Annotated in this window: 51 protein-coding genes, 1 pseudogene and 1 other annotated feature (1 of these 53 cut by a window edge); of the genes and pseudogenes, 43 read left to right on the top strand and 9 right to left on the bottom strand. The window is 31.5% G+C overall.

Annotated elements, in window-relative coordinates:
* From N5B56_RS02630 to N5B56_RS02615, 4 genes are all read left to right on the top strand, one after another.
* On the top strand, positions 1-2,373 hold the 3' portion of the coding sequence (locus N5B56_RS02630; RefSeq protein WP_428979573.1) for a glycosyl hydrolase family 18 protein. Its footprint begins 2,787 nt before the window's first position; only the last 2,373 of its 5,160 coding nucleotides appear in the window; its start codon lies off the left edge, out of view; it ends in the stop codon at positions 2,371-2,373.
* A 184-nt stretch (positions 2,374-2,557) separates the two neighbouring features.
* Positions 2,558-3,421 carry an aldo/keto reductase gene (locus N5B56_RS02625; RefSeq protein WP_118565595.1) on the top strand — a complete coding sequence of 288 codons (864 nt, stop codon included), beginning with the start codon at positions 2,558-2,560 and terminating at the stop codon, positions 3,419-3,421.
* A 28-nt stretch (positions 3,422-3,449) separates the two neighbouring features.
* Positions 3,450-3,632 (top strand): hypothetical protein, encoded by a 183-nt coding sequence (locus N5B56_RS02620; protein WP_199663685.1) that lies wholly within the window; start codon positions 3,450-3,452, stop codon positions 3,630-3,632.
* Positions 3,633-3,722: 90 nt separating this feature from the next.
* Positions 3,723-4,097 carry a dihydrofolate reductase family protein gene (locus tag N5B56_RS02615; RefSeq protein ID WP_199663684.1) on the top strand — a complete coding sequence of 125 codons (375 nt, stop codon included), beginning with the start codon at positions 3,723-3,725 and terminating at the stop codon, positions 4,095-4,097.
* 127 nt (positions 4,098-4,224) lie between these two features.
* On the opposite strand, the gene N5B56_RS02610 is transcribed toward N5B56_RS02615, so the two are convergent.
* A complete protein-coding gene (locus tag N5B56_RS02610; RefSeq protein WP_118565594.1) occupies positions 4,225-4,977 on the bottom strand; it encodes a DeoR/GlpR family DNA-binding transcription regulator in 753 nt (250 codons plus the stop codon).
* 185 nt (positions 4,978-5,162) lie between these two features.
* Here N5B56_RS02610 and N5B56_RS02605 point away from each other — a divergent pair, with 185 nt between their 5' ends.
* The 9 genes from N5B56_RS02605 (at position 5,163) to N5B56_RS02565 (ending at position 16,421) form a co-directional block, all read left to right on the top strand.
* Positions 5,163-6,539, top strand: a complete 1,377-nt coding sequence (locus N5B56_RS02605) for a PTS fructose transporter subunit IIC (protein WP_118565593.1) — start codon at positions 5,163-5,165, stop codon at positions 6,537-6,539.
* Positions 6,540-6,619: 80 nt separating this feature from the next.
* Positions 6,620-8,902 carry a pyruvate formate lyase family protein gene (locus N5B56_RS02600; protein WP_118565592.1) on the top strand — a complete coding sequence of 761 codons (2,283 nt, stop codon included), beginning with the start codon at positions 6,620-6,622 and terminating at the stop codon, positions 8,900-8,902.
* A 15-nt stretch (positions 8,903-8,917) separates the two neighbouring features.
* Positions 8,918-9,811, top strand: coding sequence for a glycyl-radical enzyme activating protein (locus tag N5B56_RS02595; protein WP_118565591.1), 894 nt, complete (start codon positions 8,918-8,920; stop codon positions 9,809-9,811).
* A 209-nt stretch (positions 9,812-10,020) separates the two neighbouring features.
* Positions 10,021-10,548, top strand: a complete 528-nt coding sequence (locus N5B56_RS02590; protein ID WP_147586033.1) for a nitroreductase — start codon at positions 10,021-10,023, stop codon at positions 10,546-10,548.
* Between the two features lie 118 nt (positions 10,549-10,666).
* Positions 10,667-11,644 (top strand): biotin synthase BioB, encoded by a 978-nt coding sequence (bioB, locus tag N5B56_RS02585; RefSeq protein WP_346432183.1) that lies wholly within the window; start codon positions 10,667-10,669, stop codon positions 11,642-11,644.
* A 109-nt stretch (positions 11,645-11,753) separates the two neighbouring features.
* Entirely contained in the window at positions 11,754-13,151 is a 1,398-nt protein-coding gene (locus N5B56_RS02580) for a sodium-dependent transporter (protein WP_118565589.1), read from the top strand.
* Between the two features lie 232 nt (positions 13,152-13,383).
* Positions 13,384-13,533 (top strand): hypothetical protein, encoded by a 150-nt coding sequence (locus tag N5B56_RS02575; protein ID WP_158574521.1) that lies wholly within the window; start codon positions 13,384-13,386, stop codon positions 13,531-13,533.
* A gap of 119 nt (positions 13,534-13,652) precedes the next feature.
* Positions 13,653-14,990: a M18 family aminopeptidase gene (locus tag N5B56_RS02570; protein WP_260978322.1), complete on the top strand. Its 1,338-nt coding sequence runs from the start codon at positions 13,653-13,655 to the stop codon at positions 14,988-14,990.
* 183 nt (positions 14,991-15,173) lie between these two features.
* Positions 15,174-16,421: a DUF438 domain-containing protein gene (locus N5B56_RS02565; protein WP_260978321.1), complete on the top strand. Its 1,248-nt coding sequence runs from the start codon at positions 15,174-15,176 to the stop codon at positions 16,419-16,421.
* A 164-nt stretch (positions 16,422-16,585) separates the two neighbouring features.
* Here the strand turns inward: N5B56_RS02565 and N5B56_RS02560 are convergent, their stop codons facing one another.
* Complete coding sequence (locus N5B56_RS02560) at positions 16,586-17,362, bottom strand: sulfite exporter TauE/SafE family protein (RefSeq protein ID WP_260978320.1); 777 nt, start codon at positions 17,360-17,362, stop codon at positions 16,586-16,588.
* Between the two features lie 228 nt (positions 17,363-17,590).
* Between N5B56_RS02560 and N5B56_RS13490 the strand changes: the two are divergent.
* From N5B56_RS13490 to N5B56_RS02550, 4 genes and pseudogenes are all read left to right on the top strand, one after another.
* Positions 17,591-17,770, top strand: a pseudogene (locus N5B56_RS13490) (5-methyltetrahydropteroyltriglutamate--homocysteine methyltransferase); the annotation flags it as partial.
* A 48-nt stretch (positions 17,771-17,818) separates the two neighbouring features.
* Positions 17,819-18,016 (top strand): hypothetical protein, encoded by a 198-nt coding sequence (locus N5B56_RS13485; protein ID WP_347497662.1) that lies wholly within the window; start codon positions 17,819-17,821, stop codon positions 18,014-18,016.
* Positions 18,017-18,022: 6 nt separating this feature from the next.
* On the top strand, positions 18,023-18,691 hold the full coding sequence (locus tag N5B56_RS13480) for a uroporphyrinogen decarboxylase/cobalamine-independent methonine synthase family protein (protein ID WP_347497661.1): 669 nt from the start codon (positions 18,023-18,025) through the stop codon (positions 18,689-18,691).
* A 242-nt stretch (positions 18,692-18,933) separates the two neighbouring features.
* Positions 18,934-21,384, top strand: a complete 2,451-nt coding sequence (locus tag N5B56_RS02550; RefSeq protein WP_118565586.1) for a metallophosphoesterase — start codon at positions 18,934-18,936, stop codon at positions 21,382-21,384.
* Positions 21,385-22,209: 825 nt separating this feature from the next.
* On the opposite strand, the gene N5B56_RS02545 is transcribed toward N5B56_RS02550, so the two are convergent.
* On the bottom strand, positions 22,210-24,105 hold the full coding sequence (locus tag N5B56_RS02545; RefSeq protein ID WP_117909726.1) for a BglG family transcription antiterminator: 1,896 nt from the start codon (positions 24,103-24,105) through the stop codon (positions 22,210-22,212).
* Positions 24,106-24,270: 165 nt separating this feature from the next.
* On the opposite strand from N5B56_RS02545, the gene N5B56_RS02540 reads away from it, so the two are divergent.
* The 5 genes from N5B56_RS02540 to N5B56_RS02520 all read left to right on the top strand — a co-directional run bounded on the left by N5B56_RS02540 (position 24,271) and on the right by N5B56_RS02520 (position 27,958).
* Entirely contained in the window at positions 24,271-24,591 is a 321-nt protein-coding gene (locus tag N5B56_RS02540) for a PTS lactose/cellobiose transporter subunit IIA (protein ID WP_117909728.1), read from the top strand.
* Positions 24,584-25,993 carry a glycoside hydrolase family 1 protein gene (locus N5B56_RS02535; protein ID WP_117909729.1) on the top strand — a complete coding sequence of 470 codons (1,410 nt, stop codon included), beginning with the start codon at positions 24,584-24,586 and terminating at the stop codon, positions 25,991-25,993. The genes N5B56_RS02540 and N5B56_RS02535 overlap by 8 nt, the downstream gene beginning before the upstream one ends.
* Positions 25,980-27,296, top strand: coding sequence for a PTS sugar transporter subunit IIC (locus tag N5B56_RS02530; protein WP_117909731.1), 1,317 nt, complete (start codon positions 25,980-25,982; stop codon positions 27,294-27,296). The genes N5B56_RS02535 and N5B56_RS02530 overlap by 14 nt, the downstream gene beginning before the upstream one ends.
* A gap of 82 nt (positions 27,297-27,378) precedes the next feature.
* Positions 27,379-27,684 carry a PTS sugar transporter subunit IIB gene (locus tag N5B56_RS02525; RefSeq protein ID WP_243003026.1) on the top strand — a complete coding sequence of 102 codons (306 nt, stop codon included), beginning with the start codon at positions 27,379-27,381 and terminating at the stop codon, positions 27,682-27,684.
* A 16-nt stretch (positions 27,685-27,700) separates the two neighbouring features.
* The gene (locus N5B56_RS02520) at positions 27,701-27,958 is read left to right on the top strand and encodes an HPr family phosphocarrier protein (protein WP_117909733.1); all 258 of its coding nucleotides are present in this window, start codon (positions 27,701-27,703) and stop codon (positions 27,956-27,958) included.
* A 442-nt stretch (positions 27,959-28,400) separates the two neighbouring features.
* On the opposite strand, the gene N5B56_RS02515 is transcribed toward N5B56_RS02520, so the two are convergent.
* The gene (locus N5B56_RS02515) at positions 28,401-29,774 is read right to left on the bottom strand and encodes a sodium-dependent transporter (protein WP_117909735.1); all 1,374 of its coding nucleotides are present in this window, start codon (positions 29,772-29,774) and stop codon (positions 28,401-28,403) included.
* A 179-nt stretch (positions 29,775-29,953) separates the two neighbouring features.
* On the opposite strand from N5B56_RS02515, the gene N5B56_RS02510 reads away from it, so the two are divergent.
* The 10 genes from N5B56_RS02510 to N5B56_RS02465 all read left to right on the top strand — a co-directional run bounded on the left by N5B56_RS02510 (position 29,954) and on the right by N5B56_RS02465 (position 39,753).
* On the top strand, positions 29,954-30,148 hold the full coding sequence (locus N5B56_RS02510; protein WP_199663683.1) for a hypothetical protein: 195 nt from the start codon (positions 29,954-29,956) through the stop codon (positions 30,146-30,148).
* A gap of 4 nt (positions 30,149-30,152) precedes the next feature.
* Positions 30,153-30,341: a TetR-like C-terminal domain-containing protein gene (locus N5B56_RS02505; RefSeq protein WP_199663682.1), complete on the top strand. Its 189-nt coding sequence runs from the start codon at positions 30,153-30,155 to the stop codon at positions 30,339-30,341.
* Between the two features lie 154 nt (positions 30,342-30,495).
* Positions 30,496-30,882 (top strand): MDR/zinc-dependent alcohol dehydrogenase-like family protein, encoded by a 387-nt coding sequence (locus N5B56_RS02500; protein ID WP_118565585.1) that lies wholly within the window; start codon positions 30,496-30,498, stop codon positions 30,880-30,882.
* Positions 30,872-30,997: a hypothetical protein gene (locus N5B56_RS02495; protein WP_260978319.1), complete on the top strand. Its 126-nt coding sequence runs from the start codon at positions 30,872-30,874 to the stop codon at positions 30,995-30,997. The genes N5B56_RS02500 and N5B56_RS02495 overlap by 11 nt, the downstream gene beginning before the upstream one ends.
* Before the next feature lie 551 nt (positions 30,998-31,548).
* The gene (locus tag N5B56_RS02490) at positions 31,549-32,256 is read left to right on the top strand and encodes a LytR/AlgR family response regulator transcription factor (RefSeq protein WP_022087902.1); all 708 of its coding nucleotides are present in this window, start codon (positions 31,549-31,551) and stop codon (positions 32,254-32,256) included.
* Complete coding sequence (locus N5B56_RS02485) at positions 32,253-33,512, top strand: sensor histidine kinase (RefSeq protein ID WP_260978318.1); 1,260 nt, start codon at positions 32,253-32,255, stop codon at positions 33,510-33,512. The genes N5B56_RS02490 and N5B56_RS02485 overlap by 4 nt, the downstream gene beginning before the upstream one ends.
* A gap of 198 nt (positions 33,513-33,710) precedes the next feature.
* On the top strand, positions 33,711-35,600 hold the full coding sequence (locus N5B56_RS02480; protein WP_260978317.1) for an ABC transporter ATP-binding protein: 1,890 nt from the start codon (positions 33,711-33,713) through the stop codon (positions 35,598-35,600).
* Positions 35,594-37,477: an ABC transporter ATP-binding protein gene (locus N5B56_RS02475; RefSeq protein WP_260978316.1), complete on the top strand. Its 1,884-nt coding sequence runs from the start codon at positions 35,594-35,596 to the stop codon at positions 37,475-37,477. Before N5B56_RS02480 ends, N5B56_RS02475 begins: the two co-directional genes overlap by 7 nt.
* A gap of 193 nt (positions 37,478-37,670) precedes the next feature.
* Positions 37,671-38,405, top strand: coding sequence for a LytR/AlgR family response regulator transcription factor (locus N5B56_RS02470; RefSeq protein ID WP_022087906.1), 735 nt, complete (start codon positions 37,671-37,673; stop codon positions 38,403-38,405).
* Positions 38,406-38,523: 118 nt separating this feature from the next.
* Positions 38,524-39,753: a sensor histidine kinase gene (locus N5B56_RS02465; RefSeq protein WP_260978315.1), complete on the top strand. Its 1,230-nt coding sequence runs from the start codon at positions 38,524-38,526 to the stop codon at positions 39,751-39,753.
* Between the two features lie 299 nt (positions 39,754-40,052).
* Here the strand turns inward: N5B56_RS02465 and N5B56_RS02460 are convergent, their stop codons facing one another.
* Entirely contained in the window at positions 40,053-40,631 is a 579-nt protein-coding gene (locus N5B56_RS02460) for an accessory gene regulator B family protein (RefSeq protein WP_260978314.1), read from the bottom strand.
* Positions 40,632-41,121: 490 nt separating this feature from the next.
* Here N5B56_RS02460 and N5B56_RS02455 point away from each other — a divergent pair, with 490 nt between their 5' ends.
* Entirely contained in the window at positions 41,122-42,033 is a 912-nt protein-coding gene (locus tag N5B56_RS02455) for an SEC-C metal-binding domain-containing protein (RefSeq protein ID WP_022087910.1), read from the top strand.
* 12 nt (positions 42,034-42,045) lie between these two features.
* Positions 42,046-42,459 (top strand): EamA family transporter, encoded by a 414-nt coding sequence (locus N5B56_RS02450; RefSeq protein WP_022087911.1) that lies wholly within the window; start codon positions 42,046-42,048, stop codon positions 42,457-42,459.
* Positions 42,460-42,676: 217 nt separating this feature from the next.
* Here the strand turns inward: N5B56_RS02450 and N5B56_RS02445 are convergent, their stop codons facing one another.
* Entirely contained in the window at positions 42,677-43,618 is a 942-nt protein-coding gene (locus tag N5B56_RS02445) for an AEC family transporter (RefSeq protein ID WP_147586013.1), read from the bottom strand.
* Between the two features lie 250 nt (positions 43,619-43,868).
* On the opposite strand from N5B56_RS02445, the gene N5B56_RS02440 reads away from it, so the two are divergent.
* From N5B56_RS02440 to N5B56_RS02405, 8 genes are all read left to right on the top strand, one after another.
* The gene (locus tag N5B56_RS02440) at positions 43,869-44,951 is read left to right on the top strand and encodes an iron-containing alcohol dehydrogenase family protein (protein ID WP_260978313.1); all 1,083 of its coding nucleotides are present in this window, start codon (positions 43,869-43,871) and stop codon (positions 44,949-44,951) included.
* Positions 44,952-44,976: 25 nt separating this feature from the next.
* A complete protein-coding gene (locus N5B56_RS02435; protein ID WP_022087914.1) occupies positions 44,977-45,702 on the top strand; it encodes a hypothetical protein in 726 nt (241 codons plus the stop codon).
* Between the two features lie 265 nt (positions 45,703-45,967).
* Positions 45,968-46,225 (top strand) — a binding site (T-box leader).
* A 107-nt stretch (positions 46,226-46,332) separates the two neighbouring features.
* Entirely contained in the window at positions 46,333-47,349 is a 1,017-nt protein-coding gene (locus N5B56_RS02430) for an ABC transporter substrate-binding protein (protein ID WP_118565577.1), read from the top strand.
* A 12-nt stretch (positions 47,350-47,361) separates the two neighbouring features.
* On the top strand, positions 47,362-48,297 hold the full coding sequence (locus N5B56_RS02425; RefSeq protein WP_260978312.1) for an ABC transporter permease: 936 nt from the start codon (positions 47,362-47,364) through the stop codon (positions 48,295-48,297).
* Positions 48,297-49,097 (top strand): ABC transporter ATP-binding protein, encoded by an 801-nt coding sequence (locus N5B56_RS02420; RefSeq protein ID WP_260978311.1) that lies wholly within the window; start codon positions 48,297-48,299, stop codon positions 49,095-49,097. Before N5B56_RS02425 ends, N5B56_RS02420 begins: the two co-directional genes overlap by 1 nt.
* Positions 49,098-49,543: 446 nt before the next feature.
* On the top strand, positions 49,544-49,801 hold the full coding sequence (locus N5B56_RS02415) for a heavy-metal-associated domain-containing protein (RefSeq protein ID WP_260978310.1): 258 nt from the start codon (positions 49,544-49,546) through the stop codon (positions 49,799-49,801).
* Positions 49,802-50,123: 322 nt separating this feature from the next.
* The gene (locus tag N5B56_RS02410; RefSeq protein ID WP_260978309.1) at positions 50,124-50,804 is read left to right on the top strand and encodes a LytR/AlgR family response regulator transcription factor; all 681 of its coding nucleotides are present in this window, start codon (positions 50,124-50,126) and stop codon (positions 50,802-50,804) included.
* Positions 50,804-52,087 (top strand): sensor histidine kinase, encoded by a 1,284-nt coding sequence (locus N5B56_RS02405; protein ID WP_260978308.1) that lies wholly within the window; start codon positions 50,804-50,806, stop codon positions 52,085-52,087. Before N5B56_RS02410 ends, N5B56_RS02405 begins: the two co-directional genes overlap by 1 nt.
* Before the next feature lie 899 nt (positions 52,088-52,986).
* On the opposite strand, the gene N5B56_RS02400 is transcribed toward N5B56_RS02405, so the two are convergent.
* Complete coding sequence (locus N5B56_RS02400; RefSeq protein ID WP_260978307.1) at positions 52,987-53,847, bottom strand: patatin-like phospholipase family protein; 861 nt, start codon at positions 53,845-53,847, stop codon at positions 52,987-52,989.
* Between the two features lie 346 nt (positions 53,848-54,193).
* On the opposite strand from N5B56_RS02400, the gene N5B56_RS02395 reads away from it, so the two are divergent.
* On the top strand, positions 54,194-54,436 hold the full coding sequence (locus N5B56_RS02395) for a DUF3006 domain-containing protein (protein ID WP_260978306.1): 243 nt from the start codon (positions 54,194-54,196) through the stop codon (positions 54,434-54,436).
* A gap of 179 nt (positions 54,437-54,615) precedes the next feature.
* On the opposite strand, the gene N5B56_RS02390 is transcribed toward N5B56_RS02395, so the two are convergent.
* Both N5B56_RS02390 and trkA read right to left on the bottom strand, forming a co-directional pair.
* On the bottom strand, positions 54,616-56,055 hold the full coding sequence (locus tag N5B56_RS02390) for a TrkH family potassium uptake protein (protein ID WP_260978305.1): 1,440 nt from the start codon (positions 56,053-56,055) through the stop codon (positions 54,616-54,618).
* A 9-nt stretch (positions 56,056-56,064) separates the two neighbouring features.
* Positions 56,065-57,423 (bottom strand): Trk system potassium transporter TrkA, encoded by a 1,359-nt coding sequence (gene trkA, locus N5B56_RS02385; protein ID WP_022087924.1) that lies wholly within the window; start codon positions 57,421-57,423, stop codon positions 56,065-56,067.
* Between the last annotated feature and the right edge of the window lie 248 nt (positions 57,424-57,671).

The following is a 57,671-nucleotide window of genomic DNA, read 5'->3' as shown; positions in this document are numbered from 1 at the left end:
ATTAACTGGGATGCTACAAATGATTATGCATGGGCTAAATCAATGGATTCACTTATGGATTCATTGGAAAAACATGAACAGCCAACAAAAGAAACATCTACAACTAAAACAGAAGTTACAACAAAAAAAGAAGAAACAACAAAGACAGAAGCTACAACAAAAGCAGAAACAACTTCATCTTCTCAGACAGAGGCAAGGCCAACAGAAGTAATTGGCTTAGCAAAGCAGAGTCAGGATGGCGGAACAGTATCATTTGTTTGGGGTCAGACAAATGAGCAGATGGAAAGTGGACAGACATATAGAGTATATGCTGATGGAAAATATGTTGAAACATTTGCTTTAGCAACAGCAACATCATATACATTTACAACAAATGGCAAACATATTATAAAGGTTACAGCCAATTTAAATGGATATGAAACAGAAGGACAGACAATAGAGGTAACAATAGAAGGATTAGAAACATCTGAAACAACAAAAGTTGCAGAAACAACTAAACCGGGCACAGCAACAAGTGATTTGGCATCAAGACTTTTAATTGGCTATTACCATACATGGGATAATTCAGGAAATCCTTTCATTAAGTTAAGAGATGTAGATAAAAACTGGGATGTAATAAATATATCATTTGCAGAACCTGTAAGTGCAGGAAGTACAGACGGAAAAATGAAATTTGATATTTCAGGACTTACAGCAGACTACACAAAGGCAGATTTCAAAAATGATGTGAAAGCATTACAGGCACAAGGTAAAAAGATTGTACTTTCAATAGGTGGATATGAGGGATATTTCTCATTGACATCACAGAGTGCAGTTAACCAGTTTGTAAGTGATATTAAATCAATTGTAGATGAATATGGATTTGATGGAATCGACATTGACCTTGAACAGTCATCAGTTCAGTTTGAAAGTGGAAAAGATACAGACATTAACAATCCAACATCACCAAAGATTGTTAACATGATAAATGCAATAAGAACAATTGTAAACAGCTATGGAGAAGATTTCATTCTTTCATGGGCACCTGAAACATTCTACGTACAGTTAGGATATCAGTTCTACGGTGGAATAAATCAGTACTGTGATGCAAGAGCAGGTGTATATCTTCCAATGATAAATGCACTTAGAAATGAAACAACATATGTACATGTACAGCTTTACAATTCATCACCAATGATTGCAACAGATAATCAGTCATACAACATGGGAACAAAAGAAGGAATTGTTGCAATGTGCAACATGTTATTAAACGGTTTCTATGTAAATAACTATTATACAAAGTCACAGACTGCAGAAAAGTATTTTGCACCACTTAGACCTGATCAGGTAGTAATAGGTGTACCTTCATCAGCAAGTGCTGCAGGAAGTGGACAGGTTTCAAATGAAACATTACAGAGTGCATTTACAGAATTAAACAATGCACATCCGGGATTAAGAGGAATCATGACATGGTCAATTAACTGGGATTCATCACAGAATAAAAACTCATTTGCACAGAGCAATGGTAGATTCCTTGATAGTCTTTCAGGAGAAGAAACAACAAAGACACCTGAAACAACAACTAAGGTGGCAGAGACAACAACAAAGGCACCTGAAGAAACAACAAAGACACCTGAAACAACAACTAAGGTGGCAGAGACAACAACAAAGGCACCTGAAGAAACAACAAAGACACCTGAAACAACAACTAAGGTAGCAGAGACAACAACAAAGGCACCTGAAACAACAACAAAGGCACCTGAAACAACAACAAAGACACCTGAAACAACAACTAAGGTGGCAGAGACAACAACAAAGGTATCTGAGACAACAACAAAGACACCTGAAACAACAACTAAGGTGGCAGAGACAACAACAAAGGTATCAGAAACAACAACAAAGGTGGCAGAGACAACAACAAAGGCACCAGAAACAACAACTAAGGTATCTGAGGCTACAACTAAGAATGATGAAATAACAAATTTTGTAACAACAGAGCCACAGCAGGTTACAACAACCGGAAACGGAAAAAATGAAGGCACAACAACTACAAATGCGGTGAAAAAAGATAATGGCAATGTAACAACAAACTCTTCAGTAGGTAATGTAAAAGTACCTAAAGTAAAAATTAAAAAAGCAATTAAGAAGAGAAGCGCTAAAAAAGCAAAAATCAAACTTAGAGCTGCAAAAGGTGTAAATGGATATCAGATAAAGATATCAAAATCAAAGAAATTTAAGAAAGCAAAGACTAAAAAATATAAGAAAGCTAAATTTACAATTAAAAAACTTAAAGCTAACAAAAAGTACTATATTAGAGTAAGAGCATATAAGGTTGTAAATGGAATAACTTATTATGGTAAATGGTCTAAGCGAAAAATTAAAATGAAAAAATAAATAAAGCAAAGAGTCTGTATTCTTATGAGTGCAGGCTCTTTTTAATTAAAAAGTTTATTAATAATTATATGTTACATGGTATAAAATAAAGAAAGAATATTGGTGAAAAATACTTGACCTAAAGTTGGGTTCAGGTGATAATATACAATTATAAATACACGTAAATGTGAAAGGAGATTTTATAATGTATAACAAAAATTTAACTTTAAATAATGGTGTTAAAATACCACAGTTAGGACTTGGAACATGGTTTATTGATGATTCAAAAGCAGCGGACGCAGTAAAAGATGCAGCAAAACTTGGATATAGACATTTTGATACAGCACAGGCATATGGAAATGAGCGAGGTGTCGGTGAGGGAATTCGTACTTGTGGCGTTCCAAGAGAGGAACTATTTGTAGTTTCAAAGGTGGCTGCTGAGCACAAAACTTACGAAGAAGCGAAGGCAGGAATCGATGAGACATTAAAAAAGATGGGACTAGATTATCTCGATATGATGATAATTCACAGCCCACAGCCATGGGTAGAAGTAAATCAGAGTGATAACAGATATAAAGAAGGCAATCGCCAGGCATGGAGAGCACTAGAGGAAGCTTATAATGAAGGAAAGTTAAAGGCAATCGGTGTTTCTAATTTCCAGATTGAAGATATTGAGAGCCTTATGGAAACAGCAAAAGTAAAACCAATGGTTAATCAGATTCTTTGCCATATCAGCAACACCCCACTTGAACTTATAGACTACTGTCAGAAGAATGACATTGCTGTAGAAGCATATTCTCCAATAGCACATGGAGAGATTCTTAGTCAGCCGGAAATCAAAGCAATAGCTGATAAATATGGAGTATCAGTTCCACAGCTTTGCATCAGATATACATTACAACTTGGAACAATATCTCTTCCAAAAACAGAAAATCCGGAGCATATGAAGTCTAATGCAGAGGTTGACTTTACTATCAGTGAAGAGGATATGGAAGTACTTAAGAATTTTAAGAAGATTGAAAATTATGGTGAAAGTAGCGGATTCCCTGTATATGGTGGAAAAATGTAATTAGAAGAAACCATATATTATCTGCCACATGATGATTTCCATTGGTGGAAGAATCGACTGTGCCATGACATCGAAGCTGCCGGAAGTTGATGATTATTACACGACATTGGATGAAATTAATGTGCCAACTACAGTCAGTGGACGAGTAACAGCAGAGCTTGAAATGGCAGATCTGGGCGAATTCCATGCAAAAAAATACAGAAAGCTATGAAAAAGAGGGCTTTTCCAAGAAAGCAGATGTCACAGGCTACGAAGTTATTATTGATACAAATGAGAACTTCTATGGATGGAGGCGTCTGGTATGATAAAGCCATATCTGATCGTAACCAGTGAAAAAGTATCCAAAGAGTATCTGAACTATTTGGATGGACAGAATATTTCTTGGATTGCATGTGGAAAAGAGAGTGTTAACCTAGTACGTGCAACAGAAATTCTTGCAGAAGAGTTTGATGTAGAACGTATAGGAGTTGTTGGAGGCCCAAAGATTAATACTGCATTTTTAGAAGCAGGACTTTTAAATGAAATAAGTCTGTTGATAGGAGCAGAAATTGACGGCAGAGGTGGTATGTCTGCTGTGTTTGATGGACTAGCGATGGAACAGGATGTTACAAGGTTGAAACTAATTGATGTAAAGAAATTTGATAGTGATGCGGTATGGATAAAGTATCAGTATTAAGAAAAATGACTACAAACCTAATAAAAGATTTGTGGTCATTTTTATTTTTTACATTGATATGTGTGTTACATTATAAAATCGCCAGATAAAAATATATATGATGATTTATAAAATAGCAAAATGGATATTAAATTATAATATTGCAATGTTTATCATATTTCTCTTTAATATCAGTGGAAATTGATGGATCAGTTACGATAGCAGTTATTTCCGACAAATTAGAAACCTTATATTGAGATATTCTGTCAAATTTACTCGCATCACATAAATAGTAGACTTCACTACTATTTTGAGAAACTGCAAATTTACTTCTGGCTTCTAAATCGCTTGTGGTAGATATACCAAAATTAACATCTATACCATTTGCACCTAGAAATGCCTGATTAAAATGCATTTGTTGAATTTGATTAATAGAAGTCATACCTTCAATAGTTCGGGCGGTATTTATATAATTACCACCTAAAATTATAAGATTGTAATCACTTCGCTTGGAAATTATATTTGCAACATCAAGAGAATTAGTAACTATTGTGAGTCCTTTTGCGGTTAAATAACAAGATAGTATATTTGTAGCAGTAGATGTTCCTAGAAATATAGTTGAATTGTTCTTAATCATGTTTGCAACTTTCTTCGCAATTATTTCTTTTTCTTTGGAGTGCAAAGTTTTTTTTGCATTATAGTCATATTCAGTTAGGGAGGATTCTATAGGAATAGCTCCTCCATGAGTTCTTTTAACAAAACCAGATTTCTCAAGAGAAGATAAATCTCTTCTTATAGTGGATTCGGAAACAGAATATTTTTTTGCAAGATTTGCTACGTTTACACTTCCCCTTGCTTGAATGGTATTTAATATAGACATTTTTCTCTCGTCGTCATACATAGAGCTTACCTCCTAAAATATATTTATTAATGACAATATAGCATAAATGAGCATTTGATGCAACAATATGAAAGAAAATGTGCGAAAACGAGCATAAATGAGCGTGAAAAATATTGAATTAGGCAAAAAATAGTGGTATATTGAGCATATCAAAAACAAGTCGTTAATAAAAGGAGGAAAGAAAAATGGCTAAAAAGATAGTAGCAGTTACGGCGTGTCCGACAGGAATAGCACATACATTTATGGCGGCAGAAAATTTAGAAGTAACTGGAAAAGAATTGGGATATGATGTGAAAGTTGAAACTCAGGGAACATCAGGAGCAGAAAATGTTTTAACACAGAAGGAAATTGATGAAGCAGATGCGATAATACTTGCAGTTGACCGTGATATTGACGAGAGTAGATTCGTAGGAAGAAAGGTACTTAAATGTAGCGTTGGTAAAGCAGTTAAAAAAGCTAATGAGGTTATTAATAATGCGATTAATGATGTAGGAACGGAAGTTATTAAGGGAGAAAAGAAGGCTGACTCAAGCAATGGAGAAAAAGGAATTAAATCCATATATAAACACTTAATGATGGGAATTTCCTATATGCTTCCAATTGTAGTAGCTGGCGGAATTTTAACAGCGATTTCATTTGCATTTGGTATATATGCATTTCAGGATGAAGGATCAATAGCATGGGGCTTTTATCAGACAGGTGCTGTAGCAGCTTTAGGTTTGATGGTTCCTGTATTGTCGGCTTATATAGCTCATTCAATAGCAGATAAAGCAGGATTTGCAGCAGGTTTAGTTGGGGGCTTTCTGGCAAGTACAATAGGTTCAGGGTTTATCGGAGGCATTATAGCAGGCTTTTTAGCAGGATATGTAACTTTGTTCTTAAATAAATACATAAAAGTACCAAAGACAATACAAGGTGTCAAGGACATTCTTATCGTACCGATTTTATCAGTTGGAATTGTTGGATTTGTGATGTTGTTTGTTGTTGGAACTCCAATTTCAGCAATGAATGCAGGAATAACAAGTTTCTTAAATAGTCTTAATGGAGGAAGTATCGTAATTTTAGGCTTAGTATGTGGACTTTTATATTGGGACTTAGGTGGACCATTTTCAAAAATTTTATATGCATTCGCAATTGGATTAATTTCTGAAGGTGTATATGGTCCAATGGCAGCAACAATGATTTGTGGTATGGTTCCACCACTTGGAATTGCAGTAGCAACATTAGTGACAAGAAAAATGTGGACAGAAGAACAGAGACAAGCAGGAATCTCAGCGTTGTTCTTAGGAGCTAGTTATATAACAGAAGGTGCAATTCCATTTGCAGCTGAGAATCCAATAGTAGTACTTCCAGCCTGTATGATTGGAGGAGCAGTAGGAGCAATTACCTCATTAGCACTTGGTGCCGGAATTTCAGCACCTCACGGCGGATTATTCTTATTATTAATTCCAGGAGTAATAACAAATGTAGGAGGATTCTTAATTGCATTATTAGCTGGAACATTAGTGACAGCAGCTATGCTTATAATATTGAAAAAAATAACAATGGGAAAAACAAAATAGTAATTATGAAATGTTGTTGCTCTAGATATAATAGTTAGTTATGTTTAGAGCAATAATTCCTAGGAGTCAAGGAGGCAATTATGAACGATAAAAGCGTAAAGGAAATAGTCGAGATTAGTAAAAAAATCCCTTGTGAAAAAACTATAGAAGAACAGGTTTCTATAATGGAAGAATATACAGAATGTTATAAAAAATATTCGGATGTATCTGTAGCAAGAAGAGAAATTGAATGCTTAAAGGTATTATTTCCAAGAATGTTTAGGAAAATAGAGGACAAAGACTTAGTTGTCGGAAGAAGTGATATTTTGCCAATTGGTTTTGGCTGTGTAACTTCAACAGGTGGAGTAGGACATTATTGTACATTTCCTAAATTAAAAGCTTTAAGAGACAGTACAGATGATGAAGGATTGAAGGAACGTTTAAATGTACTTGAAAATTTTTGGGATAAGCATGACACGAGAAGTATGTTTTTTGACAAGGCATTAGAACCAAATAAATTTGGAAAGTTTGTTGACGCAAAATGTCCAACAATTTTAACAGCAAGACTAAGTGGAATGTATCTGGATTATCCAAAGCTTATTAAAAAAGGAATAAAAGGAATAGAAGAAGAAATCAGATTTCAGAAAAGCCAGACACAGGATGAGGAAAAAATTGATTTGTATGATTGTTTTTTAGAGTGTATGCAGTTATTAAGAGATAGTATTAAGCATTATATTAATGAATGCAACATAGAAAAAGAAAAAGCAAAAACAGAGAAAAGAAAGGAAGAAATGCAGACAGTAATTGATGCATTAGAACATATACTTGTAGACAAGCCTGAGACTATGATTGAGGGTATAGAGTTAGCATGGATATATATGATGCTTTCAATGGTAGTTAATTATGGAAGAATGGATGTTTACTTGGGAGAACTTTTAAAAAGTGATTTAGATAAAGGACTTTATACAGAAGATGAAGCTATAGAATATATTAAATCATTTTTCAAATTATTAGAAGCAAGAAGAACAAATGTTAATGGAAGAGTAATTGTTGGTGGAAAAGATAGAGAAAATGTTGAGGCATGTGATTTATTTTGCAAGTTAGCTATTAAAGCAGTAATGGCTAATAAGGATATAGAACCTCAATTTACTCTTAGGGTATATGATGGTATGAATAAAGAAGTATACAATCTTGCATTAAAAGCAATTGCTATAGGTTGCACATATCCGATTTTATACAACGATGAGGTTAATATACCGGCTGTTCAGAAGGCACTAAAAGTTGATGAAAAAACAGCGGAAAAATATGTTCCATTTGGATGTGGTGAATTGGTTATATCAGGGAAAAGTGTAGGAACACCAAATGTATGTATTAATGTATTAAAAATTTTAAATATCGCATTAAATAGTGGAATTGATCCATGGGATAATATAGATAAAAGTGGTGGAATTGAAATGAAGAAGCCTTGTGAATTAAAAAGTTTTGCTGATTTACAGGAACAGTATTATAAATTGTTAGATTATAATATTGAGCGAGGAGCAAAAAGTCATATGGAATCATATAAGCTTATGAATTCTCAGGTTAAATATTTATTTACATCACTTTTACTGGATGATTGCATCGAAAGAGGAAAAGCTGCTTTAGATGGAGGAGCACAGTATTTAGGAGGTACACTTGAAACCTATGGAAATATTAATGCATCAGATTCGCTTACATCCATTAAATATTGGGTATATGATAAGAAAAAATACTCATTAGAGGAAGTTGTGAATGCAATGAATAATAATTTTGAAAATTATGAAAACTTGCGAAAAGATATGCTAAATGCACCTAAATATGGAAATGATAATCCATACGCGGATGATGTTGCAGTAGAACTGCATGAATATGTGTGTAAAAAAGTTAGTGAACAAGCTGAAATTAACGGATTTGATTCATATAATGTCGTAATAATCAATAACCAGGTAAATACTGAGTGGGGTAGAATGACAAGTGCGTCTGCTGATGGAAGATTAAGCACTGTATATATGAATAATGGAAATAATCCTCAGGGAGGTGCTGACAAGAACGGTCCTACAGCAATGTTAAATAGCTTAGTTAAGTTAAAACCTGATTTACATGCCGGCTCAGTACAAAATATGAAATTTAGTAGAGATATGTTTATAAATCATGAAGATAAAATAAAAGCTTTACTAAGAACATACTTTAAAAATGGTGGAGGCCAGATTATGATTTCGGTTGTAAGCAAGGGTGAATTAGAGGATGCATATATTAATCCGGAAAAATATCCGAATTTGCTAGTAAGAGTTGGTGGGTTTAGTGCAAAATTTATAAACTTAGATAAAGATGTTCAACGGGAGATAATGTCAAGAACTTTAAATTAAAACGAGGTGATATCAATGGGTGTTGTATTTGATATACAAAAATTTTGTGTCAATGATGGACCGGGAATAAGAAGTGTTGTATTTTTAAAAGGATGTCCACTTAAATGCCTGTGGTGTCATAATCCAGAATCTAATTCTATAAAACCACAATTATATTGTGAATGGAGCAAATGTATTTCATGTGGCAAATGTGTAAGTGTGTGTGAAAATAATGTACACGAAATAAAAAAAGGAAAACATATAGTACATTTTGAAAAATGTACTATGTGTGGAAAGTGTATAGAAGTTTGCACAAATGAAGCTATGGGATGCTATGGATACAACGCTCAAATAGAAGAAGTTATAAAAGAGGTTGAAAAGGATAAAAATTATTATGCAGAGTCTGGTGGTGGAGTCACAATTAGTGGTGGTGAGCCAATGGCACAGTTTAAATTCACTTATGAGCTTGCTAAAGAATTATTTAGAAGAAAAATAAATGTATGCATAGAAACTAGTGGCTTTTCCAATAAAGATTATTTTGAAAAAATAGCACAATATGTAGATTGTTTTTTATTTGATTACAAGGCGACTGGAGAAGAAAAGCATATATATTTAACAGGTGTAAGTAACAAAGAGATTTTAAACAATCTTTTACTTTTGACAAAAATGAAAAAGAAAGTTATTTTAAGATGTCCGATTATTCCAGGACAGAATTTGTCAGAAGATCATCTAAAGGCAATTGCTGATTTAAGTAATAAAGGAGTGCATTCAGTTGAAATAATTCCATATCATAATATGGGAGTTGCAAAGGCAAAAAAGATAGGGTCTGGAATGTATCTTAGTAATGTGAAAATACCACGGGCAGATGATGTGGAAAACTGGATTGAAAAAATAAAAAAATATGGGGGAATTAATATAAAAAAATCATAAATAGATAACTAAATTTTTCATAATATTAAGGATGTCATATGTTTAATAGCAAATGGCATCCTATTTTATTAAATATATGAAAATTTATATCGTAATAATTGCTTTTTTATAATAAAATAGAAAATGAAAATTATATTTTGCATATGAAAATGAGTTAATGTTATGCAAATAAAGAGTAAAATCATATGTTTTTACAAGGAGGAACACAAATGAGTGAAGTATTAAAAGAAATGAAAGAAAGAAGAAGTATTCGTAAATATAAGTCTGATATGGTCCCACAGGAAATTCTGGATCAGATTATCGAAGCAGGATTATATGCAGCAAGTGGAAAAGGAACTCAAAATACAATAATTATTCAGGTGACAAAAAAGGAATTAAGAGATGAAATAGCTGAGATGAATAGAAAGATTGGTGGATGGGAAGAAGGATTTGACCCATTCTATGGAGCTCCTGCAATGCTAATTGTTTTAGCTAGAAAGGATTGGCCAACAGGAATTTATGATGGAAGTCTTGTAATGGGAAATCTTATGTTAGCAGCACATGATTTGGGTATTGGAAGTTGTTGGATACACCGTGCAAAGGAAGAATTCGAAACGGAATGGGGAAAGAACATTCTTAAATCATTAGATATTACAGGAGAATATGTTGGAATAGGTCATTGTGCCTTAGGTTATGCAGATGGAGAAACACCAAAGGCTGCAAAGAGAAAAGTAAATAGGGTATTTTACATTAAATAATGTGTAAAACATATTTTAATGACTGTCAACTTAAATAAAGTTTTGAGTTGACAATCAAAACTCCTTTAATGTAATATTGAATAAAATGAATTATGAAAAAGGAGATTAAAAGATGAATATGTTAGATTTGGCACAGGAAATTATAAAAGGCAGACGAATATCAAGAGAAGATGATTTGTCTGTCTTTTTAAATTGCGATTTAGAGGAACTTTGTAAGGGAGCAGATACAATACGTGAATATTTTATAGGGGATAAAGTGGATTTGTGCTCAATAATTAATGGAAGAAGTGGAAGATGTCCTGAGGATTGCAAATACTGTGCACAGTCTGCACATTATCATACAAGTTGTGAAATGTATGATTTTCTTCCAACAGAAAAAATATTAGAAGCATGTAAGCTGAATGAGAGAGAAGGAGTAGATCGTTTTTCGATTGTAACAGCCGGCAGAGCTTTGACAGGAGAAGAATTTGACAAAGCGATTCATGCATATGAGACGATGAAGTCACAGTGCAAAATTGATTTGTGTGCATCGATGGGATTTTTAAATGAGGAGCAGTTACATAGACTTCATATGGCAGGTGTCACAAGCTATCATCATAATATAGAAACATCAAAACGTAATTTTCCTAATATTTGCACAACACATACTTATGAACAGAAGATAGAAACGTTGAAAAAGGTAAAGGCAGAAGGAATGTGTGCATGTTCGGGTGGAATTATCGGAATGGGAGAAACATGGGAAGACAGGTTAGATATGGCGATTAGTCTTGCTGAACTTGAAATTGATTCAATTCCAATAAATGCGCTTATGCCAATAAAGGGAACACCACTTGAGAATCTTCCAATGCTTACAGAAAATGAAATATTAAGAACAATAGCATTTTTTCGTTATATTAATCCGGAAGCAAATATTCGTTTAGCGGCCGGAAGAGCATTGCTTACAAACGATGGGGAGATAGCATTTGAATCAGGGGCATCGGCAAGTATCACGGGCGATATGCTTACAACTGTAGCATGCGCAACAATCCGAAGTGATAGGGAAATGTTGAAAAGTTTAAAGCGTGATGTTACACCGGAATATTGGAAAAATAAATAATATATTAAATCGAAGACGTTATATGTTGTTAAATGTTTAAAAATATGTTACCTTTAAATACAGCAACTTAATTTAATTAAGTAAAAATAAAATTTATGAGGTAACAATTATGAAACAAAAAAACGGGTTTAGTGGGCAGATAGGATTTGTACTCGCTGCGGCAGGAAGTGCTGTAGGTGTAGGAAATCTTTGGAGATTCCCATATTTAGCGGCAAAAGATGGTGGGGGACTTTTCCTTATCATATATTTGGTGCTTGTATTGACAGTAGGTTTTACATTATTAACAACTGATATTGCAATTGGTCGTAAGACAGGAAAGAGTGCGATATATGCATATCAGTCAATGAGAAAGAAGTGGAAGTTTTTAGGGGTTATTACATTTTTGGTTCCGGTATTAATTATGACTTATTATGCTGTAATCGGAGGATGGATTCTTAAGTATATGACTATTTATATTTTCGGTTCAGGAAAAGATGCAGTAGCGGACAATTATTTTACGAACTTTATTTCATCGTCTTCTTCAGTATGGTTTGGAATTATTTTTATTCTTTTAACAGTTATTATTGTTTATAATGGAGTTGAAAAAGGTATTGAGAGAGTTTCTAAATTCATTATGCCGGTACTTTTAATTTTAGTAATCGGAATAGCAATTTTCTCATTAACTTTAAAAACAACTTTAGATGATGGAACAGTTAGAACAGGTCTTCAGGGATTAAAGGTTTATTTGAAACCTGATATGTCAGGTATTACCGTACATAAATTTTTACAGATTTCATTAGATGCAATGAGTCAGTTATTCTTCTCATTAAGTGTATCAATGGGTATTATGATTACATATGGTTCATATGTTAAGAAAGATGTTAATTTAAATAAAGCAGTATCTCAGATTGAAATTATGGATACGGCGGTAGCTTTCTTAGCCGGTATGATGATTATTCCTGCAGTATTTGTTTTCTCAGGTCTTGATGGAATGTCAGCAGGGCCGGGACTTATGTTTGTATCACTTCCAAATGTATTTTATAGAATGGGATTTGCAGGAAGAATTGTAGGACTTATTTTCTTTGTATTAGCAGGATTTGCGGCATTAACTTCATGTATTTCCGTGTTAGAATCAATCGTTGCAAATTGTATGGAAATTTTCCATGTAGACAGAAAGAAAACTACAGGAATTCTATCTGTTATTTATTTAATTGCAACAGCAGTTATCGCTTTAGGATATAGCATTTTCTATGTAGAAGTTAAGTTACCAAATGGAAGCACAGGACAGCTTTTAGATATTATGGATTATATTAGTAATAGTTTCCTTATGCCATTTATTTCATTATTATCAGCGATACTTATCGGTTGGATAATGAAGCCGTCATGGATTGCAGAGGAAATGGAGTTAAATGGAGAAAAGTTCTCACGTAAAAAATTATATAATGTTATGATAAAATATATAATGCCATTAATTATGATTATTTTATTCCTGCAGTCAACAGGACTACTAAATATGATTACGAAATAAAGATTCTAAAGAACAGAGACTCTGATAGTTTAAGAGTTTCTGTTTTTTTGTATAGGGCAAGGCCATATTTATAAAGGCGAGTTTTTTGTGAAGAAAAAACGAGGCTTTAATTAATCCATTTTTATTTAAAATTAATTTTAAGTTTGTTTTAGGAGCAAATAAGTTTGTTGACAACCCTTTTTCAGAAGTCTAAAATGGAGCTGATTTGGAACAATTACAACGAGAAAAAATTATGAATGCAACAGATACAACAGAATTTCTTGGACAGGAAAAGATTAGTAAAATATTATTTAAACTAGCTACACCTGTTATGTTTGCACAGCTTATACAGGCATTATATAATATTGTGGACAGTTTATTAAAAATTTTGAGTAGAGGTTAAAATGTAATTTTAAGGAAAGAGTTGCCATTAATAAAAACGCAAACAATTTATTTGAGAATAGTGAAATTAAAAAAATATAATAATAAAAATACAACGAGTTAATAAAAAAAGGAGACAACATGGCAGAAAATAAAAGTAATTATAGAAATACATCAAAAGAATTAATGGCGTTTATAAAGAAAAGCCCTACAGCATTTCATGTAGTAAATAATTTTTCGCAGATGCTTGAAAAATCAGGATTTACCAAATTAAATGAAAGAGATAAGTGGAAGTTAAAAACGAATGGAAAATACTATGTAACAAGAAATGATTCATCAATAATTGCATTTTGTATGCCTGAGAATGAAGATTTTTATAATTTCCAGATAGCAGCTGCGCATAGTGATTCACCGACATTTAAAATCAAAGAAAACCCTGAGATGATAGAAGACGACAATTATGTAACTTTAAATGTAGAAAAATATGGTGGAATGTTGATGGCACCATGGCTTGACAGACCGCTTTCAGTTGCAGGACGTGTTATTGTAAAAGAAGGAACAACATTAAAACCAGTTCTTATAAATATAGATAGGGATTTGTGTGCTATTCCTAATCTTGCAATTCATATGAACAGAGATGCAAATAGTGGAATTAAATATAATCCACAAAAAGATATGATACCTTTATTTGGTGAAATATCAGCTAAAAATAAATTTGAAAAAATAATTGCAAAAGAAGCAAATACAGATACAGATTCTATTATTAGTACAGATTTATTTTTATACAACAGAGAGAAAGGAACTGTATGGGGAGCAGAAAATGAATTTATATCAGCTCCAAGACTAGATGACGTAATGTGTGCGTATAGTTGCATAAATGCATTGATTAAAAGCAAAGAGACAAATAAAGAAAGTGTAAATGTATGTGCTGTTTTTGACAACGAGGAAGTTGGAAGTACTACGAAACAGGGAGCTGATTCATCATTTCTTGCAGATGTACTTTCACGAATTTCAATGTGTAAGGGAAAAGACAATGAAGATTTTGTAAGAGCGTGTGCATCATCATTTATGCTTTCAGCAGATAACGCTCATGCGGTACATCCTAATTATAAGGAAAAAGCTGACCCAACAAACAGACCATATATGAATAAAGGAATTGTTATTAAATATAATGCAAATCAAAAATATACAACTGATGCAGTATCGGCAGCAATATTTAAGGAAATTTGCAAAAAAGCGGAAGTGCCTGTTCAGTCATATGTAAATCGTTCAGATATTCCGGGTGGCTCAACTCTTGGAAATATTTCAAACAGTCATATATCACTTAATACAGTAGATATAGGACTTGCACAGCTTGCAATGCATTCGCCATACGAGACGGCAGGAATAAAAGATACAGAATTAATGATAAAGGCTGTGAAGAAATTTTATGAGACAGCTATTATAACAGGCGAAAATGGAGAGATTAGTTTAAAATAGAAAGTTCCATATCTTTCAACCAGACGAAAAGAATGGTATAAATAATTATAGTAAAATTAAGGTGTCTTTATATCAGAAAAAAACTGATGTAAGGACATTTTTCGCAATATCGGTCAATATATGTATATTATATTTAAAAATAAAAAAACTAATATAGAATATATATTGGGAAGGAATTAAGAAATGGATAAATTAAATATTAGTAGAAGTGGTGATAAGTTGACTAGAGAAGATGTAATAGAAAAAATTAAAGAGTATTTAAAAAGACTTAAAAATAAAGACAACCTCGAAAGTGTACGTGCTGATTTTGTAAAAGAATTTAAAGAGGTTGACGCGTCTGAAATTATGTTAGCGGAACAAAGGCTGTTAAAAGAAGGAACGCCTTTAGAAGAGGTTCAAAAGTTATGTGATGTACATTCTGCATTATTCCATGGAAAAACTACAGAAGAAAGAATTTTAAATGCAGAAAAAGCTGCAAATCAGTCTGTTAAAGAAAAAAGGATGGCTGCAACCAAAAAACTAATTAGTATTTCGGGACATCCATTATATACATTTACCCGTGAAAATGAAAAAATTGAACAGCTAGTTGAAAGATGTATGGGTGTTGCAAATGATGGAAATATTGAGAAAGAATTATTAACTAATCTAAGACAGATAGCAATTCATTATGCAAAGAAGGGAGATTTGCTGTATCCCCATTTAAAAGTTAAGTATGATATTAGTGGACCATCGGATGTAATGTGGACGGTAGATGATGAAATCAGGGATGAAATAACAAAATTATACAATGCAGATGAACAGGATAACGAATGGAAAGAGAGATTTAAAGCGGTTTTAATTCGAATAAAAGAAATGATATATAAAGAGGCAAATATACTTTTTCCTAATTGTGCATTAAATTTTACGGAAACAGAGTGGTATGACATATATATAGACTCAAAGGATTATGAAAAATGTCTGGATGTAGAAAATGTGATTTGGGAAGAAGCAGAAAAGGCATATATTACTAAAAAGAAAAAAATAGTAGAAGACAGGAAAGTAAAAGAAGATGAAATAGTGATGGCTGGAGGAACAATGACAGTAGAACAGCTTGCAGCTATGCTTAATACAATTCCACTTGAAATAACATTTGTAGATATAGAAAATATAAACAGATATTTTAATGAAGGCCCTAAGGTATTTAAGCGACCGGAAATGGCTATTGGAAGGGAAGTGTTTTCATGTCATCCTCCAAAAGTAGAAAAACAGGTGAGAAGAATTATAGAAGAATTTAAAAGTGGAAATATGGACAAGGTACCGGTATGGATGGAAAAGAATGGAAGAACAATGTTAGTGACCTATATGGCAGTAAGAAATGAAAAAAAAGATTATTTAGGAACAGTAGAGTTGGTTCAGGATATGGAATTTGTAAAGGAACATTTCAAATTGTAACAAAAATTAAATAAAATTTATGGTTATGATAATATTGAAAATTTAGAAAATTATTTAAGATTAAGGCTAAGAAAATTTTAGTCATAATGAAATAAAAAATACAGATAAATTTTAATAACAAAAGTTTATCTGTATTTTTAAATATAATATTTCCAGTTTTGTGGTTATGCAAACATAGAAAATCCCATAACAACAATTCCAAGAACTACAAGTATAATACCTGTTGCACGATTTAAGGTTTTAGGTGTTGCTTTATTTGCAAAAACGGCGGCAATTCTTGCCCACAGTAAAGTGAAAATAATACATAAAATCCAAACTTTCACATCAGGTACGCCACCTATGGCAAAATGAGATGCAGCACCTGTAAATGCAGTGAAGGCCATAATAAATACACTTGTTCCGACTGCAGTTTTTAATTCATAGCCAAGAACAGATGTTAGTATAAGTAACATCATCATGCCACCTCCTGCACCGATGAAACCACATATAAATCCAATTAAAACGCCACATATAACTGACTGGATGGCACGTTTTTTTGCAGATACATTTTCCATAGCTTCCTTAGTTGTCATAACAGGTTTTACGATAAATTTAATACCCAGAATAAAAGTCATAAATACTGAAAATCCACCCATTGTAGTTGAAGGAACAAGATTGGAAACATAGCTTCCGACAACTGTAAATGCAAGAACACTGACCATCATAATAATACCATTTTTAATGTCAAGATTCTTGTTTTTCCCATAAGTGTAAGCAGAGATAGCACTGGCAAGAACATCTGATGAAAGTGCTATACCTACCGCCATATAAGGGTCCATACCAAGAAAAGTGATTAACATAGGACTGATAACTGCAGCGGCGCTCATTCCGGCAAATCCGGTACCAAGTCCTGCTCCCATTCCCGCAAAAAAAGTAACTAGTATTGTAATAAATAAAGACATTGTAAAAGTCCTCCTTTAAGCATTAAGTATAATGAAACTGGAAAATATTATAACAGATACGTATTGTGAAAACAAACAGGTTACAGAAATATATGTAAATATATAGATATAAAAAATGTTACAGTAAGTTGTGAAAATATATGGAAAAATGCTACAAAAAATGTTACCGTTATACAGATACGTAAAATAGGGGATAAAAAACTTTAATTTTGCTTAATAGGTGAATGAATATCTAGAACCAACTTTGTAGGAAGTTTCTTAAGACCGGAGAAGCTTAAGGAAGCAAGAAAACAGTTCGACAATGGAAATATAGGGTACGAAGAACTGAAAAAGGTTGAGGATGAAAGCATAACAGAGTTAATTATAAAAACTAAAAATTTAGGATATAACGTAATTACAGATGGAGAATTCAGACGTGCAACATGGCATCTTGATTTTATGTGGGGATTCGACGGAGTGGGAAACACACCAACTAAGACAGGCTTACCTTTCCACGGTGAAGACGCAATGGCCGACGACACATATTTAGTAGGAAAAGTTGGCATAAAAGGAGAGCATCCTTTTGTTGAACATTTCAAATTCGTGAAACAGTTTGAAGATGAAAATACTATAGCAAAGCAAACTATTCCATCACCTGCACAGTTTTTAGCATAGTTTACAATGCCATTTAGCAGAGAACACACATTAAAATATTATGCTACAGATAAGGAATTAGCAGACGATATTGTAAAAGCATACGGCATGGTTATTAATGACTTGTATGAAGCAGGATGCAGAAACATTAAGTTAGATGATTGTACATGGGAAATGATGGCAGATAAGTCAGGACATCTTGCATACGGAACAACACAGTCAGGATTAATTGAAATCCAGAAAGCACACAAGGATATAAATAATAAGGTTATCGCAAATGCACCTAAGGACATAGTAATTAACACACATGTATGTCGTGGAAACTTCCATTCAACATATGCTAACAGCGGAGCATATGATCCGGTAGCAGATATATTGTTCGGCGAAGAAAATGTCAATGCATATTATCTTGAATTTGATGACGAACGTTCAGGCGGCTTTGAACCACTTGCCAAGGTTTCAGGGGACAAGAAGGTAGTCCTTGGCTTAATTACAACTAAGTCACCTAAGTTAGAAAACAAGGAAGAAGTAATAAAGAGAATACACGAAGCAGAAAAATATATTCCATTAGACAGACTTTACTTAAGTCCTCAGTGCGGATTCGCATCATGCGAGATCGGAAACAAGCTTACAGAAGAAGAGCAGTGGGCAAAGCTTAAGCTTGTTAAAGAAATAGCTAAAGAAGTTTGGGGATAGTTGAATATGTAACCATAAGCTAACCTTTATGGGGAGCTTCTGGTTTCTTTTTGTTATTTGGATAAGTGTATTGTTTTCTATATATTTTTTGCATTTTTTTAATATTCAGATATTTTTAATGACTTTAATTTCACTTTTTTATTTTTTACGTAACTTTGACATAAAGTATACAGAGGCTTTAATATTACGAATTATTATATGTGAGTACACGTAAATTAAGTTTAGAAAAGTGAGAGGAAATTATGAGAAAAAATACAAGTAAAGCAATAGGGGCAGTTCTTATTGCCGGTATTGTGGCATCAGGATTAAATGGAATGCCATTAAATAATAGTGTAAATCAAATTAATGCGGCAACTGTTGAAGCAGGAACTCCATATGACGGGGCAGGAAATTATAATGTAGCAGTAAATCATGTAATTATTAACCAGGTGTATGGTGGCGGAAATAATAAGGGTGCAGGTTCGCATGGTTTTATTGAATTATACAATCCTACAGATTCAGAGGTAGACTTATCCACATGGTCTGTTCAGTATGAAGGTGCTACAGGCGATGACAAGAATGATCCGGGATGGCATAAGCTTGATCTTAATGGAAGTATTCCGGCACATTCATCTTATTTAATAAGAACTAAGAAGTATAAGGATAACACTACACCGGCTAATTTTCAGGTTCCTACAGGTGACATGCAGTGGGATGATATTATAATTAATGGCAAAGGTGTAGCAGTTACATTAATGAGCAATCAACAGCTTTTAACAGATAATAATATTTTTGATAACACATCGAAGAAACCGTTAAAAGAAGGATATGTTGACCTTGTAGGTGTTCATGGCAATGATTCAATGGAAAGCGAAAAGGCTTTTGCTTTTGAAGGTTATGCAACAGACAGTCAGTCAACTAAGAAGGCTGTTAGAAGAATTGATTTTCAGGATACTGACTGTAATGCAATTGGTGAAGATGATGGTGACTTTGTAATAATTGAATATAATGCAACAGATGCTGATTATCTTCAGTGGGCAAGACCAAGAACAACAGCAGATGGTGCATGGTACGCAACACCAATGCCGGAATTTAAGGAAACTACATCATTAAGCAGTAGTGAAATTAACGTATTAACAAATACTTTTGGCAACAATGTTGAAAGTACCAGAAAGTTTACATGGCAAATGCCGGCTAGTTTTTCAGAAGGCTATGTAAATGTATCTGTAAATGAAAATATGACAAATGCTAAGAAATTTAATGCTACAAAAGCTTTAAACCACAAGGAAAGTGCAAGTGTGTTTAGAGCAGAGGCAACAGAACTTTCAAAGAATACAAAATATTATTATCAGGCAGTATGTGGAGATGTAAAATCAGAGGTTTATTCATTTACAACAGGAAGTTTATCTGATGATTTTACTTTTGTAAGAGCATCAGACAGTCAGTCTAAAACAGAGTCGGGATATGATATTTTCCAGAAAGCAGTTACAAAAATAGCAAATACATATAACCCTGTATTTATTATGGAAACAGGAGATCTTGTAGATACAAATTATTTTGAAGATGAATGGAGATGGTTTATAGGAAAGTCTCAGGGAATGTTTGGAAGTACAGCATATATTCCGGTAGTAGGCAATCATGAACAGACATCTTCATATGATGCATGGGCTTTTAGAGAACATTTTTCAGTTCCAAATGAATGTACAGAAGAAGGTGTGACACCGGGAACAGTTTATTCTTTCGATTACGGAAAAGTACATTTCGTAGTTTTGAATTCAGAATGTAAGGGTGAAGGCTTAAAGTCACAGGCTAAGTGGGCAGCAGATGATATGTCAAAAACAAAACAGAAATATATTATCGCAGCAATACACAGAGGACCATATGGCGGAGCAGGAATTGCAGGAGATGTTTCAGAAGCATTTACACCTGTTTTTGACAAATACAATGTAGAATTAGTATTATTCGGTCATGACCACTCATACATTAGAACAAAAGCTTTAAAAAATGGAGTAGAAGATAAAAACGGAACAGTTTATCTTGAGTGCGGTGGCTGTGCATCAAAACAGGATTCAGCTAACAGCACAATTCCGGGATATGCAGAAATTACTGGAACACCGGGAATGCCTGTATATGATGTTATTACAGTAACAGATGAAAGTATAAAGGTTAAGACAGTAACAGTAGATGAATCAACTGACACAATTTCAGATTTACAGGATACGGGAAGCATAAATTACGTAAACCCTGATGCTAAAATTGAATTTGAGGTTTTGCCTAAGAATCATTCAATAAAAGAAAATGAGTCGACGACAGAACCTGCAACAAAAGAAAATGAGTCAGCAACAGAACCTGCAACAAAAATTGAAGGTATCAATACGACAGCTAATGCCGAAACAACAAATAATGAAACTTTAAAGACAACAGATATAATTAAAGAAAAAGTACCTGCAAAGGTAAAAGATCTTAAAGTAAAGCAAGTAAAAAAACGTTCAATAAAAATAAGCTGGACAAAGAGTAAGAATGTTAAAAAATACGAGGTAAGTATTTCAGCAAATAAGAAGTTCAAAAAATCAAAAACAACTACATATATGACAAGTAAAAAAGTATATGTATTAAAGAAACTTAAAATCAGGAATTACTACATTAGGGTTAGAGCAATAAATGGCAAAAAAACAGGAAAATGGTCAAAGATATTAATCAAAATAGTTAAATAATTTCAATAAAAAAAGGATGCTATTAATGGGTGAATTGCTTCATGTTAAGTAGACAATTAAAACAATAAAAAATTTTTCTATCCAGCAGGATATTCCTGCTGGATGTTTTTATTCTACTTTTAAATAGTTTTTGTGTTTTCAATAAGTGTTAATATTCCTAAATTTCTTTGTAATCTTTTATTGCTGTCTCTGACTACGTAAGCAACAATTTTTCTGTCATATAAATCGAGTATTGCACTCAAGTACACATTATATTTTTCAGTTCAAATATAATACTTAAATTCTGTAACAGCAGTTAACTATTTTTATTTGGTGTATAGGCAGAAAATTCACGGCTTAATATGTTTTTAGTTTCAGTAGCCGGGATTTTCCTATTAAGTCATTTATAATAGGAAGCTCAACTTACTTTTCCAAGGTTGCATAGTGCATTAATGGAATATCCATAAATTCTATTTCCTTCCTTGATTGTCTGAAAGATAATTCAATACAGCTTGCTCTTTTAATTATTTTGGGTAATGTTTATATGTAGATACGTAAAATTCATCTTCACTAGAATTGTTGTAAATAGTTATCCATTGCTAAATAGAAGTTAGTGTAATTTCTAGTCTATTGGCCATATGAGTCATACTTTCTTTACAGATTTAATTATATGAATAGAATCAAGATTATCTTATGGACTGATTGTGGATTTTAACATAGAAAATGCTCCCTTCTAAATATTAAGTGATTTTTCACTTGTCTATTTAGAAGGAAGCATATCCGAGGTATGAACAGCCTCAATCTTATGTATTTAAATCTCATAAGTTATGTTTGACATTCATAATTTTATTTTTCTAACAATTGTTCAAGAAAGAACATTAGACTGTCAGCTGATACAAGTTTGTTAACTTTTTCAGGCTTTTCTAATGTCTGGACTATACCATTATATAATTCCATGAATTTTTTCCTGTCATTTTGTTGGACGGCTAACATTAAAACAATATGAATAGTATGTTCGTCCCATTTAATGCCATTTTCACTAGTAAGAACACAAATCATAGTATGGGTAGCGTTCATGTCTAAAGCATGTGGAATTGCAAAGGTGTCAAAAAAACATGTTGAAGATAATTGTTCACGTTCTAAAACAGATTCAATAAAACCATCTTTACACAAACCATAATCTATAACATTTTGTCCCAAAAACTTAATAACATCTTCCTTATTGCTAAAATTGTTTGATTTAAAGAAAAGCTTTTTATCAAAAAATGATGATAACATATTGTTTCTTTTAATTTTTTGCTTGTTTTCTAAACATTTATGAATGGCATTATCTATGTTTATTTGATCCATCATAGTAAAAAATGGTGATACCACAATAACTTCTTTTCCAATGAGATTTAAAGGTTGTGTAGTTATAATCAAATCAGAGTATGCATCAATTAAAGTAGAACTGTTATTAGTGTTAAATAATTTTAGTGTTATAAAATTGTCATAATTATCTAAAAGTTTTTTTTCAATATTAGAGTCAATATGGTGGTAATCATGACATAAAAGCAAAATAGAAACTTTATCAGAATCAGTGTTAGATGATTCAATAAGATATCCAATATGTATGCTTATGTATCCGATTTCAGAATCAGCAATATGAATGTTGTATTTTTTATTTAGTTTTTGAGCAATATTAACAGATACATCATATATAAAAGGACAATTTTTCTTTATATTATAGAGAAAATCGTTTCCTGATGACTGAATACTGTTAGCTCTTTTAATTAAACCATGTATATGTAGAGCAAAACTATAAAGATACTCATCAAAATTAATTTCTAACATGTAATAAGAAAATACATTTAATAAAATCTCTCGGATATCTTCTATAAAATCTTCCGACAAGATATCTTTAGAACTTATCAGATGATTTTGGTTTATAGGTTTTATTATTCCCTCTAATAATGATGAAATATAAAAAATATCATCTTTTGTAGGAGCAATATTGCAATGTGCTGAATACTGAGTACAAATTTCGTTTGCAATTTTCGATTCTATATTATCAGAATGGTCGGATATATTATTAATCGGTTGTGAAACATAATGATCCGTACGCATTCTGTATAATGCTATAGTAATGTTTACAATTAAATTGTTATAGTAAGCATTATCAATATAGTAGTCATATTTATTTATTGAGTTTAGAATAATTATCTTTATTTTATCAACATCGATGCCTTCAAAATAATTGGTCAGATTGTCAATACTGTTAAAAGCCGGATTAATTTCATCAAAAATAATTTTGTTTAAGTATTTGCGCTTATTTAATTCGTTGCCAACAACAAAAACAGTGTTGTTGTTTCTTGATATTTTTAAATCAAAATTTTCTAAAGTTTTATTTATTGTTTTAAAGTATTTTTCCAAGGTAGTAGTGCTAATATATAGAGAATCCGCCAGGTCATCAATATTATAATGAGGCGTGTGAAAAAATACTTTTTTCAAAATTATATGTTCCAAATTTTGTTCATCTTCAGATAGCTGGAAAGTTAATGCTTTATACATATTGTAATCAAGAGAATATCCTCTGTTAGTTGATAAAATTAACGGTAGGACTTTATTTATTTCAGCAACTTCAGATTGAATAGTTCTTAAAGAAACATTTAAAATCAAACTTAGTGATTTCCCTGTTATATAATCATTAGAACTACTGATTTCTTTAATTATTTTTTTTTGCCGCTTAGTGAATCTGTTCATAACAATCTCCTTAATAAAAAATACGTTATAAAAGTAATTAAATTATACAATATTGATAAAGTACAGGCAAATACTTCAATGCGGTGTATACCGCAAAAGTCGATTTGTAATCGCAAATCAAGTGAAATATAATAGCAGCATAAAGAAACGAAAGGAGAAAAAAATATGAATAGAGAAGAAGCACAAATGGTAGCTTTTCAACTTATAAGCTATGCCGGAGATGCGTTTTCATCTTTTTTTAAGGCAGTGGAAAAAGCAAGAAATGGAGAGTTTGATGAAGCTGATGAGCTAATAAAAAAAGGAGAAAGTGAGTTAACTAACGCTCATAACGCTCAGACAGAATTGCTGGCAAAGGAGGCTCAGGGAAAGGATATTGAATATAGCATAATGTTAGTTCATGCACAGGATCATTTAATGACGACAATAATGTATGAACGTGTTGCAAAAGAATTTATAACATTGTACAGGGAGAAAATTAATGGATAGAAAATTCTTGTGGGGAAGTGCTACAGCAGCTTATCAATGTGAGGGAGGATGGAAAGAAGGTGGCAAAGGAATGTCCAATTGGGACACTTTTTGTCATAGTGAAAAAAACAATATAAATCCTGTAACAGGAGATGTAGCATGTGATCATTATCATAGATATGAAGAAGATATAAAAATGATAGCAGATGGAAATCAGAATGCATATAGATTCTCCATTGCGTGGACAAGAATAATACCGGATGGTGTAGGAAAAATCAGTAGAGAAGGTATTGATTTTTATAATAGATTAATTGACACATGTAAAAAATATAATGTAGAACCGTTAGTAACATTATATCATTATGACTTACCACAATCCTTATTTGAAAATGGTGGATGGGAAAACAGGGCAACAGTTGATGCGTATGAAGAATATGTAAAGGTTTGCTTTAAGGAATTTGGAGACAAAGTAAATTATTGGGCAACAATAAATGAACCAAATTACGAAACACTTTGCTGTTATGGTTTTGGAAATTATCCTCCTAATGTAAAGAATCTTGAGAGACGGTGGAAAGCTATGTATCATTTAATGTTAGCTAGCGCAAGAGCTGTTAAAGCATATAAAAATATGGGATATAAGGGAATGATAGGACTTGTAAGTGATAGCTATCCAATTGAAATATTAAAGGATAATGAAGAATATAGGAAGGCGAAAAAGCTTGCAAATATATTTTTTAACACGTCAGTTAATGATACATGCATAAAGGGATATTATCCTGATGAATATATAGAACATTTAACAGAGTTAGGTTATGATTTGTCATATATGAAAGAAGAAGACAAAGAAATATTTAAGGCAGGAACAGTAGATTATCTTGGTGTGAATGCATATTGCAGATTTTTGGTTAAACCTTGTACAGGAAGAGAAACTGTAATGGAGGTGAATAATACAGGAGACTCATCAAAAAATGAGGAAATGGAAATAAAAGACTGGTGTGCGCTGGATGATGATCCAAATACGAAGAAAACACCTTGGGGAACAGAAATATATCCTAAATCAGTATATGATATGTTGATGGAATTTAAGGAATTATATCCTGATACACCAATTATTATTACGGAAAATGGTTTGGGAGAGTATGACATAGTTGAAGGTGAAAAAATACATGATCAGTATAGAATTAATTTTCTACAGGGATATGTAGATTGGATTAAAAAAGCTATAGTTGAAGGTTGTGACTGTAGAGGATATTTTGTATGGTCAACAATGGACGTTTACAGTTGGATTAACGGTTATAAGAAACGTTATGGTTTAGTTTATATAGACTTTGATGATAACTGCAAGAGAATACCGAAAGACAGTTATCATTGGTATAAAGAATTTATAAAAGAAAAAGGAGGAAGTTACAATGGAAAAATTTAGTAATTGGATTGAAAAGAAGATATCTCCACTTGCAAATAAATTGGCAAGACAGAAATATCTTCAAGCTTTGCAAAACACATTCCTAGCTTTAATTCCACTATTCACTATAGGAAGTTTTGCTCTTATTATTATATCACCGCCAATGGATTATACAACAATGGATTCAGGTGTGCTTAAGGCTATTATGCACGGATGGGCAAATATTGCATCGTTTACAAGTCCAGCACTGGGGTATGTTTATTCGGTAACAATGTCTCTGATTGCATTGTGGACATCAATTGGATTAGCAATTAATTTAGGCAAACATTATAAGATGGACAAATCATGGGTTACAGTTGCAGTTTCAGTTGCGTCATTTATGATAACAGCAACTATGAACAAAGAGGGAACGTTAGTTTTTGATTATCTGGATGGAAAAGGTTTATTTGTTGCAATATTAGTAACAATTGTATCTTTTGAATTATACAGATTTTTATCTGACAGAAAGGTTGGATACATCAATTTGGAAGGTGGTGGAGTTCCACCTGCACTTGCCGAATCGATAGGAAACCTTGTTCCAATAGTGATTGTTTTGGTAGCAGTTGCAACAGTTGACGCAGTATTATTAAACTTTACGGGAGTAGGAATTCCGGCAATAATGCAACTTATTATGACACCTATAGTTAATATGGTTGACAGTATTTGGGGAGTTGTTATATTAGCATTAATAGTTATGATTTTCTGGTGGTTTGGTATTCATGATACAGTAATAACAGGTCCGTTGGATACATTCTTAATGAATAATTTTACAGCTAATCAGGCTGCCTTTGCAGCTGGTACAGCAGCAGTAGCACTTCCGTATATTGTTACTGAGCCATTTTGGTGGACATTTATGGCTATTGGAGGTAGTGGTGCAACACTTGGACTTGCTATTTTAACATTGTTCAGTAAATCAAAACAACTTAAGACAATAGGAAAAATAGCTATTATTCCTTCATTATTTAACATTAATGAACCGTTGATTTTTGGTTTGCCACTTATGTACAATTCAACAATGATGTTGCCTTTCATATTGGTTATGCCGTTAAATGGTGTAATTACATATATAGCAATGAATACGGGAATTGTAGCAAAAACTTTTGCATATGCAAGTTGGAATATGTTTTGTCCAATAGGTGGACTTATTGATACTATGGATATTAAAGCATTAATTTTAATTTGTGCTTTAATTGTAATTGACATAATTATATACTTCCCATTCTTCAAAATATATGAAAAACAGAAAATAAAAGAAGAAGTGATGGAAGAGAGCACGCAGGCATAAAATAGATAATTTTACATCGTAGGATAATAGGTTGAAAAATAAAATTTTTCATTACTATTTGTGCCCAAACAACGAGAAAGGAATGAAGATTAATATGAAGATTTTGTTAGTATGTAATGCAGGTATGAGTACCGGGATTATGAAAATGAAACTTGAGCAGGAAGCAAAAACAAGAGGGTTAGATGCCAGTGTAGATGCTATCCCAATGGTAGAGTTAGGTGATAATCTTGAAGGAACAAGTGTTATACTTCTTGGACCACAAATAAGATTTGCATTAGATGACATAAAAAAACAGGCAGAAGGAATTCCGGTAATGGCAATTGCTGCTCAGGATTTTGGAATGATGAATGCAAAAAAAGTTTTGGATGAGGCATTAAAGGAAATATAATGTTAAGGAGGCAAATATGATTCAAATTGACCATATAATAAGTTGCATAGATGGATTACATGCACGACCAGCCGCAGAATTAGCAAACATTGCAAGCGAGTATGCAATTGAAGTGTATATAAACAAAGATGGAAAGATAGCAAATATAAAAAATATAACTGAAGTTGTAGGTTTATGTGCTAAATATGGTCAGAAAATATCAATATTAATTAATGGAGATAATGAAAAAAAATCATTAAAGACTATAAAAAAATATATAGAAGAAAAACTATAAATTAAATAATATGGTTTGATAATATATGAAGGATAATTTGGCCTTAAATATATTTATTTTATCTTTCTTATTTAGAGGGGCTGTCGCTTTAACGAATGAAAATTCGTGAAGTGACAGTTTCATTTATGCATTTTTTGAGGTTTCTATTGAAGTTTTAATCTTTTCTGTCACTTTTTATGGTGTAATTTAATAAGCCGTTATTAGCGGCTTATTAAATTTATACGACGTTTAGTCTGATTCTTTGTTACTGTTTTCTTCTATGTTATATTTAGTTGCACTGATTTAAATTATAAATTTTCTGTAAGTTAATGTTTGAGTTCATACATTAATTTTACATCAACTGTCAGAGTCTTTTGAGGCATGGCAGTTATTTTTTGAAAATTTTTACATGAAAAAGTAGCATATAAACTAATTACTTTTTCAATAATATAGTATCCCTTTTTTATATTGTAATCAATCCAAATGCATTTGCGATTGAACTAAGAAGAATAATTGTTGCAAATATAGGACAAAGATATTTAATCATAAAATTAAAAATTTTCTTTCTGCGAAATTTTCCCTCGCCGTTAAGAACCTCTTCCTCAATCTTATTAAGACCAATTACCTTTGAAACGAGTATACATATGGCAAATGCTGCAATTGGCATCATTACAGAGTTTGTTAAAAAGTCAAAGAAATCTAAAAATTGCATTCCAATGATTTTTACACAGGCTAAAGGTCCATAACCAAGAGCTGATAAACTTCCTAGAACAAGCATTATTCCACCAAGAATGAAAGTAGCTTTCTTTCTGCCCCATCCAAATTCATCTTGAAAAGTTGAAACAGCACTTTCAGTTAAGGCTATTGAACTCGTAAGTGCTGCAAATAAAACTAATGTAAAGAATAAAATTCCAACAACCGTGCTAAGTCCCATGCTTTCAAACATTTTAGGAATAGTGATGAACATTAATGAAGGACCTGCATTTAAGGCATCAGGGTCACCACCAGAGAAAGCAAATACTGCAGGGATAATCATTAAGCCAGCCATAATCGCAATAGCGGTATCAAATATTTCTACATTTTTAGTAGAATCTTCGATTGATAAATCCTTCTTCATGTATGAGCCGAATGTAATTAAAATTCCCATAGCAATTGATAAAGAATAAAACATCTGTCCCATTGCAGCAACAACAGTCATCCATGAAAAATTCTCAAAATTAGGAATAAGGAAATATTTTACTCCGGCTAAAGCACCAGGTCGTGTCATAGAATAAATTGTAATTATAATTGATAAAACAATTAAAATAGGCATCATAAATTTTGATACACGTTCAATACCATTTCTAACTCCGGCATAAATAATGGCTAAAGTAATAAATGTAAATATTATAAAGCAGATTTCAGCGGAAAAACCACCTGTAATAAAATTAGTAAAATAGTCATCACCCGCTAATAATTTGCTGCCGCCAATTATATATTCGGCTAAATATTTAATAACCCATCCACCAATTACAGAATAATATGGAACAATGAGAATAGGAATAATAGCGTTAATCCATCCGCCTAAAGATGCAAACTTAGAGTTGCCAAAAAATTTAAAAGCACCCACAGGACTTTTCTTAGTCATACGTCCAATAGATGTTTCAGCAACAATCATTGTATATCCAAATGTCAGGGCAAGAATGATATATACTAATAAGAACATCCCGCCGCCATATTTAGCAGCTAAATACGGAAATCGCCATATGTTTCCAAGACCTACAGAAGCTCCGGCAGCAGATAATACAAATCCCAGCTTTCCGGAAAAAGAACTCCTTTTATTATTGTGTTTTTTCATAATTTTTTACCTCTCATATACTTTTTAATCGCAAGTATAAAAAGTGTAACATAGAGCAGAAAAAAACACAATAAGAGTAGAATAAAATCGTCTGACAGAAGAGTAAAATAAATCGCTATGAAACAAAGAGTAAAAACAGTTAGAAATCAAATGAATATGCACCAAAGGATACATCAAAAGTGGTGGCATTAAGAAAACTTGACAGAAAGGCAAAAATGCCGGCAACGATATTTACTTATACTTTTGGTATTTTATCAGCATTAATTACAGGAATAGGGATGTGTCTGTCAATGAAGGTAATAGGTAATGGAAACCTGATGTTTATTTTGGAAATAATAATTGGCATGAATGGGAGTAAATTATCCGATTTATAAAAAAATGTTTAAACACATTTTTAGTCCGACAATGGATATGTATAGTATTTCAAATGAAGAAAAAACATATATTGCAGCATTTTACATAAATGGAATGATTGCTGTTGTAAAAGAATGGCTACAAAATGATTGCAAAATGTCAGAAGAACATATATGTGACATAATTTTAAAATGTGTAAATACATCTAATTAATAAATTATTTAATGTAATCTTGCAGTGTTAAAAATATTAATATTAGTTAAATTTAGTAATTACAAAACAATTTAATATTATGGTCAAATTTAAATTATTATAATAAGCAGTAATGAATATTTGGAGAAGAATTTTACGAAAGCAGGAATTTATCTTGGAAAAGAGAGTATATCCGTATCTAAGATTTGTAAAAAATGATACAAAGAGAGCAGGAACAATAGGCGGCTTTTCAGAGTATATTTTAGTACCGGAGGCAAAGTTAAAGCATTCACTTTATTTTATACCGGCTGAAATAAGTGACAGGGAAGCAAGTTTAATTGAGCCTTTTACAGTGGGATGCAGAGCTGCAAGACGTTTACAACCACAAAAAGGAGAAAAAGCAATTGTATTTGGATGTGGAACAATTGGAATTGCAGCTGCAATTACGCTAAAATATTTTGGATTAGATCAAGTTATAATAGCAGATTTATCAGATTTCAGATTGAATATTGCAAAAAAACTTGGATTTGAAACATGCAATATAGCAAATAATGAAAAGTAAACGATGGGATATTGAATCAATTATCACGGATGAATATCCGTTAGAAAAACTTGACGAAGCAATAGAAAAGGCATCAAAGTCAGACGAAGCATTTAATGTTGTGATTAAATTTTAGAAAAGATAAACAGCGTAGGAGTAGGACAATTTTCTCAAGCAATTGCTGCAGTAGAAAAAACAGAGGAATAGAATTTATATGGTTAAAAAATATGGCTAAAATGAAAAGGGCTTTTTCATTTTAGCCATATTGCAATTGTATAGGTAATTTATAAATGATAAATATTACCTTTTACTAACTAACAACCGAATTTAAAAAAATTGCAAAGAGCATTAAATAACTCGGAACAGCTATTGAATTTAAAACACATAGTTTCGTCCTCCTTATTTTAGATTTGTACTGGCCAATTACAAGATGAATTGTAACAATTTCGTAATATTTAAACAATAGGGGATAATTGGAAATAGTTTATACGTTTAAAATAAAATTTCCTAAGTACATAAATATGTGGAACTAAGCTCAAAGCATTTTAAAAGCCCTACAAATTTAAAAATAAGTTAAATATAGGGCAAGTTGCACGAGTTTACCTAAGCCCAAATAAAGATGCTTTTGAAATTGAATTATGATATAATTACAAAATCCCTACTAATTAAGAAAGAGAAGGTCAGAAAATGAATATTGCAATTTGTGATGATGATAGGGTGATTATTGAACAGATTGAAGAATTTCTTCAAATTATTCACGATAAATCATTGGAATATGAGGTGTTTTTTTGTGCGGAAGAATTACAGAAATACATAACAGAAAATAATGTTAATTTTGATGTGTTTATATTAGATATTGAAATGAAAGAAATGTCAGGGATAGATTTTGCAAAAAAACTTCGAGAGAAAAATGTTGATTCTTTAATTATTTTTATGACCAGTCATTCGCAATATGTGTTTGATGTGTTTGAAACCGTAACATTTGACTTTATACAAAAACCGTTAACCTTCGAAAAAATAAAAAATACATTAGAGAAAACAAAGAACTATTTAGAAATAAAGAGAAGGAGCTTTGTATTTTCTTACAAAAAAAATAATTACAACATTGCATTTTCAGATATTTGTTATTTAGAAAAAGATGGTAGAAAAGTATGGATATATACAATTGATGATAAAAAATATCAATGTAATATGACATTGAAAGAAATATGGTCACAATTAGATGATGAAATGTTTGGAATGTTAAATAAATCGTTGATTGTAAATCTTTCAAAAATCGAAGGGATTATAGGAGAAAATGTAATTTTGCAAGATGACAGGATGCTATATGTAAGCAGAGATTATAGAAAAGAAATTAAGAAAAAACACTTGAATTATTTAAGGGGGCAGGTATGAATTTAATTTATGATTTAATAATTAATATAATTGACTATTTGATTATTTTCAAATATTTTAAGAGTTTTAGTGAAAAAAGAACTATGAAAAAGAAATATTGTACGATTCTTTTTTGTGGATGCATAATTTTGATTAGTGTTGTAAATCAGTTTCACAATCCAAATGCGAATCTGATTTTATGTATATTGATAATTTATCTATATAGTTGCTCATTTTCATATAGTATTTCGTATCATATAATTCTACCGGTTTTGTACATAGGATTTGGAATTGTAGCGGAACTGATAGGATTTTTTGTTTTGAATTTTTTAGGACAGGCAATTCCATATTTTATCCGTTACTATGGAAGTTCTTTTATCTGCGAAATTATCCGCTTTTTAATAGTTTATGCAATTTGTAAAATTAGGAAAATAAAATTCCCTAAATTGTCTTTTGATATAAGTAAATATCTGGTTATTATTCCACTTACATGTGTTTGTATATGTTGTATAACTATGAATATTATTCAAAACAGTAAGAATAATCCGGTTATTATAATGTGTTTAATGATAATAGTTATGACGATTTCGAGTAATGTTTTAATGTTTAAAATGTTTGTTAAAGTAACAGAAACATTATCGGATAATTATGAAAAGGAAATGTTGTTACAAGAGGCACAGGCAAAAGAACAATATTATAATGAAGTGGAAAAAAGTAATAAAGAGATACGAAGAATTAAGCATGATTTGAAAAATATGCTATTAGCGATATGCTCAGAGGCACAAAAGAATAATGAGATTTCAAAAGAAATTTATAAAATTATTAATGAGTTAGATGCGAGTAACAAAAAATTATATACATCTAATATAGTTATAAATACGATAATAAATCACAAGATGTGCCTGGCAGAAAATTTGAAAATAAAGACATATGTAAACATTAATGTACCAAAATCCGTTAATCTTGATTATAAAGATGCAGGAATCCTGTTAGGAAATATATTAGATAATGCAATAGAATCTTGCAAAAAAATTAATATGGAAGACAGATGGATTAAAATAGACATAATTTATAAGAAGAATACAATGTTTATAAAAATCTGCAACAGCAAGATAAAGGAGTTAGTGAATATAAAACAAACTAGTAAACATGATGTGCATAATCATGGAATTGGAGTATCAAGTATAGAGAATATTGTAAAAAAATATGGTGGGTATGTAGAATTTATTGATAAAGGAGAAGAATTTGAAGTGGCTGTAAGTTTGTATGGAATATAATAATTGTTAATAAAAATGGCAATCGGGCAATTATTATATTGATATTTGTTAATTTTAAAAATATTTTACAAATGATTACATATAAAACACAAATGATTACATTGTGGCAAAAAAAGAAAAAATTTAAGGTATGATAGAAAAATCTGAAGCAAAATAATTACTGGAAAATTATATTCTGAAAACAAAAAAGGAGAGGTTATGAATAAAATATTGGAGAGGTTTAAAAATTTCTTTTCTGCATCCCATGATAGGGAACAAAAAGGAATTCAGTCAACTAAGCATGGAATGCTTAATAATTTCATGTTTGCAGTTAAGTTGACGTGGAGTTTTAGCAGAATATTTATTATAGCGGTTATTGCCGGTGGAATATTAATCTCATTATACAATCTTATTGGAATTTATATACCAAAAATTGCTTTAGCATTGGTAGAGCAAAAGGTTAGTACAGACGTAATGATTAAGGTGATGGTAATAGTGGGAGTGGCAACTCTTATACTTAATCTTATTGCCTATAAGGCTAGTTATATTTACGAATATCAGTGGGAAAACGTGTACAAAGGTATAGTTTCAAAATATCTTAGAAAATCATTTACAACGGATTTTAAAAATATGGAAAATCCGGATTTTCTTGATTTAACTCAAAGATCAAAACAGGCATTGTATACATATCAGGGAATTCATGGATATTGCATGAGAGGGCAGAACATAATTGCCAATCTTACCATGGTATTTATTTCCGGCTTTGCCATAGCTTTAGTTAATCCGGTGCTTGTACTTGTTATAATTACACTTTCGTTTTTTATCTATAAAATTTTAGATTCAACAATGGAGTGGAGCAAGACAGAATTTAGAGATGCTATGGCATCTAATTATAGAAAAAATAGTTATTTTTCAAATACAGCAAGAGACTTTAAGTACGCTAAGGACATAAGACTGTTTAAAATGCAGGAGTTTATACAGAATATGTGGAATGACATTAACACAATATATTATGCTGCCTGCAAAAAACATCACAGTAAGTGGATTATGTGTGAAGCAAAAATGAGTATGCTTAGATTAATTCAAAATGTATTGCTATATTCAGTGCTTATTTACATGATTATGTTTAGGGGCATGAGTATTTCTAATTTTGTTTTATATATTGGATTAGTGGCTGCATTTTCAACAGCCATGACGGATCTGTTTTGTAATCTTGTGTGGATGAATATGAACAGAATGCAGTTAGATGATTTTAGAACATTTATGGATTGGACAGAGGAGATACCTGATTATCAAAAGGGTGAGGGAACAATAAAGAATATCAAATTAGAAAAATACGAATTTAAATTTGAAAATGTCTCATTTAAATATCCGGGACATGATAAATTTATTCTAAAAAATCTTAACCTCACAATAGAGGCAGGAAGTAAACTTGCAATAGTAGGAATAAACGGCGCAGGAAAAACTACTCTCACAAAGCTTCTTATGAGACTATATGAACCAACAGAGGGAAGAATTTTACTTAATGGAGTTGATATAAAACAGTTTGACAGAGAATCATATTTTAATATCTTTGCTCCGGTATTTCAGAATATAGAAATATTTGCTTTCCCTGTATGGCAGAACATTTCAATGAAGCCTGAAAATGAAACTGACAGAAATAGGGTTATGGAAACATTAAAAAGAAGTGATTTAGAGGAGAAGATTAACAGGTACGAAAACAAAATTGACACTACACTTCTTAGAATTATTGATCCTGACGGAGTGGATTTTTCCGGTGGAGAAAGACAAAGACTTGCTATGGCAAGAGCATTATACAGTGACAGAGATGTTCTTGTTTTGGACGAACCTACAGCGGCACTTGATGCATTGGCAGAAGACAAAATGTATCAGGAATTTAACGAAATGGTAAAGGGAAAGACTGCAATTTTTATTTCTCACAGACTTTCAAGCACAAGATTTTGTGACAAAATAGTTATGTTTGAGGATGGAAAAATTATTGAAGAGGGAACACATGATGAATTAATGAAAACTGGCGGAAAATATAGTGATATGTTTCAGATTCAGGCACAGTATTACAAAAGTGAGAAGGAGGGAGTAACATGCTAAAAAAATTATTTAGTGGAATTAAAGACATAGCTTTTTGCACCGGATATTTTGCAAAGTTTGCATGGAAAAAGCTTCCAATCTATTACTTTTATATTTTGTTGTCAGTTATAGTTAACACAGCAGGACCTTTTGTTTCTATTATCGGCTCAAAATATTTAATTAATGAAATCGTATATGAGCAGAACAGAAACATTGGTATGATAATTTTCTGGGTAGCTTTTATCTGCATTGGAACTTATCTTTATGCAGTAGTAGGAAAGTTTGCAAATGAGAAGCAGAATTATTGTAATGACCGTTTTGACAGAATGCTTCAAATGGAAATAAGTTTTAATACTATGCAAATGAAGTTTGAGTATACTGAAAATTCTGAAATGCTAGACAGTGTAAATAAAGCGGGCCGCGCATTTGAACAAACTAACCTTATACAGGGACTTACAGACGGAATCGTAGGACTTATAAGTAATATATTAGTGCTTGCAGGGGTTATGTATATAGTTGTTAATTGCTCAGTATGGTTACTTATTCCTGTATTTTTAAGTTTCGTTATTAATACATATATGACAATGAAAACAACAAAATTAAAGGAAAATTATTTCTCTGAAGCAATGGAAATAGACCGTGTTGTTGATTATTATCTGGATGAACTTACAACAGGTGAGTATGCCAAGGATATTAGAATTTATAATGCAGATAATATGATTATTGATAACCAGAAGGAACAGAGTACTAAGCAATATAATCTTTCAAAAAGAAGCATGAAAAAAATATGGAATAATGAAAAAATTTCAATAACATCAACGGAGATTTGTAATATAGCAGTTTATATTATTCTTGGTGTAAATACATTAACAGGAAAGATTACAATCGGAGATTTTAGCAGCCTTACACAGGCAGTTATTAAGTTTACGGAAGCACTTTATAATATTTCAAGAGGATTAATGGGATTAAAGTATACAGCATCAATTCTAAAATATTATCTTGATTATATTGAAAAAGCTGAAATTGATATAAAATATGAGAAAAGTAAAAATGCAGAAGTTCCAAATGTTAATGATGGTGTATCTATAGAATTTAAAAATGTAAGTTTTAAATATCCTAATACAGATGTTTATATTTTAAAAAACATAAATACATCAATACATCCGGGAGAACATCTTTCAATAGTAGGAAAAAATGGCGCAGGAAAGACAACTTTCATAAAACTTCTTTGCAGATTATATGAAGTTACAGAAGGAGAAATTCTTGTAAATGGAGTAAATATAAATGATATAGAATACTCTAAATATTTAGATTTACTTTCAGTAGTTTTTCAGGATTACAGGCTTATGGCATTTTCCATAAAGGATAATATTGATATGGGACAGAATAAATATGCCAATGGCGATATGGAACAGAAAGAATATGCCAATGGCGATATGGGACAGAATAAATATTCTAATGTTGAAAATAAGATTAATGAACTGTGCAAAATAGTAGAGATTGACGGTTGGATTAATTCTTTGGAAAATAAGCAAAATACAAACCTTTATAAAATGTTTGATGAGTCAGGAGTTGAACCATCAGGTGGTCAGGCTCAGAAGCTTGCAATTGTCAGGGCATTGTATAAGGATGCACCGGTAGTAGTACTTGACGAACCTACAGCAGCCTTAGATCCAATCGCTGAATTTGAAGTCTATAACAACTTTGATAAGCTTGTTGGTGGAAAAACCGCAGTTTATATATCCCATAGACTTTCATCCTGTAGATTTTGCGACAGAATAATAGTTTTTGACGGTGGTACAATAATTGAGGACGGAAGTCATGACAAATTAATGGAAAATACAAACGGATTTTATTTTAATATGTACAATACTCAGGCTAAACACTACCAGAATTAATTGCTACAGGATTTAAGTAGTATCGGAGTTATAGATAGCCATATTGGAATAAGAGCAAGTATTTTATTAAAAAAGAAAAATAAAAAATTATTGTAACTTGAAAAAACGCACACATCCATAGTATCATTGATAAATAAGCTGAATTTTACAGAACCAATATGAGTAAAAACCTAAAAGAAGAGGAAAATAATCAATGACAGTGCAGAAGAAAAATATTCTGGTTATAGAAGATAGTGAACAATACATGGATATGATTTGTAGCAAATTGTCAAATATTACAGACATAAATGTTTACAAGGCAAAAGATAGTGCGCAGGCATATAAATATGCGTTAGAAGAAAATATAAGCGTATTTATAGTGGATATAATTCTTGATACAAATGCTTTAGGAGATGTGTCAGGAATTAAATTCGTTGAAAGAATACGAACCATACCTGAATACAAATTTACACCAATTATAATCACATCATCTTTAGAAGACCCTAAGTTACATTCATACAGTTATTTGCACTGTTATCGCTACTTTGAAAAATCTTATGACATCAATGAACTTATGGATACAGTTAAAGAAGTATTAGAATTTGAAACTCCGAAGGAAGAATCGAAGATAATATATTATAAAAGAGACGGAATTTTGTTCTCACTTCAGACAAAAGATATTGTATATGTAGAGAACAGAAACAGGTACATAGAATATCATTGCACAGATGGAGTACATAAGGCACCATATGCGTCATGTAAGAGTATTATTCAGGAGTTAGGAGATAACAATTTTGCACAATGTAATAAACATGTTGTTGTAAATATGAACTATATTTTAAGTATAGACTCAGTTAACAGATATATTAAACTTATAAATAATTATGGAGAACTTGAAATAGGCCCTAGATTAAAAAAAGAATTTATGAGCAGGTTGAAAAATGAGTGAGATTTTAATTTATTTTTTTGAAATAATATCTGTAATAATATGCATACATAACTTATATGGTCGAAAAAATATAATTTCCATTTATACATTAAGTTTTATAAGTTTAGAGATAATTTATATGTATTTAGTTAATGAAGAAGTGCTTTTTAAAGAGACAATGTTAATAATGTATTTGTTTTTCATTATTTATTCGATGCTTCAGTTTGGTGACAGTATTGTAAATTCTGTTTATAACTGCATGTTGACAATGCTCATTGTATCAGTTACGCAAATGATAATGTACATACCTGCAAGTCTTCTTATTTATAAGTTCATTAAAAATGAAAATTTTATGGCATTGTTTATAAACATAGCTGTTCTGATATTTGTATTCTTTTCACAGAAATCAAAATTATATAAGATATTACACAATATAATTGTTGATAAAGAAAAGAGGGGGATGGTGTGTATATTAGTAAATGGATTAATTCTTGCATATTATCTTTATAAGTTCAAAAAAGACAATTTTATTATGACAGATGCATATCTTACAGGAGGCTTATTGTTTGTTATAGTAATATTTGCCATCTATAGATGGCAGCAGTCAACTTACGAAGTTAAATTAAAGCAAAAGCAGTTAGAAATGACTAGAATATATAATGATTCCTTTAAAAGTCTGATAGATGTTGTACGTAAAAATCAGCACGATTTTAATAATCATTTGCTTGCTTTATCAGCTCTGGAAAATGAAGAAAACAATGAAAAGATAAAACAGCGAAAGAATGAATATAAGAACAGAATCTCTGAAGAAAATAAGTATAATAGTATTTTATATAGAATTAATGAACCTATTATCGCAGGATTTTTATTTGGCAAATTAAAAGAAACTGAAAATATGGGTGTAGAAACAACGTATGATGTAAATTTATGCACTGGAGAATTTAAATACATATCAGTTTATGATTTCATAGAAATTCTTGGAATATTAATAGATAATGCAAGAGATGCAATTCTTTCAAATAAAACTACACAAAATAACTGGGAAAATATAAGAGATAATAATGAGTGTGGAAATGAAGGAAGTGTAAAGGGCAATAATGACTGTGAAAAAAAAGAAAACATTACAATTAAAATAGCTGAAACTGAAAAGAAAGTAATAGTTGAGGTCTCAAATCCTTATACATATTGTACGGAGGATGAGATAATTAAGATGTTTGAAAAAGGATATTCTACAAAAGGTGAAGATAGAGGAATTGGTCTTAACAAAATAAAAGAATATCAGGATAAATATAAGTTTGATATTTTAGTAGAAAACATAATGACTAAAATTGGAAATACAATAAAGTTTTCAGTAATAATTGAAAAATAAATTCCATAGGCATCAAAGTTGAGGCCTTTTGCCACAACATAATAATTTTGTGTCTACATCGTAATAATCAACAAATAAAAATCTGCCTTTCATTGTAATGACGGTCATACAGACTGTCGGGTGTGTCAATGAAGGCAGATTTTTTGGAGTAAAAGATTATGAAGGTTAATTATTCAAAGTCTTCTTTGCGAGGAAGTTTAGGTTCCCCAAAGAAACAAAAGCTAACTTTTGAAAATTTAAAACCCCATGATAATGCTAAACACAATGTACAAAGTGTGTTTAAAGTAGAAAGTTTGAATTTACGCATTAGCACATTCCTCCTTTTTTGAGATTTTAGCAATAAATAATTGCGCTGTATGTAACACAATAGTCCAGAATCCAACTTGAAAGTATGTAGCAAATAAGCTGAATTCATGGAAAAAGCTAACAAAAATAATAAAAATAAAAATTATAACAAATCCGGTATTTCGACATTTCTTAATCAAAATACTGTCAGGCGAAGGTCTGAACGGTGATGCTATTGGACCTATTTTATAATTGATAATCATACATATTGTACATATGGAAATTATTAATATAGGTGCTACAAATAAAAGTTTGGGAAGTAGTATAATTGAAGAAAATAAAACGACAAATGTTAATAAAAAACATGTAATATAATGTTTACAATGAATTCCACCGATGTTAATTCTTAAAAATAAAAGCAAAATCAAAGAAACTAAGAATGATTTAAAATAACCTAAAAATCCAAAAAATATACCGAAAATAATAAGTTTTGAAAATTCATAAAAGATGCTTGTAAGTACATATTTTACCATTGCTATATCATAACTGCTGTAGCCGTATTCATCTTTTAATTCATCGATAAGACTTTGCATATTAATTCTCCATTCTTCTGCCATAAGATTTACGGCAGGAATAGTAATGAAATAAATTCACACTAAAACCACACCCAAAGATGTGTAGAGTATAGAAAGATATTTGTCGAATTAAAGAAAAAAAGTAAAAGGTATGTTGTTTAAATGAAAAAATACAGAAAATTGCTGATAATATGAAAAAATGTGCGTTTTTTAGTAAAAAAACATATAATTTAAAAGAAATATTGGTGATACATACTCAATATTTGACGAATTAAAAATCAAATAAGTATAAAATTTAGAAATAGGAAATATAAAATTTGAAAAATTAACTAATGGTTTATATGAATGATAACCTTCAATTTAATAAAACAATTGAAAAAAATAATTGAGTTTGCTATACTTTTATCGGCAAACAAGCGTTCTTAGAGTTGAAAATAGCAGATAATATAAGAGCTTATCAACGCGAACTAGGGAAATATTAAACGTTTAGAAGAGAGGATTTAAATTAATGAAAAAAGGTACAGCTTTAAAAGAAATTTTTAATGATTTTCTCAAAAATGAATTAAAAGACATTGCTAAGCAGAAAAAGATAAGAGGTTATTCAACACTTAATAAAGAACAATTGATTGATAAAATTGTAGAACATATGTTGAATGACGAAGAAGTAGAAAAATATTTCCAATATCTTACAAATGAAGAAATTGAAGCAGTTAAAAAAGAAATTACTTCAACTGAAGGTGGAAAGTCTAACGATGCTTTATATGAAAAATTATATGCAGCCGGTTATTTAGGCGGAATGAATAATGGTGAAATAGTAGTGCCGGTAGAAGTTCAGGCAGTACTTGAAAAAATAGAAAATAAAGAGTTTAATGAGAAACGTAAAGTGACCAGTTTCTTATTAAGCAGTTTGAGAACAATGTGTGTATTATATGGAAAGATTTCGATAGATTTGCTTATGCAGATTATGAAAGATGGAATTAATTATAATGAAAGCACAGAAGAGTTAATTAACAGAATTGAAAGTATACCGGAAGTATATAATGAATTTGAAGTTAATGATAACGTTGTATCTCATAAGAGATTGTCTGATTCAGAAGACAATTCTATAAAAGATGAAAGTAAATATTATATTCCAACTGTTGAGGAAATAAATACAATAGGTGTTTATGGAGAACTTCCTAATGGTCCTTCTAATGTTGAATTAGTAAGTTCTGTAGTTAAAGAAAACACCGGCGAAAATAAAGCAGCAAGAAAGGTAATTTCTAATCCTACCAGAATAGATGATTCAATTCCTTGGACATTTGACAATATGGGCAAAAGATTAGTTAATCAGCCGGTTGTTAAGACAAAGAAAGTTTATCCTAATGATAAATGCCCTTGCGGAAGTGGAAAGAAATATAAATATTGTTGCGGAAGATAGAGGTGAATGACAATGTGGTTGGTATTTGCAATTTTGTCATCTGTATTTGCAGCTTTAACATCTATACTTGCTAAAGTTGGAATAGATGGAGTTAATTCTAATCTGGCTACAGCCATAAGAACTCTGGTAGTTTTAATTATGGCATGGGCAATGGTATTTCTGACTAATAATCAATCGGGAATTACGGAAATAGGAAAGAAAAGTTGGATATTTTTGATTTTGTCAGGGCTGGCCACAGGAGCTTCATGGTTGTGCTACTATAAAGCATTACAGATGGGAGATGCGTCAAAGGTAGTTCCAATAGACAAATTAAGTGTAGTGATAACTTTGATTATGGCTTTTGTATTTTTGCATGAAGATTTTACATCAAAATCAATTATAGGATGCATACTTATCACGTCAGGAACTTTGTTCATGGTTATTTAGAGAATATAAGATATAGAATAAGCAGTTTAATATACCAAATAAGTTTATATTAACTATAACGAACAACAGTTTTATAAAAATTTATAAATATAAAATACACTTTTAGTAAAAAAATCAGAAGTAATATTGTGAATTTAATAAACGCAATATTGCTTCTGATTTTTTTGTAAAGACACCAAACACAAAATAATTAGAAGATTCTATATTATAAAATAGATTAAACTGCAAATAAATATAAAAATGCAGGGATTGTAAATAGAGATAAAAGTGTTGTTAAAAAAATAGTTCTTGAAGTTAATTTTTTGTCTAAATCATATTCTGTGGCAAATATAAGTGCTGTATTTGCTACAGGCATTAGTGATTCAATAAAAAAGACATTTCTAACTAAAGTATCTTTAATGAATAGTTGAAATAATGGATAACAAATTAGTGGAATAATAATTAGCTTGACAAATGTAAATAAGTAAACTCTTTTATCTTTAAATATTTCACCTATTTTCATAGATGCTAACGTTGAACCAATTAACATCATTGCAAGTGGTGAGGTCAGATTACCAAGTATTGATATTGCATTTGTTATAGGAATAGGAAAACTTATGTCTAATGCATAAATTACAATGGAAAGCAAAGAGCATATTATACCTGGTGATAATATGTTTTTTAATGTAAAGGCCATCTTTTTCGCAGTCCCATATCCTATTAAAACTACTCCATAAGTAAATGTACAACAGGTAAATATAATGTTGAGAATGGCTGCATAAAATACAGCGGTAGTTCCCTGCTCAGAGCCAAATGCAGCCTGAATAACAGGAAAACCCATAAATCCTACATTTGAAAAAGTTAGCATAAAAGTATATATGCCTTGTGTATTGAAAGGCATTTTAATTAATTTAATTATTATAAAACTGATAATAGGTAATACTGCGTATAAAACAATTGAAGCAATAAATACGAATAACACAGTTGAACCTTTAGGACGTTGTGCCATAGACAAAACAGAATCTATTGTTGTCATGGGTAGGGTTATATTTACAACCAGTTTATTTAATTTCTTATTAGTAAGTTCGTCAAAATATTGTAATTTATATGCAAGATATCCGGTACATATAATTAAAAAAAGCATAATGAGCTGATTAAAAAGAACGGATATATTTATCATTTGAAAAACCTCCGGAATTTGTAAATGTGTAGATAGTCATTAAAAATATTATCGCTAAAACGTTAAATAAGCAATGTTTTTATTAAGTGAAAAAATTCTCGGATTTGTGCTATACTTTATATGATAGGGCAAAAGCATAAAGTATTGATGCTCATTTTGTGAATGACTTAGGAATATTCACAGAGCTATTTATAATCTGCCTTTACCTATAATATTAATTTTACTTTAGCAAAGGAAACATAAAAAATAAATGGAAAATTACAGTATGCATCTTCCAAGTTATTCAATTGGAGATAAAGTATATAATAAAATACCTGAAATTTGTGAGCCATATGGTACAAAGGTTATTGCTATAGGTGGGCATAAAGCAATTGCAGCCGCAAAGGATAAAATAATAGCAGCCTGCAAAGAATCAAAATTAGAAATATTAGATTTTATCTGGTATGGTGGAGAAGCAACTTACGAAAATGTAGAAAAATTAATGGAAAATGATTTGGTAAAACAAGCAGATATGATTTTCTCAATTGGTGGAGGAAAATCAACAGATACTGGAAAATGTCTTGGGGTAAAATGTGGTAAACCTGTATTTTCATTCCCAACAATAGCGTCAAACTGTTCTGCCTGCACAAGTGTTTCCATTATGTACTATCCTGATGGAAGATTTAAAGAACCGTTTTTCTTTCAGGCACCACCGGTACATGCATTTATTGATACGGATATTTTAGTACATTCCCCTTCAAGATATATGTGGGCAGGAATGGGTGATACTATGGCAAAGTACTTTGAAAGTACAATGTCTTCAAGAGGAGAAGAATTAAATCACTATACACAGATGGGTGTAGATGTAAGTAAAATGTGTTATGAACCTGTTCTTCGATATGGAAAAGAAGCAATGGAATCAAATAATGCGCAGGAAGTTTCATATGCCTATGAACAGGTTGTATTAGCAATTATAGTTTCAACAGGTATTGCATCTATATTTTTGACAGCGGAGCATATAATTGATTACAACACAGGACTTGCCCATGCAATATTTTATTCTCTTACGGCATATCCACACATAGAAAAGAATCATTTGCACGGAGAAGTAGTAAGTTATGGTGTATTAAATTTGCTGCTTGTAGATAAGAATGAAGAAGACTTTGAAAAAGTGTATAAGTTTAGTAAAGATGTAGGTCTTCCAACATGCCTTGCAGATTTAGAATTTGGAAAGGACAAGTTAGAAGAATTGGCTGAAAATGCAGTTGCCATGAAAGATATAGAGCATAATCCTTATAAAATTACAAAAGAAATGGTTGCCTGCTCAATGGGCAAATTAGAAAAAATGAAATAGTAGGAAGAACTTTGGAGGTGGTTTTATGAAAAAGAAAATCAGTATTATTGCATTATGTGTAGCTGTTGCAGGAGTTATAGCTTATTTTCCAATAAAGACTGCACTTGGTGGTAATGATGTAATGTCACAATGGGGTAAAATTTTAAGTGATGACAGCAAAAATGAAACATCAGGAAGTAAAGGTAAATTTAGAATTGCAACTGACGGACCGGCAGCACAAACATATTCTGCATCAGATGAAATATTTGAGTGTGGGAAAGATATTTTAATAACTAAAAGGGAAATAGAAGTTTCAAAGGCTTTTTATATGCTTAAGGGAGAAAGTGAGAAGACGGCAGAAAAAGAAGCTGTAAAATATATGGAAGAATTTAATGCAATGTATGTTAAGGCAATAAAAGCAGGTTTTGATGTTACAGATGAAGAAGTGGATAATTATATTGCTGATTTGAAGAAAATGTCAGATGAAGCTGAGAATGCCGATGATGTAAAAAAAGTGATAGCACAGTTTGATTCAGAAGATGAGTATTGGGCTTATGAAAAAGAAGTATATCAGAAGCAGTTGCCGATTCAAAAGTACGTTGAATCATTGGAAAGTGATTATGTTAAGAAGCCAGGTACGGATGTAAACAATGAGTCGGGTACAAAAGCGTGGAACAAAGAGTTAGATAAAATTAAAGAAAAAGCAGCAAAAGAGCAGAAGTACAAAAAAGTAAAATCTGTAAAAGATATAGATAATAAATTCGTTAAGTAATTAAAAAAAGATGCCGGAATTGTGGTGCGTAGCACTCAATAGTTTCGGCATCTTTTAGTATATGCTTAATTTTTATTTGAAAATAATGTAAGCCTAAAATCCACTATCACAAATTTTAAGTAGAAATAAATTTTGCTTCACGGCAAAAATTTAAACGTATAGAAAATATAAGTTAGTGTAAAATTTTAGGTGGCAAAAATATAAAAAAATAATTGACTTGTATTTTTTATAGCGTTATAATTCAAAACAACGATATAGATGACCATTAAAACCGTTGATGCGGAGGTAAAAGTGAATCGTGCACTTACAGAGAGCAAGGGCTGGTGGAATCCTTGCAGAACGCAGCTCACATAAATGGACCGCAGAGGGCACAGAACAAAGCATTATATTTGTTAGTATTCTGTGACGTGAAGGCATACGTAAGTTGCACAGAGTATGATAGTACTCGTTGAGTGTGTAAGATATTTTTCTTACGAATCAAGGTGGCACCGCGGAATATTATTTTAGTATTTTCGTCCTTGATGATAACATTTTGTTAAGTGTTATTGTTAAGGATTTTTTTATGCAATAAATACTCTAGAGGTTATCCAGATTGTTAAAAAACTCAAAGTGAAGAAAAGGAGAAAAAAGATGAGAAAGATGAAGAAAGTTTTGAGCGTTTTATTAACAGTAGGAATGGTAGCAACAGCATTTACAGGATGCGGAGGAAACGGAAGCAACAGTTCAGGAAAGACTGATTCAAAGGACACTAATGGAGATGGAAAAGTAAAAGTTGGTGTAGTTTCAATGATTGAAAATGGAGCTTTTACAGATATGAGAGATGGTATTATTGATGAATTAAAAGCACAGGGATATGAGGATTCACAGATAGAATATAAATGTGCAGCAGGCGATTCAACAGCACTTACAACAATTGTGACAAATATGACAGATGGAACATATGATATGGTATTTACTATTGCCACACCTCCTACACAGGCTATGGTTAATACAGAAACAGATACACCTGTATTTTTCTGTGCTGTATCAGCACCTGTAGCAGCAGGAGTAATTACAGACATGGATAAACCGGATAAGAATGCAACAGGAACATCTAATGCAATTCCTGTATCAGACATTATTGATTTTGCTCAGTCAGTAACACCGGCAAAGAAGGTTGGTATCATTTATAGCGGAAATGAGGATAATGCAACAAACACAGCAAAGCAGTGTGAAGAATATTTAGACAAAACAAGTGTTGAATATGTTGAAAAAACAGCACCAACATCAAATGATGTAGAATCTGCAACAAATGCATTAGTAGCAGAAGGTGTAGATATGATATTTATTCCAAATGATTCAATTATTCAGGACGGAATTAGTACATTAACAGATATTTGCAAAGAAAAGAAAATTCCAACATATTGTTCATCAGCAACAACAGTTGTTTCAGGCTGTTTTGCAACATTAGCAATTGATGATAAGGGAATTGGTAAGAAAACAGTTGATATTGCAATGGACTATGTAAATGGAAAGAAAGTTGAAGATATTCCGGCACAGGTTGTAGGAATTGATTATTGCACAGTTAACAAAGCTACAATGGAAGTATTAGGAATTAGCGAAGATAACATTAAAACAGATTATGAAGTTAAGTTAATTGAGAACTAAAGAGGAACAAAGATGATTGAATTACAGTATTATATATCAAACATTCCGGATTGCTTGATCTATGGATTGTTGGCAATGGGAATATATATATCACTTAGAATATTAGATATACCTGATTTGACAACAGAAGGAAGTTTTGGATTCGGAGCAGTTATTTCAGTATTAGTTGCATTAAACGGACACCCTATTCTTGCATTATTTGCAGGAATTGTGGCAGGAGCAGTAGCAGGAGCAATTACAGGTTTATTGCAGACTAAGTTGCAGGTACATCCTGTACTTGCGGGAATAATAACAATGAGTGGATTGTACTCGATAAATCTTGTATGTTATTCCCTTACGGAAAAAGGTGTAACAACGAACTTAAGTTATAACAAGATTACTATATTTGAAAAAGTAAAAGAGATATTTGCAATTCGAGGACAATTTGAAACAAGTGTTGTAAAATCAGTAGTTAGTTTGATAATTGTAATCGTAGTTTTATCATTAATAATATGGTTCTTTAAGACACATATTGGACTTTGTATACGAGCTACAGGAGATAATCCTGATATGGTCAGAGCATCTTCAATTAATGTTGACAGAACAAAGATTATAGGACTTATGCTTGCAAATGCCTTAATAGGACTTGCAGGAGCAATGGCATCACAAAGTGTTGGATATGCAGATATAAATACAGCAAATGGAACACTTATATATGGCTTGGCTGCAGTTATTATAGGTGAAGCCGTATTTGGAAAAAGAGGAGCAACTATTGGAATGATTTCAGCAGTTGTAGGTTCAATTGTTTACAAAATAATTGTTGCATTTGTAATTAGAGAAAATTTATTTGGAGATTTGAGCAGTAATCTTATGAAATTTACATGTGCATTAATCGTAGCAATTACACTGGCGGTTCCTGCAATAAAACAGAAAATTGCAGAGACAAAACAGAGAAAGGCGGCGAAATAATGTTAGATATTCAGAATATTTCAAAGACATTTGAAAAAGGGACAGTAAATGAGCATGTAGCAATTAACAATATGAGCCTTAAGCTTGAGGATGGTGAGTTTGTAACGATTGTCGGTTCAAACGGAGCAGGAAAGAGTACGTTGTTCAATGCTATATGTGGAAGCTTTATGATTGACTCAGGACACATTTTACTTGATGGAAAAGATATAACTTATGACAGTGAACATTCAAGAGCTAAAGTTATTGGAAGAGTATTTCAGGATCCAATGAAAGGAACAGCTCCTAATATGACAATAGAAGAAAATCTTGCTTTAGCATATTCAAGAGCATCTAAGGGTTCAAATCCATTTGCAAGAGCAATTACTAAAAAGAAAGTTGAATTTTTCAGAGAAAATCTTGCACGTTATAATATGGGGATTGAAGACAGAATGAAAACAAAAATAGGTTTGCTTTCAGGAGGACAGAGACAGGTTGTAACACTGCTTATGTGTACTTTGTCAATTCCTAAATTATTACTGTTAGATGAACATACAGCAGCTCTTGATCCTGCAACGGCACAGAAGGTTATGGACATTACAAAGACAATTGTAAGTGAAAATAATATAACAACAATGATGATTACTCATAACATGAAGCAGTCATTAACAACAGGAACAAGAACGATTATGCTTGATTCAGGGGAAATACTTCTTGATTTGTCAGGAGATGAAAGAGACAACATGACAATGGAAGACATGATTAAGATGTATTCAATGAAGAAACAAAAAGAATTTGATAATGATAGGATATTGTTAAGCTAGCAATTTTTATATGTAAAATTTTCCATAAATTTTACATGGAATATATTTGAAATTGACTAAGCTTTGTTATTATACAATCACAGGCTTAAATAAGTCAGTTAAAAGCCTACAAGTTCATATTTTGATAGAAGACATCTTAATAACTCCGTGTCACTAATTAGTCTGGGAAACTAAATAGTGTTAAATAAGATGTCTAAAGTGAAATTACGTTGTAGTTTCATATTAAAAACACCTATATCAGGAAATGACTCATTTCTTTTTCATTCAAATATTATGCGGGTGCCGTATTGGATATGGCACCTTGCATAGGAAAAGGCATATTTGAAAGAAGAAGGTAGACAATAATAAGGATTATCTACATTTACTTGACAATATATAATCATAGCGATATAGTATGGAATGAAAAAAACTATACCCCTACAGGGTATGGAAATGGAGGCTTAATTATGTATAAAACAGTTGTGAAAGTAGATGGAATGATGTGTGGAATGTGTGAAAGTCATGTTAATGAAGCTGTAAGAAAAGCAGTACCATTAAAAAAAGTAACATCTTCTCACGGTAAGGGAATAACGGAAATTATTTCGGAGGACAAGATAGATGAAGATGCTGTAAAGAAAGCTATTGATGATACGGGATATAAAGTATTGTCGATAGAAACACAACCATATGAAAAAAAGAAGTTTTCATTATTTGGAAGAAAATAATAAATTAGAGATACCTGAAATTACACAAAAAAGTGTTTTTTTAGGTATTTTTTATAGAAACAACATATTTATATAAAGATTTTATTTTGATAGATTAAAAAAGTAGGGAAAAGTAATAAGTAATCGGAAAAGTCGATAAAAAACAGTTGAAGATATTTGTATTTATATTAAAATATATAGTAGGGTATTTTAATAAAATAATGATGGGTCGTAAGATGCAATTGGCATTGTTGTGTGTAATGTGTATGCATTATAGATAAGAAAAATAAAAATGATACAAACAGATAAAATATAGACGATTTTTATTTAGGAGAAATGAAATATGTTTATAGGAATATGTGACGACGATAATATAATGAGGGAAAGAATAGAGAGAGTATGTAAAGACGTCACGAAGAAATACAACGAAGAAACAATTATAAAAAAATATAAAGACGGACAGGAAATTACTGATCAGAACATAGATATTTTAATACTTGATATCGAAATGCCTATGGTCGGCGGTATTGCAGTAAAAGAAAGATTAGAGAATGCAAAGAGCAATACAGTAATTATTTTTGCAACCAGCCATGAAGAAATGATGGCACAGGCATTTGGAGTAAATGTTATAGGATTTGTTACAAAAAAATACATAGAAGATCAGTTGCCGGTAGTATTAGAGAGAGCTTTAAAAATAGTAAGAGGAACAGTTCTTATAGAAGGTATAGATAGCAGGAATATTGAATACATTAAATCAGAACATATTTATTGTAATTTATATCTTACGGACGGACAGGAATTTTTACTTAGAGAAAGCATGAAAGCGTTAGAGGATAGATTGGAAGCTGTTGGTTTTATAAAGATTTTCAGAGGCTGTCTGGTTAACATGGAGCAGGTGGAAGAAATGAAGAATGGTAAAGTGTATATGCATGGAGGCACGGTTCTTCAGATTAGTAGCAGATTAAAAGCGTCTGTCGAGAAAAAATACACAAGCTTCTGTATAGAGAATGCGAGGTTTTGCTGATGATTTATGGATTAAAGGTGTTAAGTACATTTTTAAGCTTCATTAAATACATAGTATTTCCAATTGGCATTATGGGATTTAATTTACGAAAGAGTAAATTAAAATATGCAATAATACCTATTTTAGGTTTGACGGCTGCTTATTTGTTTAATGTAAATAAGCCTACCGTAACGGCAGAAATTTTATTTCAGATAGTAATTCTTTTAGTGCTGTTTGATGAAAAAATACAGACTATTATAAGAGGATTCATTATAGAGTTTGTTTTAGTATCGCTTATAGATTTAATGGTTTGGCTGATACTGGTTGGAATTACTTCACTTGGAAATGATTATGCTGATTATGAACGAAAAATTTATATCTATGGTAATTGTATAGGAGTTATAGTAATTTTTATGGCAGCAATATTTTTGTATAAACGAAGAAAAGATATTGCTGAGGTAATAAGGAATATAAAGATTAAAGAACTTATTTTTGTTATCGCTGTAATGGGAACTTTAGGAATTGTAGTTGCATGTATTCAGGGTGCTTATTTAGGTGAAATGACATTGAGCATTCAAAGAATGGCAATGATTGTAGCAGTTATATTTTTAGTCATAATAATTGCAATGAGTGTTATGTTTGTGTATGTAGTAAACTCAAGAAAAATCTTAATGGAAATTAATGATTTGAATGAAGAGTGTATGAAATACCAAAAAAATTATTATGAGAGACTTATAACGGAAGATAGTGAATTAAGGGCTTTCAGGCATGATGTTAATAAGCATTATAATGCAATATCAGCATTGTTAAATGAAAATGATGTTGAGCAGGCAAGAGACTATGTAAATGAACTAATAAATAGAAAAGATGTACATTTTACGTATAAGACAGGAAATGTGGTTGCGGATTACATTATTAATGGCGAAGTACAGGCAATCAAACAGGAAAATGGTGATGATGTTAAAATTCAGATTCTTGGAAAATTCCCACAGTCAGTAGGAATAGAACAAACTGATTTATGTATTATTCTGGCAAATTCATTGGATAATGTTAAAGAGGCTTTTAGTCGATTTGAAGGAAAGAAAGAATTAGGAATAACAATTCAGAACCACAAAAAGAGAATAATTTTAAAAATAGAAAATACATCACAGCCGGTGGATGTGAAAAATATAAATACATCAAAGAAGGACAAAAAGAACCATGGATATGGTATTTCAAACATAAGGAGGGTAGTGGATAAATATAACGGCACAATGCAAATCAAATATGTTGATGGCAGATTTTTGTTAGAAATGCTAATTTAATTTTATTGAACGGGTCGTGAATATAAAGGTTAGCGGATAAAGTAAGTTAATGATTAATTAAAGATAGTAAGAAGGTTATGTAGAAGTAGATGTGTTAGTAAAGAAAATGATTAAGTTAAGAACAGAAAACTTACGCTCGTAACAGATTTTACTACGTTAAGAACAAAAAAACTGCGTTAAGAACATATGGATTGCAGTTAAAAGAAATATTAGATACAATTAAATTTAGAAAGAAACAAACAAGTAAGTTTGGAAGAGGTAAAAGATATGTTTATTGATACATGTGCAATGGATACAATTTGGAGAATAATTAAATTTTTCTTCAAATAGAATAAGTTTAACAGATACGATTTGAAAACATTAATTTCAATCGTCAACAAATAATTAACAATTAGAAGGTACACGTTGAGTGTAGCATTTGGAAATATATGTATTGGGACTAATAAGAGACAGGTTTTCCGTATGAGGTGTATACAAAATAATAATGTAATTGGGGAATTACAAGTGGAACGACCTGTTCACTAAAGAAGCCTTTCAAGTAGAAATAATCTATTTGAAAGGCTTTTCTTGTTATACGCAATGAGCCAAATACTTTCAGCTTTTTGCTTGCAAAAAAAGCTGAAAGTATTTGGCGAATGCATAATCACTGAGAAGAAGCGAAGCGGATTCGAAGTGATTACATGGCGAAGCCATGGGTATAACAAAAAAAGATAAAGAGTAAGAGTCGGCGAATGCATAATCACTGAGAAGAAGCGAAGCGGATTCGAAGTGATTACATGGCGAAGCCATGGGTATAACAAAAAAAGATAAAGAGTAAGAGTCGGCGAATGCATAATCACTGAGAAGAAGCGAAGCGGATTCGAAGTGTTATGAACGGCGAGGCCGTGCGTATAACAAAGTTATTTCAAAGCGTCTTTAATTTTAGGAATCATCTTTTTGCCGTAAACATATCCGGCTTTTATACAGTCATTAATCATATTAAAAGTTAAAAGACCGGCATTTTTATCAAGTGAAGGTTCAAGTAAAAGTCGTTCTCCCTGAGAAAGGCATGTTTTCAAATTGTAAGACATAATAGAAAAAGAATGAGAGAGAATTTCAGTAATAGAATTGTTGTGAGGAGTTTTATAATCTACACCAATGTCAACAGCAATAATTTTGTCAACGCCTGTGGACATTAAAAGATTTACCGGAAGGTTGTGGGTGACACCACCATCAACCAGGTAGTACTTGCTCATTTTGACAGGACGAAATATCCCGGGGACAGAGCAACTTGCGGTAATAATGTCACATAGTTTTCCGCTCTTTTTCCAAATGACGTTTTCGGTAGGATATTTTATTTCAGAATTAGTAAATGCAATTGTATTACCAGAAATTAAATCCACGGTAGGAATTATAAGGGGAGTAGTTAAGTCAGAAATATCTTTACCATCAGTATAAGAGCAAAGAAAGTTATTAAGTTTATGCCCTTTTAATAACCCCGTTAAATGCTGCTTGCGACAAGTTAAAAATTGAGGAAAAAATAAAAGCATTCCAATAATATCCGGGTCTAATATAGTAGTTGGGTGAGAAGTTAAAATCTGGGCAATTTTTTGCATAGTATCAATAGAAACATTTGCCGCATATAAACCGGCGATAATACTTCCGGCACTCGTTCCTGCGATTGAAGAGGGCAACATATTTTCTTCAGCGAGAGCCATTAAAATTCCGATGTGAGCACTTCCTCTTGCACCACCACCAGATAAAGCTAATCCGTAATCCATTTTAAATCCTTATACTAAGTATAAATTAAATATATGTTTAAAAAAGCAAAAAAGAACTGAAATGTAATGTTTATTATAATTTTTGAAAAGAGAAAAAATTTATATTATTAAAAGTAAAAATGCTAATAAACATATTGTTCCTGATTATGCCGTTCTTGAAAATGAATATAAAAAATAGTATACTTACTATAATTAATTGTAAAATGTCGAGATTTAATTTATGCAATAGTAATTTATTCTATAAGATATTTACAATTAATAGGTAAATTTATAGTATAGATGTTGCAAAACACAAAGGTAATTCTAATCATTGTGTTTTGAAATGCAGGAAGGGACGGACTAAAAAGTGAAGCTGATAATAATGAGATTTGAGGACGCAATGGTAGTTTGTGAAGACACGAATGGAAAAGAGTACGTTATTCAGAAAAAGAAGATTCCGGAAGAAGCAACAGAAGGAAATGTAATAAAGAAGGAAATAACGGGAAAATATTCTATGGACACAGATGAAGAATTTCTTAGAAAACATCGTATGGAAAAAATGAATGAAAAAGAAGAAAAAGTTATTGTTGAACCGTCGATATACAGTTGATAATAAAAACAGGCACTGCAAGTGAGCCGACTCTAAAAAGTTATAACTGGAATTTTAACTTTTTGGGGGTCTGTTCAGTATGTAGTGCCTGTTTTGTATAAGGATATTAAACGTAATACTTATACGTTCTATGAATGTTTAACTGCAAATTCAATTTATTTTAAAACATACATTTCGAACTATTGTCTTTTCCACGAAATTGGTGCAAAAAGCATTAACATAGGGAAAATTTCAAGTCGTCCGGCTAACATATCAAACATTAAAATAAATTTTGAAAAATCAGAAAATAGTCCAAAATTACGGGTAGGTCCAACAAGTTCTAATCCGGGACCAATATTATTTAATGTGGCAGCTACGGCTGTGAAATTAGTTGTGAAGTCTAAATTATCAATGCCGATAAGTAAAATTGAAAATGCCAAAATAAATATGTATGCAACCATAAAAATATTTGTTAAACGTACTGTTTCATGTTCAATAGGTCGTTTGTCCATAGTTATTTTTTTGACTCCGCGAGGATGAACAATAGTAAATAATTCTTTTTTTAATGTTTTGATTAATATTAAAAGTCGTGAAACCTTAATACCACCACCTGTACTTCCGGCACAGGCACCCATAAACATTAGCATAATAAGAATTGTTTTGGATACTTGTGGCCATAAATCAAAATTTGTGGTCGAAAATCCTGTTGTAGTAATAATTGAACCAACCTGGAATGCCGCATGTTTTAATGCTTCACCTATAGTTGGGAAAAAACTACGAATATTAAAAGTAATAATTCCTATAGTTGCAAAAATTACTAAAAGGTAAGCTTTTAATTCTTCAGAATGTAGTGCCTGTTTAAATTTTTTACATAAAATAAGATAGTATATATTAAAGTTTAAACCAAATAATATCATAAAAACAGTTACTATAATCTGAATCGATGAGTTATATCCGGTTATACTGTCATTTTTTATTCCAAATCCACCTGTACCGGCAGTACCAAAAGATGTAGTTAAAGCATCAAATAACGGCATACCTGATATAAGAAGAAGTAGTACTTCAATAAAAGTCATAACAGTATATATCCCATATAAAATCATTGCAGTATTTCTAACTTTTGGTACAAGTTTTTCAACAGAAGGTCCGGGACTCTCTGCTTTCATAAGATACATTCGCTGTCCACCACGCATTGGGAGAATCGCAAGTATAAAAACCAGAACTCCCATACCACCAATCCAATGCGTAAAGCATCTCCACATATTATTACAATAGGATAAAGCTTCAACATCAGATAAAATACTTGCTCCTGTAGTTGTGAAACCGGAGATGGTTTCAAATAAGGCATCTACCATTGAAGGTATCTCTCCACTTATAACAAATGGAAGACAACCAAATATACTTAAAATTACCCAGCTTAATGAAACTGTTATGTAACCTTCTGTTGCATAAAATTCTGTATCTTTTGGTTTCTTGTGACTAAGAATAGTACCAATAATCAGACACATAGCAATGGTAATTACATAAGAGTATGCTGATTTTTCAGAATAAATTATGCCCACAATCAAAGGCAGACACATTAATATGCCTTCAAGTTTTAATACAATTCCTAAAATATATCGTATAATTGAATAATTCATGACTTTATGTTAATCCTCCAAAATATCCCTAGCGTCTTTTAAGCCTAAAAGAGTTGTAACTATAATCATTGAGTCACCAGGAGCAATTACATCATCTCCACCCGGAATAATTAATTTATCATCACGGGTTATACAACAAATTAATACACCCTTTTTTATATTAAGGTCTTTCAAAGGAACACCTGTCAGTTTTGATTTCTCGGCAATGTTAAATTCCAAAGCTTCAACCTTATCGTCACATAATCTATATAGAGTAACGATATTACTTCCAATGGCATTTTGCTTTGCACGTACATATTGTAAAATTCGTTCAGTACAAAGATTTTTAGGATAAATAACACTGTCTAAATTTAAATTATGAACCACTTCAGTTAACTGTGAACGATTTATTTTTGACACAACTTTAGTTTTTACTCTCTTTTGAGCAAATAAAGCAAGAAGTATATTTTCTTCATCATAATTAGTTAATGTAACTAATGCATCTGTCTGGTCTATTCGTTCTTCAATAAGAAGAGTATTGTCTGTTCCGTCACCGCAAATGATAGTAGCATTAGGTAGCATTTCACACAATTCCTGGCAACGTGCAGGGTCATGTTCGATTATTTTTACTGAAATCTTTAACTTCAAAAGCATTTGTGCTAAATATACAGCAATTTTTCCACCACCAACAATCATCGCATTTTTAACTTCGTGAGTATGGAAATTAATAAAATGGAAGAAGTCAATGGTTGTCTGTCTAGAAGACATCATTGATACAACATCTCCTGATTTTAAAACAAAATCACCTGTTGGGATTGTTACTTCATTATCCCTTTCAATAGCACATATAAGAACACCTGCAAATATACGGGATGATAAATCTTTTATATGTACATTATCAAGAACAGAATCCTTAGGAATTCTAAAACGAATCATTTCAGCTCGTCCTTTTGAAAATAGATCAACATCAATTGCATTTGGAAAACACAAAATACGTGAAATTTCAGTTGCTGAAATAAATTCAGGATTAATAATCATGGATAATCCTAATTCTTCCTGAAGAAAATGACGTTCTTTGTTATATATAGGATTTCTGACTCTGGCAATTGTGTTACAGTTGCTTCCTTTTTTTGCAATCATGCAGCATAAAAGATTTACTTCGTCAGACTTAGTTACAGCGATTAATAAATCAGCATATTCAAGACCGGCTTCCTGTAAAACGCTATAACTTGCACCGTTACCGATAATTCCCATAACATCATAAGTGTCAGCTAACTTGTGAACAACATTTCCATCAATGTCAACAACGCAGATACTATTATCCTCTTTGCTCAACTGTGCAGCCAGATTTTTTCCAACTTTACCACAGCCAACTATGATTATATTCATTTTCCGTACCAAACCTTGTAAAAACAAGACACAAATCAAAGATTAGACAATGACTTGTATTTAAAATCCTTTCTTAATATTAGTTTAAAACTATCAACAAAAATGTTTAAACTTAATACAAGAAACCTATAATTAGTTTGAATAATTATAAGTTCCTTGCGTCAAAGATTATAACATAGTTAGATTGGAAAGTATAGGATATTAGATAAACAAAAAAATCGACAATTACATAAACAAAAAAGAAATAA

This window comes from Eubacterium album (assembly GCF_025336545.1).
Taxonomy (GTDB): domain Bacteria; phylum Bacillota; class Clostridia; order Lachnospirales; family Lachnospiraceae; genus Eubacterium_U; species Eubacterium_U album.
This window is presented reverse-complemented; position numbering and strand designations above follow the sequence as displayed.

Coding starts and splice junctions, on each gene's coding strand:
- N5B56_RS02625 (WP_118565595.1), top strand. CDS start 2,558: ATGTATAACAAAAATTTAACTTTAAATAATGGTGTTAAAATACCACAG.
- N5B56_RS02620 (WP_199663685.1), top strand. CDS start 3,450: ATGATGATTTCCATTGGTGGAAGAATCGACTGTGCCATGACATCGAAG.
- N5B56_RS02615 (WP_199663684.1), top strand. CDS start 3,723: ATGATAAAGCCATATCTGATCGTAACCAGTGAAAAAGTATCCAAAGAG.
- N5B56_RS02610 (WP_118565594.1), bottom strand. CDS start 4,977: ATGTATGACGACGAGAGAAAAATGTCTATATTAAATACCATTCAAGCA.
- N5B56_RS02605 (WP_118565593.1), top strand. CDS start 5,163: ATGGCTAAAAAGATAGTAGCAGTTACGGCGTGTCCGACAGGAATAGCA.
- N5B56_RS02600 (WP_118565592.1), top strand. CDS start 6,620: ATGAACGATAAAAGCGTAAAGGAAATAGTCGAGATTAGTAAAAAAATC.
- N5B56_RS02595 (WP_118565591.1), top strand. CDS start 8,918: ATGGGTGTTGTATTTGATATACAAAAATTTTGTGTCAATGATGGACCG.
- N5B56_RS02590 (WP_147586033.1), top strand. CDS start 10,021: ATGAGTGAAGTATTAAAAGAAATGAAAGAAAGAAGAAGTATTCGTAAA.
- bioB (WP_346432183.1), top strand. CDS start 10,667: ATGTTAGATTTGGCACAGGAAATTATAAAAGGCAGACGAATATCAAGA.
- N5B56_RS02580 (WP_118565589.1), top strand. CDS start 11,754: ATGAAACAAAAAAACGGGTTTAGTGGGCAGATAGGATTTGTACTCGCT.
- N5B56_RS02575 (WP_158574521.1), top strand. CDS start 13,384: ATGAATGCAACAGATACAACAGAATTTCTTGGACAGGAAAAGATTAGT.
- N5B56_RS02570 (WP_260978322.1), top strand. CDS start 13,653: ATGGCAGAAAATAAAAGTAATTATAGAAATACATCAAAAGAATTAATG.
- N5B56_RS02565 (WP_260978321.1), top strand. CDS start 15,174: ATGGATAAATTAAATATTAGTAGAAGTGGTGATAAGTTGACTAGAGAA.
- N5B56_RS02560 (WP_260978320.1), bottom strand. CDS start 17,362: ATGTCTTTATTTATTACAATACTAGTTACTTTTTTTGCGGGAATGGGA.
- N5B56_RS13480 (WP_347497661.1), top strand. CDS start 18,023: ATGCCATTTAGCAGAGAACACACATTAAAATATTATGCTACAGATAAG.
- N5B56_RS02550 (WP_118565586.1), top strand. CDS start 18,934: ATGAGAAAAAATACAAGTAAAGCAATAGGGGCAGTTCTTATTGCCGGT.
- N5B56_RS02545 (WP_117909726.1), bottom strand. CDS start 24,105: ATGAACAGATTCACTAAGCGGCAAAAAAAAATAATTAAAGAAATCAGT.
- N5B56_RS02540 (WP_117909728.1), top strand. CDS start 24,271: ATGAATAGAGAAGAAGCACAAATGGTAGCTTTTCAACTTATAAGCTAT.
- N5B56_RS02535 (WP_117909729.1), top strand. CDS start 24,584: ATGGATAGAAAATTCTTGTGGGGAAGTGCTACAGCAGCTTATCAATGT.
- N5B56_RS02530 (WP_117909731.1), top strand. CDS start 25,980: ATGGAAAAATTTAGTAATTGGATTGAAAAGAAGATATCTCCACTTGCA.
- N5B56_RS02525 (WP_243003026.1), top strand. CDS start 27,379: ATGAAGATTAATATGAAGATTTTGTTAGTATGTAATGCAGGTATGAGT.
- N5B56_RS02520 (WP_117909733.1), top strand. CDS start 27,701: ATGATTCAAATTGACCATATAATAAGTTGCATAGATGGATTACATGCA.
- N5B56_RS02515 (WP_117909735.1), bottom strand. CDS start 29,774: ATGAAAAAACACAATAATAAAAGGAGTTCTTTTTCCGGAAAGCTGGGA.
- N5B56_RS02505 (WP_199663682.1), top strand. CDS start 30,153: ATGTTTAAACACATTTTTAGTCCGACAATGGATATGTATAGTATTTCA.
- N5B56_RS02495 (WP_260978319.1), top strand. CDS start 30,872: ATGAAAAGTAAACGATGGGATATTGAATCAATTATCACGGATGAATAT.
- N5B56_RS02490 (WP_022087902.1), top strand. CDS start 31,549: ATGAATATTGCAATTTGTGATGATGATAGGGTGATTATTGAACAGATT.
- N5B56_RS02485 (WP_260978318.1), top strand. CDS start 32,253: ATGAATTTAATTTATGATTTAATAATTAATATAATTGACTATTTGATT.
- N5B56_RS02480 (WP_260978317.1), top strand. CDS start 33,711: ATGAATAAAATATTGGAGAGGTTTAAAAATTTCTTTTCTGCATCCCAT.
- N5B56_RS02475 (WP_260978316.1), top strand. CDS start 35,594: ATGCTAAAAAAATTATTTAGTGGAATTAAAGACATAGCTTTTTGCACC.
- N5B56_RS02470 (WP_022087906.1), top strand. CDS start 37,671: ATGACAGTGCAGAAGAAAAATATTCTGGTTATAGAAGATAGTGAACAA.
- N5B56_RS02465 (WP_260978315.1), top strand. CDS start 38,524: ATGTATTTAGTTAATGAAGAAGTGCTTTTTAAAGAGACAATGTTAATA.
- N5B56_RS02460 (WP_260978314.1), bottom strand. CDS start 40,631: ATGCAAAGTCTTATCGATGAATTAAAAGATGAATACGGCTACAGCAGT.
- N5B56_RS02455 (WP_022087910.1), top strand. CDS start 41,122: ATGAAAAAAGGTACAGCTTTAAAAGAAATTTTTAATGATTTTCTCAAA.
- N5B56_RS02450 (WP_022087911.1), top strand. CDS start 42,046: ATGTGGTTGGTATTTGCAATTTTGTCATCTGTATTTGCAGCTTTAACA.
- N5B56_RS02445 (WP_147586013.1), bottom strand. CDS start 43,618: ATGATAAATATATCCGTTCTTTTTAATCAGCTCATTATGCTTTTTTTA.
- N5B56_RS02440 (WP_260978313.1), top strand. CDS start 43,869: ATGGAAAATTACAGTATGCATCTTCCAAGTTATTCAATTGGAGATAAA.
- N5B56_RS02435 (WP_022087914.1), top strand. CDS start 44,977: ATGAAAAAGAAAATCAGTATTATTGCATTATGTGTAGCTGTTGCAGGA.
- N5B56_RS02430 (WP_118565577.1), top strand. CDS start 46,333: ATGAGAAAGATGAAGAAAGTTTTGAGCGTTTTATTAACAGTAGGAATG.
- N5B56_RS02425 (WP_260978312.1), top strand. CDS start 47,362: ATGATTGAATTACAGTATTATATATCAAACATTCCGGATTGCTTGATC.
- N5B56_RS02420 (WP_260978311.1), top strand. CDS start 48,297: ATGTTAGATATTCAGAATATTTCAAAGACATTTGAAAAAGGGACAGTA.
- N5B56_RS02415 (WP_260978310.1), top strand. CDS start 49,544: ATGTATAAAACAGTTGTGAAAGTAGATGGAATGATGTGTGGAATGTGT.
- N5B56_RS02410 (WP_260978309.1), top strand. CDS start 50,124: ATGTTTATAGGAATATGTGACGACGATAATATAATGAGGGAAAGAATA.
- N5B56_RS02405 (WP_260978308.1), top strand. CDS start 50,804: ATGATTTATGGATTAAAGGTGTTAAGTACATTTTTAAGCTTCATTAAA.
- N5B56_RS02400 (WP_260978307.1), bottom strand. CDS start 53,847: ATGGATTACGGATTAGCTTTATCTGGTGGTGGTGCAAGAGGAAGTGCT.
- N5B56_RS02390 (WP_260978305.1), bottom strand. CDS start 56,055: ATGAATTATTCAATTATACGATATATTTTAGGAATTGTATTAAAACTT.
- trkA (WP_022087924.1), bottom strand. CDS start 57,423: ATGAATATAATCATAGTTGGCTGTGGTAAAGTTGGAAAAAATCTGGCT.